The organism is Listeria rocourtiae subsp. hofi (genome assembly GCF_963575615.1).
GTDB lineage: Bacteria > Bacillota > Bacilli > Lactobacillales > Listeriaceae > Listeria_A > Listeria_A hofi.
The window spans coordinates 1-57,671 of record NZ_CAUYTL010000001.1; the positions used below are offsets into that span (position 1 = coordinate 1).

Annotated in this window: 59 protein-coding genes (1 of these 59 running past the window's edge); 10 read left to right on the forward strand and 49 right to left on the reverse strand. The window is 42.5% G+C overall.

All coding sequences use genetic code 11. The features are described 5' to 3' along the window. Nucleotides 1–108: 108 nt before the first annotated feature. Complete coding sequence (locus R8925_RS00005) at nucleotides 109–648, forward strand: Crp/Fnr family transcriptional regulator (protein WP_430533893.1); 540 nt, start codon at nucleotides 109–111, stop codon at nucleotides 646–648. A gap of 47 nt (nucleotides 649–695) precedes the next feature. Here the strand turns inward: R8925_RS00005 and rpoZ are convergent, their stop codons facing one another. The 3 genes from rpoZ to R8925_RS00020 all read right to left on the reverse strand — a co-directional run bounded on the left by rpoZ (nucleotide 696) and on the right by R8925_RS00020 (nucleotide 2,563). Further along, the gene (gene rpoZ, locus R8925_RS00010; protein WP_430533894.1) at nucleotides 696–899 is read right to left on the reverse strand and encodes a DNA-directed RNA polymerase subunit omega; all 204 of its coding nucleotides are present in this window, start codon (nucleotides 897–899) and stop codon (nucleotides 696–698) included. Beyond that, nucleotides 900–1,517: a guanylate kinase gene (gene gmk / locus R8925_RS00015; RefSeq protein ID WP_430533895.1), complete on the reverse strand. Its 618-nt coding sequence runs from the start codon at nucleotides 1,515–1,517 to the stop codon at nucleotides 900–902. Nucleotides 1,518–1,687: 170 nt separating this feature from the next. Next, complete coding sequence (locus R8925_RS00020) at nucleotides 1,688–2,563, reverse strand: YicC/YloC family endoribonuclease (protein WP_430533896.1); 876 nt, start codon at nucleotides 2,561–2,563, stop codon at nucleotides 1,688–1,690. 118 nt (nucleotides 2,564–2,681) lie between these two features. Between R8925_RS00020 and R8925_RS00025 the strand changes: the two genes are divergently transcribed. Both R8925_RS00025 and R8925_RS00030 read left to right on the forward strand, forming a co-directional pair. Then, entirely contained in the window at nucleotides 2,682–3,119 is a 438-nt protein-coding gene (locus tag R8925_RS00025) for a hypothetical protein (protein WP_430533897.1), read from the forward strand. Between the two features lie 23 nt (nucleotides 3,120–3,142). Next, nucleotides 3,143–4,843, forward strand: a complete 1,701-nt coding sequence (locus R8925_RS00030) for an Rqc2 family fibronectin-binding protein (protein WP_430533898.1) — start codon at nucleotides 3,143–3,145, stop codon at nucleotides 4,841–4,843. Between the two features lie 133 nt (nucleotides 4,844–4,976). Here the strand turns inward: R8925_RS00030 and R8925_RS00035 are convergent, their stop codons facing one another. The 8 genes from R8925_RS00035 to R8925_RS00070 form a co-directional block, all read right to left on the reverse strand. Further along, nucleotides 4,977–5,237 (reverse strand): TfoX/Sxy family DNA transformation protein, encoded by a 261-nt coding sequence (locus tag R8925_RS00035; RefSeq protein ID WP_430533899.1) that lies wholly within the window; start codon nucleotides 5,235–5,237, stop codon nucleotides 4,977–4,979. 171 nt (nucleotides 5,238–5,408) lie between these two features. Further along, nucleotides 5,409–7,106, reverse strand: a complete 1,698-nt coding sequence (locus tag R8925_RS00040) for a phospho-sugar mutase (protein WP_430533900.1) — start codon at nucleotides 7,104–7,106, stop codon at nucleotides 5,409–5,411. Further along, nucleotides 7,103–8,170 carry a BtaManbiosPhlase gene (locus tag R8925_RS00045; RefSeq protein WP_430533901.1) on the reverse strand — a complete coding sequence of 356 codons (1,068 nt, stop codon included), beginning with the start codon at nucleotides 8,168–8,170 and terminating at the stop codon, nucleotides 7,103–7,105. Before R8925_RS00045 ends, R8925_RS00040 begins: the two co-directional genes overlap by 4 nt. A 14-nt stretch (nucleotides 8,171–8,184) precedes the next feature. After that, a complete protein-coding gene (locus tag R8925_RS00050; protein WP_430534133.1) occupies nucleotides 8,185–9,108 on the reverse strand; it encodes a DUF1861 family protein in 924 nt (307 codons plus the stop codon). An 11-nt stretch (nucleotides 9,109–9,119) separates the two neighbouring features. Beyond that, on the reverse strand, nucleotides 9,120–10,646 hold the full coding sequence (locus R8925_RS00055) for an alpha-amylase family glycosyl hydrolase (RefSeq protein ID WP_430533902.1): 1,527 nt from the start codon (nucleotides 10,644–10,646) through the stop codon (nucleotides 9,120–9,122). 12 nt (nucleotides 10,647–10,658) lie between these two features. Further along, nucleotides 10,659–11,492, reverse strand: coding sequence for a carbohydrate ABC transporter permease (locus tag R8925_RS00060; RefSeq protein ID WP_430533903.1), 834 nt, complete (start codon nucleotides 11,490–11,492; stop codon nucleotides 10,659–10,661). Next, entirely contained in the window at nucleotides 11,479–12,357 is an 879-nt protein-coding gene (locus R8925_RS00065) for a carbohydrate ABC transporter permease (protein ID WP_133619620.1), read from the reverse strand. The genes R8925_RS00060 and R8925_RS00065 overlap by 14 nt, the downstream gene beginning before the upstream one ends. Continuing rightward, nucleotides 12,354–13,676: an ABC transporter substrate-binding protein gene (locus R8925_RS00070; RefSeq protein ID WP_430533904.1), complete on the reverse strand. Its 1,323-nt coding sequence runs from the start codon at nucleotides 13,674–13,676 to the stop codon at nucleotides 12,354–12,356. Before R8925_RS00070 ends, R8925_RS00065 begins: the two co-directional genes overlap by 4 nt. Before the next feature lie 245 nt (nucleotides 13,677–13,921). Between R8925_RS00070 and R8925_RS00075 the strand changes: the two genes are divergently transcribed. Further along, nucleotides 13,922–14,926 carry a LacI family DNA-binding transcriptional regulator gene (locus R8925_RS00075; protein ID WP_430533905.1) on the forward strand — a complete coding sequence of 335 codons (1,005 nt, stop codon included), beginning with the start codon at nucleotides 13,922–13,924 and terminating at the stop codon, nucleotides 14,924–14,926. Between the two features lie 74 nt (nucleotides 14,927–15,000). Here the strand turns inward: R8925_RS00075 and pyrE are convergent, their stop codons facing one another. The 13 genes from pyrE to R8925_RS00140 form a co-directional block, all read right to left on the reverse strand. Continuing rightward, nucleotides 15,001–15,630 carry an orotate phosphoribosyltransferase gene (gene pyrE / locus R8925_RS00080; protein ID WP_430533906.1) on the reverse strand — a complete coding sequence of 210 codons (630 nt, stop codon included), beginning with the start codon at nucleotides 15,628–15,630 and terminating at the stop codon, nucleotides 15,001–15,003. Then, complete coding sequence (pyrF, locus tag R8925_RS00085) at nucleotides 15,627–16,331, reverse strand: orotidine-5'-phosphate decarboxylase (RefSeq protein ID WP_430533907.1); 705 nt, start codon at nucleotides 16,329–16,331, stop codon at nucleotides 15,627–15,629. The genes pyrE and pyrF overlap by 4 nt, the downstream gene beginning before the upstream one ends. Continuing rightward, complete coding sequence (locus R8925_RS00090; RefSeq protein ID WP_430533908.1) at nucleotides 16,328–17,242, reverse strand: dihydroorotate dehydrogenase; 915 nt, start codon at nucleotides 17,240–17,242, stop codon at nucleotides 16,328–16,330. Before R8925_RS00090 ends, pyrF begins: the two co-directional genes overlap by 4 nt. Then, the gene (locus R8925_RS00095; protein ID WP_430533909.1) at nucleotides 17,239–18,003 is read right to left on the reverse strand and encodes a dihydroorotate dehydrogenase electron transfer subunit; all 765 of its coding nucleotides are present in this window, start codon (nucleotides 18,001–18,003) and stop codon (nucleotides 17,239–17,241) included. Before R8925_RS00095 ends, R8925_RS00090 begins: the two co-directional genes overlap by 4 nt. An 18-nt stretch (nucleotides 18,004–18,021) precedes the next feature. Then, entirely contained in the window at nucleotides 18,022–21,225 is a 3,204-nt protein-coding gene (gene carB / locus R8925_RS00100) for a carbamoyl-phosphate synthase large subunit (RefSeq protein WP_430533910.1), read from the reverse strand. Continuing rightward, entirely contained in the window at nucleotides 21,218–22,306 is a 1,089-nt protein-coding gene (locus R8925_RS00105) for a carbamoyl phosphate synthase small subunit (protein ID WP_430533911.1), read from the reverse strand. The genes carB and R8925_RS00105 overlap by 8 nt, the downstream gene beginning before the upstream one ends. Nucleotides 22,307–22,309: 3 nt before the next feature. After that, on the reverse strand, nucleotides 22,310–23,590 hold the full coding sequence (locus tag R8925_RS00110) for a dihydroorotase (RefSeq protein ID WP_430533912.1): 1,281 nt from the start codon (nucleotides 23,588–23,590) through the stop codon (nucleotides 22,310–22,312). Next, nucleotides 23,578–24,489: an aspartate carbamoyltransferase catalytic subunit gene (locus R8925_RS00115; protein ID WP_430533913.1), complete on the reverse strand. Its 912-nt coding sequence runs from the start codon at nucleotides 24,487–24,489 to the stop codon at nucleotides 23,578–23,580. Before R8925_RS00115 ends, R8925_RS00110 begins: the two co-directional genes overlap by 13 nt. An 83-nt stretch (nucleotides 24,490–24,572) precedes the next feature. Further along, nucleotides 24,573–25,871, reverse strand: coding sequence for a solute carrier family 23 protein (locus R8925_RS00120; protein WP_430533914.1), 1,299 nt, complete (start codon nucleotides 25,869–25,871; stop codon nucleotides 24,573–24,575). A gap of 318 nt (nucleotides 25,872–26,189) precedes the next feature. After that, entirely contained in the window at nucleotides 26,190–26,732 is a 543-nt protein-coding gene (gene pyrR / locus R8925_RS00125; RefSeq protein WP_430533915.1) for a bifunctional pyr operon transcriptional regulator/uracil phosphoribosyltransferase PyrR, read from the reverse strand. 255 nt (nucleotides 26,733–26,987) lie between these two features. Then, complete coding sequence (locus R8925_RS00130) at nucleotides 26,988–27,890, reverse strand: RluA family pseudouridine synthase (RefSeq protein ID WP_430533916.1); 903 nt, start codon at nucleotides 27,888–27,890, stop codon at nucleotides 26,988–26,990. After that, nucleotides 27,887–28,354 carry a signal peptidase II gene (gene lspA, locus R8925_RS00135; RefSeq protein WP_430534134.1) on the reverse strand — a complete coding sequence of 156 codons (468 nt, stop codon included), beginning with the start codon at nucleotides 28,352–28,354 and terminating at the stop codon, nucleotides 27,887–27,889. Before lspA ends, R8925_RS00130 begins: the two co-directional genes overlap by 4 nt. 78 nt (nucleotides 28,355–28,432) lie before the next feature. Further along, complete coding sequence (locus R8925_RS00140) at nucleotides 28,433–29,716, reverse strand: NCS2 family permease (protein ID WP_430533917.1); 1,284 nt, start codon at nucleotides 29,714–29,716, stop codon at nucleotides 28,433–28,435. A 207-nt stretch (nucleotides 29,717–29,923) separates the two neighbouring features. Here R8925_RS00140 and R8925_RS00145 point away from each other — a divergent pair, with 207 nt between their 5' ends. Then, nucleotides 29,924–31,270, forward strand: a complete 1,347-nt coding sequence (locus R8925_RS00145; protein ID WP_430533918.1) for an MATE family efflux transporter — start codon at nucleotides 29,924–29,926, stop codon at nucleotides 31,268–31,270. 121 nt (nucleotides 31,271–31,391) lie between these two features. On the opposite strand, the gene R8925_RS00150 is transcribed toward R8925_RS00145, so the two are convergent. The 19 genes from R8925_RS00150 to R8925_RS00240 all read right to left on the reverse strand — a co-directional run bounded on the left by R8925_RS00150 (nucleotide 31,392) and on the right by R8925_RS00240 (nucleotide 47,309). After that, the gene (locus R8925_RS00150) at nucleotides 31,392–32,306 is read right to left on the reverse strand and encodes a metal ABC transporter substrate-binding protein (protein WP_430533919.1); all 915 of its coding nucleotides are present in this window, start codon (nucleotides 32,304–32,306) and stop codon (nucleotides 31,392–31,394) included. Beyond that, nucleotides 32,303–33,142 (reverse strand): metal ABC transporter permease, encoded by an 840-nt coding sequence (locus tag R8925_RS00155; RefSeq protein WP_430533920.1) that lies wholly within the window; start codon nucleotides 33,140–33,142, stop codon nucleotides 32,303–32,305. Before R8925_RS00155 ends, R8925_RS00150 begins: the two co-directional genes overlap by 4 nt. Continuing rightward, nucleotides 33,142–33,861 carry a metal ABC transporter ATP-binding protein gene (locus tag R8925_RS00160; RefSeq protein WP_430533921.1) on the reverse strand — a complete coding sequence of 240 codons (720 nt, stop codon included), beginning with the start codon at nucleotides 33,859–33,861 and terminating at the stop codon, nucleotides 33,142–33,144. The genes R8925_RS00155 and R8925_RS00160 overlap by 1 nt, the downstream gene beginning before the upstream one ends. A 165-nt stretch (nucleotides 33,862–34,026) precedes the next feature. Then, nucleotides 34,027–34,434: a MarR family winged helix-turn-helix transcriptional regulator gene (locus R8925_RS00165; RefSeq protein WP_430533922.1), complete on the reverse strand. Its 408-nt coding sequence runs from the start codon at nucleotides 34,432–34,434 to the stop codon at nucleotides 34,027–34,029. Between the two features lie 12 nt (nucleotides 34,435–34,446). Continuing rightward, nucleotides 34,447–35,946 carry a lmo1851 family serine protease gene (locus R8925_RS00170; RefSeq protein WP_430533923.1) on the reverse strand — a complete coding sequence of 500 codons (1,500 nt, stop codon included), beginning with the start codon at nucleotides 35,944–35,946 and terminating at the stop codon, nucleotides 34,447–34,449. Between the two features lie 172 nt (nucleotides 35,947–36,118). Beyond that, nucleotides 36,119–36,328: a heavy-metal-associated domain-containing protein gene (locus R8925_RS00175; protein WP_430533924.1), complete on the reverse strand. Its 210-nt coding sequence runs from the start codon at nucleotides 36,326–36,328 to the stop codon at nucleotides 36,119–36,121. A 53-nt stretch (nucleotides 36,329–36,381) separates the two neighbouring features. Beyond that, entirely contained in the window at nucleotides 36,382–37,077 is a 696-nt protein-coding gene (gene pnuC / locus R8925_RS00180; RefSeq protein ID WP_430533925.1) for a nicotinamide riboside transporter PnuC, read from the reverse strand. Next, nucleotides 37,043–38,317 carry a multifunctional transcriptional regulator/nicotinamide-nucleotide adenylyltransferase/ribosylnicotinamide kinase NadR gene (gene nadR, locus R8925_RS00185; protein WP_430533926.1) on the reverse strand — a complete coding sequence of 425 codons (1,275 nt, stop codon included), beginning with the start codon at nucleotides 38,315–38,317 and terminating at the stop codon, nucleotides 37,043–37,045. Before nadR ends, pnuC begins: the two co-directional genes overlap by 35 nt. A gap of 155 nt (nucleotides 38,318–38,472) precedes the next feature. Further along, complete coding sequence (locus R8925_RS00190) at nucleotides 38,473–40,668, reverse strand: heavy metal translocating P-type ATPase (RefSeq protein WP_430533927.1); 2,196 nt, start codon at nucleotides 40,666–40,668, stop codon at nucleotides 38,473–38,475. 20 nt (nucleotides 40,669–40,688) lie between these two features. Then, the gene (locus tag R8925_RS00195) at nucleotides 40,689–40,985 is read right to left on the reverse strand and encodes a metal-sensing transcriptional repressor (RefSeq protein ID WP_430533928.1); all 297 of its coding nucleotides are present in this window, start codon (nucleotides 40,983–40,985) and stop codon (nucleotides 40,689–40,691) included. Nucleotides 40,986–41,116: 131 nt separating this feature from the next. Then, the gene (locus R8925_RS00200; protein WP_430533929.1) at nucleotides 41,117–41,983 is read right to left on the reverse strand and encodes a M15 family metallopeptidase; all 867 of its coding nucleotides are present in this window, start codon (nucleotides 41,981–41,983) and stop codon (nucleotides 41,117–41,119) included. A 50-nt stretch (nucleotides 41,984–42,033) separates the two neighbouring features. Then, nucleotides 42,034–42,735: a purine-nucleoside phosphorylase gene (deoD, locus tag R8925_RS00205; RefSeq protein ID WP_430533930.1), complete on the reverse strand. Its 702-nt coding sequence runs from the start codon at nucleotides 42,733–42,735 to the stop codon at nucleotides 42,034–42,036. Nucleotides 42,736–42,738: 3 nt separating this feature from the next. Continuing rightward, on the reverse strand, nucleotides 42,739–42,975 hold the full coding sequence (locus R8925_RS00210; RefSeq protein ID WP_430533931.1) for a YozE family protein: 237 nt from the start codon (nucleotides 42,973–42,975) through the stop codon (nucleotides 42,739–42,741). 21 nt (nucleotides 42,976–42,996) lie between these two features. Further along, nucleotides 42,997–43,902, reverse strand: coding sequence for a Gfo/Idh/MocA family protein (locus R8925_RS00215; protein ID WP_430533932.1), 906 nt, complete (start codon nucleotides 43,900–43,902; stop codon nucleotides 42,997–42,999). A gap of 156 nt (nucleotides 43,903–44,058) precedes the next feature. Further along, complete coding sequence (msrB, locus tag R8925_RS00220; RefSeq protein ID WP_430533933.1) at nucleotides 44,059–44,496, reverse strand: peptide-methionine (R)-S-oxide reductase MsrB; 438 nt, start codon at nucleotides 44,494–44,496, stop codon at nucleotides 44,059–44,061. Between the two features lie 7 nt (nucleotides 44,497–44,503). Continuing rightward, entirely contained in the window at nucleotides 44,504–45,025 is a 522-nt protein-coding gene (gene msrA / locus R8925_RS00225) for a peptide-methionine (S)-S-oxide reductase MsrA (RefSeq protein WP_430533934.1), read from the reverse strand. A gap of 17 nt (nucleotides 45,026–45,042) precedes the next feature. Next, nucleotides 45,043–45,654 carry a YpmS family protein gene (locus tag R8925_RS00230; RefSeq protein WP_430534135.1) on the reverse strand — a complete coding sequence of 204 codons (612 nt, stop codon included), beginning with the start codon at nucleotides 45,652–45,654 and terminating at the stop codon, nucleotides 45,043–45,045. A gap of 9 nt (nucleotides 45,655–45,663) precedes the next feature. Continuing rightward, a complete protein-coding gene (locus R8925_RS00235; RefSeq protein WP_430533935.1) occupies nucleotides 45,664–46,458 on the reverse strand; it encodes an SGNH/GDSL hydrolase family protein in 795 nt (264 codons plus the stop codon). Between the two features lie 14 nt (nucleotides 46,459–46,472). Then, nucleotides 46,473–47,309 carry a DegV family protein gene (locus R8925_RS00240; protein ID WP_430533936.1) on the reverse strand — a complete coding sequence of 279 codons (837 nt, stop codon included), beginning with the start codon at nucleotides 47,307–47,309 and terminating at the stop codon, nucleotides 46,473–46,475. Nucleotides 47,310–47,541: 232 nt separating this feature from the next. Between R8925_RS00240 and trhA the strand changes: the two genes are divergently transcribed. Next, nucleotides 47,542–48,171 (forward strand): PAQR family membrane homeostasis protein TrhA, encoded by a 630-nt coding sequence (gene trhA, locus R8925_RS00245; protein WP_430539385.1) that lies wholly within the window; start codon nucleotides 47,542–47,544, stop codon nucleotides 48,169–48,171. 419 nt (nucleotides 48,172–48,590) lie between these two features. On the opposite strand, the gene R8925_RS00250 is transcribed toward trhA, so the two are convergent. Together R8925_RS00250 and R8925_RS00255 are read right to left on the reverse strand one after the other, a co-directional pair. Further along, complete coding sequence (locus R8925_RS00250) at nucleotides 48,591–49,091, reverse strand: low temperature requirement protein A (protein ID WP_430533937.1); 501 nt, start codon at nucleotides 49,089–49,091, stop codon at nucleotides 48,591–48,593. Nucleotides 49,092–49,155: 64 nt separating this feature from the next. Then, the gene (locus R8925_RS00255) at nucleotides 49,156–49,371 is read right to left on the reverse strand and encodes a low temperature requirement protein A (protein ID WP_430533938.1); all 216 of its coding nucleotides are present in this window, start codon (nucleotides 49,369–49,371) and stop codon (nucleotides 49,156–49,158) included. Between the two features lie 158 nt (nucleotides 49,372–49,529). Here R8925_RS00255 and ccpN point away from each other — a divergent pair, with 158 nt between their 5' ends. Genes ccpN through ppdK form a run of 3 tightly spaced genes read left to right on the forward strand, consistent with a single transcriptional unit; the run spans nucleotide 49,530 to nucleotide 53,649 of the window. Continuing rightward, nucleotides 49,530–50,147, forward strand: coding sequence for a transcriptional regulator CcpN (gene ccpN / locus R8925_RS00260; RefSeq protein WP_430533939.1), 618 nt, complete (start codon nucleotides 49,530–49,532; stop codon nucleotides 50,145–50,147). A gap of 13 nt (nucleotides 50,148–50,160) precedes the next feature. Next, complete coding sequence (locus tag R8925_RS00265) at nucleotides 50,161–50,964, forward strand: pyruvate, water dikinase regulatory protein (protein ID WP_430533940.1); 804 nt, start codon at nucleotides 50,161–50,163, stop codon at nucleotides 50,962–50,964. Nucleotides 50,965–50,994: 30 nt separating this feature from the next. Then, nucleotides 50,995–53,649: a pyruvate, phosphate dikinase gene (ppdK, locus tag R8925_RS00270; RefSeq protein ID WP_430533941.1), complete on the forward strand. Its 2,655-nt coding sequence runs from the start codon at nucleotides 50,995–50,997 to the stop codon at nucleotides 53,647–53,649. 137 nt (nucleotides 53,650–53,786) lie between these two features. On the opposite strand, the gene R8925_RS00275 is transcribed toward ppdK, so the two are convergent. Next, nucleotides 53,787–53,945 carry a hypothetical protein gene (locus R8925_RS00275; protein ID WP_430533942.1) on the reverse strand — a complete coding sequence of 53 codons (159 nt, stop codon included), beginning with the start codon at nucleotides 53,943–53,945 and terminating at the stop codon, nucleotides 53,787–53,789. A 187-nt stretch (nucleotides 53,946–54,132) separates the two neighbouring features. On the opposite strand from R8925_RS00275, the gene R8925_RS00280 reads away from it, so the two are divergent. Beyond that, a complete protein-coding gene (locus tag R8925_RS00280) occupies nucleotides 54,133–55,503 on the forward strand; it encodes an L-cystine transporter (protein ID WP_430533943.1) in 1,371 nt (456 codons plus the stop codon). 52 nt (nucleotides 55,504–55,555) lie between these two features. Here R8925_RS00280 and R8925_RS00285 read toward each other — a convergent pair whose 3' ends face one another. The 3 genes from R8925_RS00285 to R8925_RS00295 form a co-directional block, all read right to left on the reverse strand. Next, nucleotides 55,556–56,800, reverse strand: coding sequence for an MFS transporter (locus R8925_RS00285; RefSeq protein WP_430533944.1), 1,245 nt, complete (start codon nucleotides 56,798–56,800; stop codon nucleotides 55,556–55,558). Nucleotides 56,801–56,945: 145 nt separating this feature from the next. Continuing rightward, a complete protein-coding gene (locus R8925_RS00290; RefSeq protein ID WP_430533945.1) occupies nucleotides 56,946–57,296 on the reverse strand; it encodes a hypothetical protein in 351 nt (116 codons plus the stop codon). Then, a protein-coding gene (locus tag R8925_RS00295) for a dihydrofolate reductase (RefSeq protein WP_430533946.1) crosses the window boundary here: on the reverse strand, nucleotides 57,250–57,671 show its 3' portion. 64 nt of this gene lie beyond the right edge of the window; only the last 422 of its 486 coding nucleotides appear in the window; its start codon lies off the right edge, out of view; its stop codon occupies nucleotides 57,250–57,252. Before R8925_RS00295 ends, R8925_RS00290 begins: the two co-directional genes overlap by 47 nt.

Below are 57,671 nucleotides of genomic sequence, written 5' to 3' on the forward strand. Positions count from 1 at the left end.
CATGCAAAAAAACTCCCTTATAAAGTAGATTTGGAATTTTTGTTTTTTCCATTGTCTACTTTATAGGGAGCATATCATTTAACATCACAGACTCGTAACTCTTTTTATATGATAGAAAAAGGAGATTTTTCCGTCTACTATGAATCTAGATTAACCGGGAAAATATTAATTTCATTTTTCCGGCATAATGATATGTTTAACTTCCCGCTGCTGAAAGAGCGAATGAATCCTGTTCTTGAAGTAGTCGCACTGAAAGATGCACAAGTATGGGTCATTGATTTTAACTTCATGAAGTCCAGCGTGAAATTAGAGGACCCCCGAAATTATTTACAGCTAAATTTCTTGGCGACAACGCAGACGCAACTAGGAAATGCGTTGATTCGAAAATCGCTAGACTCAAAAAAGAGGATTTTACATGCTTTAGTGGAGCTTACGGAGCATATGGCTTTGTACAATCAGGATAAAGTTTACGAACTTCCTAATTTTATGACCTATGAATTACTTGCGGAAATCGCAGGGACATCAAGGGGTTATACGTCGCGGATTTTGCGGGAATTACGAGATGACAATATTCTGGATTCTTCTAATCGACCGTGGATTGTGAAAGATTTAGAGCTGTTGAATAACTTATTGTATGAGGGAACATGAAAAAAGAGTAAGGATCCCGAATTGGAATTCTTACTCTTTTCCATGTTCTACTTGTTATCTGTCCCCATAACCAAGTTCCCTGCATAAATCTCTTCTAACGCTTTTCCTACCGCTTTGTGCGATTTGAAATCATCCATTGTACCTGGGTCGTGGTCTTTTTGCATTTGACGTGCACGACGCGCAGCCACGGTTACTAGTGAGTATTTTGAGTCAATAACTAACAACAAATTATCAATTGATGGATATAACATCTATTCCAACTCCTCTAACATTTTTTCATATTTATGAATGACGCGCTCTGTTTTTAAGTGCTCGGTCTGAACAATCCCCTTAATTTTTTGAACGGCATTATCTACTATATCATTAACGACGGCATAATCATAGGCGTTCATCATCTCAATTTCGCGACGCGCTTCGTTCATGCGCTCTTCAACGACTTCCATAGACTCTGTACCCCGCCCTATAATGCGGTTTTTCAACTCACTCAAATCTGGCGGTGTTAAGAAAATAAATATTCCTTCTGGCATCGCCTTGCGGACTTGTAATGCACCTTGAACCTCAATTTCTAGAAAAACATCTTTTCCAGCTACCAAAATTTCTTCTACGTAATCGAGTGGTGTTCCGTAATAGTTACCAACATACTGTGCGTATTCCAGCATTTTACCATCTGCAATCGCCTGCTCAAATTGTTCTTTCGTGCGAAAATAATAATCTACACCATCCACTTCACCTGCGCGCGCTTGGCGTGTTGTCATCGAAATGGAATATTCAAATGAAGTTGTTGGGTCGTCAAAAACTGCTTTTCTAACCGTCCCTTTCCCAACTCCAGAAGGACCAGATAAAACGATGAGAAGTCCTCGATCTGTCATGTTTACGTTCCTCTTTTCTAATAATTTCATACTGCTTGAAAAATTATTCAGCGTGTCGACAAACACCCATTTTCGTCGTTAAAATCTCTGTTCCGATGCTCACGTACCCCAGTACGATCCGCTTCGGTACTCGCTTTTGCCTAGAAACTAGGCATTTGTCGACACGCTGATTATTCCACATTCTGGATTTGCTCACGCATTTTTTCAAGTGTCGTCTTTAATTCTACCACACGATTCGTAATTTCTAAATGGCTAGCTTTTGATCCAATCGTATTTATTTCACGGTTCATCTCCTGAATGAGAAAATCAAGCTTGCGTCCAATCGGTTCTTCCAGTAAAAGAATGTGCGAAAATTGCTTCACGTGGCTTCCCAAGCGTTCAAGCTCTTCATTGATATCTGATTTTTCAAGCAAAATCGCAATTTCGGAAAGGACGAGTGCTTTGTCAAAATCTTCGCCGACATAGCTAATTAAGCGGTTTTCGAGTCGCTCACGATATGTCCCTTCCATTTCAGGAACAAACGCTTGTATCTCGTTTAATAATTTCTCTGTCGTCTCCAAATGATGTTTGAAATGAAGCGCCAACTCGTTGCCTTCTGTCGCCCGCATGTCGTCCAATCTTTTTGCAGCAGCGGTTGTTGCGCCTACGAGTAATTCCTCTAGCTCTGAATCCGGTTCGTTGCTCTCCACAATTTCTAAAAAGCGCGGATCAAGTAAGAGTTCCTGAATATTTAGTGCGTCCTCCATCTGATAACGCTGTGTTGCCTGGCGCATAAAACGAATATACTCATCCGCCAAATCCCAGTTGATGACCAATTTTTCTTTCGTCGCCCTGTTTCCTTCTACTGTAATCGCGCATTCCACACGGCCACGCTTCAACTGCTCTGCGATGCTTTTTTTTAACTTCGCTTCCAAATAGGCAAACACACGCGGCATCCGAAAAACAACTTCCAAATAGCGGTGATTGACAGCTTTCAATTCTACGGTTACTTTGAAATTCTCTGATTGCTTCCCTGCTCGCCCGAACCCAGTCATACTTTTTACCATCTCGATCAGCCTCTCGCATTCTAATTTCACCACCTTATTATAACATAAAAGCAAGAATATAAGGCAAGTCTCGCCCTTCTTATGGTACAATAAAAGAAAAAAAGGAGAGATTGGCAACATGAAAAAGAATGTCTTAGTTTTCAGTATTGTGCTGGTTGCTTTGATTGCACTAGCTTTTGTATTACGATTAGTGATTTCCCCACCAAAAGAGGATTTTATTGTCAATGTAGATAATTATAGTGGAGCTACATCGTCTGAAATAACGCTTATGAATGGCGGAAAAGTTGTTGCTACAATTCCTGCACTAAAAAATGAAACGTCAAAAGAGATTAAAGTAGCACCATTTGACGTGAAGCCAGGTGGTTTTACGATGAGTTACATTGATAAAAATGGGAAAAAACATGATGAGCTTCAGTTTGATGTAACAGCAGCAACGTCCACAATGAACAGCACACTTTTTATTAGTGTCAACGAGGTAAAAGAGGACGGTACCATGAATATTGATTATTCTTATTCTGCCTCGAATGGAGAAGAGATTTCTAGTCAAACTAATTAAATTTTTGAGGGAATGAATGAAATATGGCATTTGATACAATGTTTTTAAAAGCAATGACCGAAGAATTGACCGAGCAGTGCGAAACTGGACGGATTATGAAGATACATCAACCGTTTGCGCATGAATTAGTGTTGCATGTGCGCAAAAATCGGGAAAACCAGCGCATCTTGATTTCGGCGCACCCGAGTTATGCTCGTATTCAGATTACGAAAGAAACGATGGAAAACCCTGCGCAGCCGCCAATGTTTTGCATGTTATTGCGGAAGTATATGGAGGGCGCGATTATTGAATCCATTCGCCAAGTTGCAAATGATCGTATTTTGATTTTTGGGATTCGTGGGAAAGATGAGATTGGCGAAACCCGTTTTTGTGATCTGTATGTGGAAATTATGGGGCGCCATAGCAATATTGTGCTCGTGGATCGCGAAAAAGAGACTATTGTAGACTGCATTAAACACGTTTCACCGGCTTTTAATAGTTACCGTACACTGTTGCCCGGCGCTTCTTATATTCTGCCACCGAGTTCGGATAAATTGAATCCTTGGACGGCGAGCGAGGAAGATTTGTTGGCGAAACTGGATTTCAATGCTGGTAAAATGTCGAAGCAGATCGTTTCGAGTGTTGCTGGATTCAGCCCCTTGCTTGCGAACGAAGTAGTTGCGCGGGCTGGATTGGTGAATCGGGATACGTTGCCGCAAGCCTTTTTTAGTGTTATGGAAGATTGTGCAAAATCAGCGGAACCTGTTTTATTTACAAAGAACGACAAAGAAGATTTCTATTTTATGCGACTTGCAGATACGGAAGTGACGGCGGAATCAGATTCGCTTGGTGCTTTGTTGGATCGGTTTTATGGTGGAAAAGCAACGCGAGATCGGGTGCATCAAATTGCGCATGATTTGGAACGGTTGCTTGCGAATGAGATTGACCGCGACCGTTTGAAAATGGAAAAACTAGAGCAAACGCTTGTGGATACGGAACGCGCGGATGAGTTTCGGGTTTTCGGTGAGTTGCTGACGGCGAACCTGCATTTGGTCTCTCGAGGTATGACCGAGATTGAAGTGCAGAATTTTTATGATGAGAATATGGGAATGGTGAAAATCCCGCTTGATATTCGGAAATCGCCGCCTCAAAATGCTCAGTTTTTGTTTAATAAATATCAAAAGTTGAAGAAAGCTGTGAAATTTGTTGAGGAACAGATGCGCTTGACGGAGCAGGAAATTGCCTATTTGGAAACGGTGCAGCAACAATTGGAAGATGCGTCGCCTGAGGACGTTCAGGAAATCCGGATGGAACTCGCAGAGCAAGGATACATCAAGTATAAGCAGAAAAAAGGCAGCAGAAAGCCGAATCAAAATCCGATGCTTGAAAAATATACGTCGAGCACTGGATTACCTATCCTAGTCGGGAAAAATAATAAGCAAAATGATTATTTGACGAATAAAGTAGCGCGAAATACTGATTTATGGTTCCATGTGAAAGATTTGCCGGGGTCACATGTGGTGATTCAAGATGCAAATCCCGATGATACATCAATCACGGAAGCTGCGATGATTGCGGCATTCTTTTCCAAGGCGCGACTGTCAGGCTCAGTTCCAGTGGATGCGACACTGATTAAGCATGTGAAAAAACCAAGCGGTGCGAAGCCTGGTTATGTGACGTACGATAATCAGACGACTTATTTTGTTACGCCTGCTGAGGAATTAGTTAAGGCATTGCGAAGTTAGATGTAAAAAGGGTCTGAGACATAACCTAAATAAATCGGCGACAAGCAAGATTCACGTCCTACTCGAAAAAAAGGATTTGTGATATCTTGCTTATTTTGTATGAAAATGAGTTTGTCCCGTACTCTTTTTGTCGCTACCAGGCTTTCACACGTTGATATAACTGTCTTAACTCTGCTCGTTTTTGATCTGTTAATTCATTTTTGGGGATATCTTGAATGGCACTTTCTAAGGCATATAGGAAATGCAGACAAGCATCATCATCTACTAAATCTTTAACAAGTAAATAAGCTTTTTCTGTGCCTATTGCTTGCAACTCTTCCGCTGACTTTATGCCCACAGAATGCAGTTTTTCTTCATTGATTGGTCCTAGATTTTTCATATCAGATATTTTCATGATTATTACCTCTAAAACTACTAATGCATCTAATATTTGCTTTAATAAGCCGCATCACAACATCTCCTAAAAATAATAGTTTGTATCTTTTGAATAATAGTATAGCAAACAGATTTTGCTAGCACTACAAAGAGCGATACAAATGTTAAATGCTGTACCGCTCTTTTTGACTTACAGTTCCATATTTTCAATCTCTGCTAAAATTTGTTTTTCAAGGTTTCGCAAGCGCTCACTTGTCTCGTTCGCTGTTTCTCCGACGCAGCTAAAATAAATTTTGCATTTTGGTTCGGTTCCTGATGGACGAACACAGAACCATGAGCCGTCTGCCAAGTGGAATTTTAGGACGTCTGATTTTGGTAGTGTTATTTTTTGAGTTGTCTTTGTTTGATAATTAGTTTGTAAACCGGTTTGGTAATCTTCTTTGCTGGTGATGCCATCAATCGTTTTCTTGCGCATTGTTTGCATGATTGCTTGGATGCGCGCGACTCCTTCTTCTCCTTTTGCGGTGATTGTATGCAGAGATTCTTCATGATAGCCAAATTCGTTGTAGATTGTTTGCAAACCTTCGTATAGTGTTTTGCCTTGTAACTGGAAAGCTAGCGCGACTTCCGCTGTTAAAAGGGCTGCTTGGATAGCGTCTTTATCGCGGACGAATGGTTCGATCAAGTATCCGTAGCTTTCTTCATAGCCGAATAAGAATTTCGCTTCGCCCGTCATCTCCCATTCTGCGATTTTTTCACCGATAAACTTGAAGCCAGTTAGCGTATTGTAGGTTTTCACGCCATATTTCTGAGAAATTTTTTCACCTAGGTTGCTAGTCACGATGGTTTTGATGAGTGCGCTGTTTGCTGGTATCTTCTTCTGCGTGACTAGATAATGTAGCAATAAAGCGCCCAACTGATTCCCTGTCAAAATTTGATATGTGCCTCGTTCATTTTTTACAGCAACGCCGATTCGGTCAGCATCTGGATCTGTCGCCATCAAAATATCGGCATTATCGCTTGCTTCGATTGCCATCCTGAACGCAGCATGATCTTCTGGATTTGGCGATGTAACAGTCGGAAAAGCGCCATCTGGAATTGACTGCTCTGCGACAACGCTGACATTTGTGAAACCTGCTTGCGCCAAGCTTTGCGTCACAAGTGGTCCTCCCGTTCCATGAAGTGATGTGTAAACAATTTTCAACTTGTTACCGTGCGTTTTTGTCAGTTCTTTATTTTGCGTCACAGACCGAACTTGTTCTAAATAAGCTGCGTCCGCTTCCTCGCCGATTCGAACGAGTAATCCAACTTCGACTAGTGTGCCCTCCTCAGCTACTGGAATCGCGAACAAATCAGAAATACGCTTCAAATAAGCCGTTATGCTATCCGCAACGTCCAACGTAATCTGGCATCCATCTGCACCGTAAACCTTGAAACCGTTGTATTCTGCTGGATTATGGCTCGCCGTGATAACGATACCCGCTGCAGCGCCCCATTTACGAACCATGAATGACAATTCCGGGGTTGGGCGTAACATGTCGGATAAATAGACTTTGATTCCAGCTGCGCCAAGAACGCGTGCTGCTTCTAATGCAAATTCCGCTGAAAAATGACGCGAATCATAAGCAATTGCCACGCCATCCGCTTGACAACCTTGTCCTACAATATGTGCCGCTACACCACTCGCGACCCAACGAATCATGTACTTATTTATCCGGTTCGTGCCGCAACCAATCTCCCCGCGCATACCGCCAGTACCAAATTCCAAATAGCGATAAAAGTGCTCTCTTTTTGCTTTTTCGTCAGATAATTCCGTCATTTCATATTGAAGCGCCACGTCGTCCTTCGACGCCACGCTCCATTTTTGCCAATTTACTTGCCAAGTCATTGGCTCTCATCCTCTAATTGTTGCAGAATTCCTGCCAAGCTCATCTCACAGCAAGCCATCGATGTATCCGCGACACCGTAGTACATTTTAACAACATCGCCTTCTACAATCGTACCGCAACCAAAAACAACATCGCCAAAAAAGCCGTTTTTCTCGTAATCCGCTTCTGGTTCTAAAATTGGTGTTTCTGTACGCGCTAGAACTTTCATTGGATCATCTAAATCAAGTAGGACCGCTCCCATACAATAGCGATGTTCTTTCGTCGCGCCGTGATACAGCTCTAGCCAGCCTTTTTCAGTTTTAATCGGCACGGCACCACCACCGATTCGGCCGCTATCCCAATAACCTTCACGAATGCCAAGCAAGTGTCTGTGATCGCCCCAGCTATGTAAATCTGGTGAAGACGCAATCCAAATATCCAAATTCCCGATACTTTTCAAACTCGGTCTGTGCAATGCGTAATATTTTCCATTCACTTTTTCTGGAAAAATTAATACATCTTTATTCTCCGGCGCGAAAATATTTCCTTCGTATTCATAGCTCACAAAGTCCTTCGTCGAAATCATCGCATCCGCAACGCCCATCTCCGAAACAGCACTGAAATTCACATAGTAAACATCATCAATCTGCGTCACACGTGCATCCTCAATACCAAACGTTTGATATTCGTTAAATGGATACAAAAATGGTTTTTCATCAATAGTAAAGTTGTGTCCATCCTTGCTTCGTGCAATCCTGATATATGAAAGCGACGTCAAATATGTGAAACCCTCCAGCTTATTTTTTTCACGAATCATCCGCGGATCTTCAAAATCATACGTTGGATCATCTAGTCGAAACTCCAAAATATCAAGTTCCTTCGTTTCCATATTAAAAATTGGCGCCTTAATAACGTTTGGGTCCTCACTAATTGGTTTTTCTGCCACGCGTAAGAGCAACAAAGTTTCTCCTTGATATTCAGCAACACCTGCGTTAAACGCTCCCAAAACTTCAAAATCTGGACGGTGCGGCTTAACGTCTGCCGGTGTAATTAATGGATTTTCCTCATAACGATAAATATTCATAATTCCTAATCTCCCTATCCTTCAAATTTCATAAATGGATCGCGAATCGTTCGTTTTTGAGCATCCGCGTCACTTATTCCTACGTATAAATCAGCCGTTCCAGATACATTCCGAATCAGACCTCCACTAAAAACAACATCTTTCAAATCTGGTCGCTTCGTTGGTCCTGCTAGAAAATCTGCACGTTCTGCGATAATTTCCATCGGTACAACTATCTCTCCTGTTTTCGGATTAAGCACGCAAATTGCTGCATAATAATGCCGATCACCAACCGCATCAAAATTCGCAATATGACTAAGCACTCCTAGGTTGCCATTTTTCAAAAAATGCATCTCGTTCGCGCCACCCCACTCGTCCTCCGCAAAATGTGGTTCGAGTAGCGGTGCATTCTCAATCAAAGCTACCGTTAGATCCGCCAATTTTTCAATCAAGCAAAAACCGATTTTGCCACGCCCACCTTTTTCACCTTGAGGACGCGTTAGAACAACAATTTCTCCACTTGGCAACTGCTTCAAGCGCAAATCCTTCATCCCAACTGGGCCTTCAAAAAACAGCGTCAAACCTGCAATATCTTTACCTCGATATAAACAAGTCCGCCACGCTAATTTTTCAGGATTCCCCTCACTTGGGAACACTTCCACACCACCGATAATCAAATCCCCATCAATGCGCGTCATAAATGGGTCTTGTAGTGCCAATTTAGGCATATTTGCAAGCAATACCCACGCCAAATCAAGCTTTTCAAAGAAGCCGATTTCCGCCATTTCGCTGTCCCGTGACTCAATGCGTCCAGCAATCACTTCTTTGCCACCCACAACAAACGGCGCCGAAATATTGTATACATCCTTATCACCCGCACCAACAAAATTCAAGCGCTCCACTTTCGCCGGCCCATTTCCGGCTCGATATTCCTTCAATAAAACTGTAATATCTTTCATCATAAACTCCTTCACATCTTAAAAATAACCGCTGCAAACTCAGGTAACTCAATACTATCGGCGCTTACAGCCACATTCTTATTTGCCAAAACAAGCGTCAAATTCCCCCACTTGTTCTCCATCTCACGTGTTGCCCCGAAATTAAGACAAACGAGATGCTCACCGCGAACATACGCCAGTAACTCTCCATCCACTTCAAAATCACGATATCCTGGCTTGCAAAAATCAGCCGTTTTTCTAAGTGAAATCAATGCTTTATAAAATGCAAACATGCGCTGTCCACGCGCAAAATCAGGCGTCACTTCCCCAATCCAAGCCTGCGCTTTATCCGAGAAACCTTCTGGCCAAGTCATCAGTGACCTCGCTTTATCCCGCGTCTTACCTTGCGCTATAGCCAATGCTTCGCGCTCCGACTTACCATCCTCTAAAGCCAGCTCGTACGCATAAAGCCCCTGCACATCACGCATTTCATTCATCGACTCCGGCACAAAATCCGCCATCCCAAGCTCCTCACCAAAATACACAAACGGAACACCGTGTGACGTCAACATCAGCATCGCCAGCAACTGCGCCACATCTTCGCGCTCGTCCGCCAACCGATTCCACGAACGACTCATATCATGGCTCCCGAAAAATAGCGTCGGCTCCCGACCATCCGCATACACTTGTTGCATCCGAGCAAGCTCCGTCACAATCCCGTCACGATTTGCCACACTGCCAAAATTAAAATTAAATGTCACATCCAGTCCGGCCGGCCCAGCATACCGCTTAATTTCCGCCAAATTATCCGAACTAATCTCGCCCACCGTGAAATAATCCCCACGCGTTCGAATCCGTTCGCCAATCTCCGCCATTTTCGCCATCATGCCTGGCTGATCCTTATCATACAGATGTTGCTGTTCACCATCTACTACAGGATTATCCAAAAAGTCCCGCGTCAACGTCAAATTATTAATCACATCCAGCCGAAAACCGTCCAATCCCTTATCCAACCAGAAATCGAATACCTTCCAAATCTCACGCTCCACATCAGGATTGGCCCAATTCAAATCCACCTGCTCTTTCGCAAAGCTGTGATAATAATATTGCTCCGTAACTGCATCCCATTCCCAAGCCGAACCTCCGAAAAATGATTCCCAATTATTCGGCACATCCTTCCACACGAACCAATCACGCTTTGCATCATCCCGCGAACGCCGCGCTTCCTTAAACCACGCGTGCTCCGTCGACACATGATTCACAACCATATCCGCGATCACCCGAATCCCATATCGATGCGCCTCAGCGACAAACGCCTCCAAATCCGCCATCGTGCCATAATCTGGGTCAACTGCATAGTAATCACTCACATCATAGCCATTATCCACTTTTGGAGACGGGTAAAACGGTGTCAACCAAACCCCACCGACACCAAGCTCAGCCAAATAAGGTACTTTTGCAAGTAAGCCCTTAAAGTCGCCAATCCCGTCCCCATTACCATCCTTAAATGACGGCATATAAATCTCATAAAAAACGGTTTCCTGCCACCATTTCAACATTGTCTAATCTCCTTACTTTAATGTAAACTGCATACCCTCTTGGAATTTTTTCGAGAAGAATAAAAATAGGATAATAAGCGGTAACGTCAACACAACTGACGCTGCATACATTGGACCTGGGTACGTTGCATAAGGACCAAACATTTGTGAAATCAGCACGTTAAGCGTCACTGTTGCATCACTTTTCGTTACAATTAAATCCCATAAAAGATTCGTCCAACGATCCGTAAACAAGAACAAGAAAATAACCGTACTAATCGATTTCGACATTGGCAAAACAACGCGGAACAAAATTTTCAAATCGCTGGCCCCATCCAATTTCGCCGCCTCAATCAACGTATCTGGAATCGCCTTGAAAAAGTTCGTATACATAAAAATCGCCCACATACTCATCATTGTTGGAATAATCATCCCCGCATACGTATCAAGCAACCCAACATTCGTAATCATCAAAAATTGCGGAATCAACAATATAATCGCTGGGAAAAACATTTGGAATAAAATCACGTTATTCACGAACATTTTTCCTTTAAATTTCACTTTTGCAAGCGCATAACCGACCATAATCGCAAATAATAACATGAGCCCTGTTGCAATCGTTGCTACAATAATGGTATTAATAAATGCGTGAATCCAAGGGGCTGGGGCAGCGACTGTCGCATTTCCGAACAGCCAGCTCCAAGACCGTGTTGTGAATTCAGTCGGAATAATTTTTCGATCTACTTGATCCCATGCCGCAAACGAGTTGAGTACGAGATAAATAAACGGATAAATCATGACTAACAAAATCAAGGTAGTTAACGTATAACGAACCGTCATGCCCCACTTACTTTTACGACCAACCATTTCTCTCGCCCCATTTCTCTAGTCCTTTTTTTATAACACCAATCGATGCAAACGTTACAACGGCTGCCACTAACGAAATTGCTGAGGCATAACCTGACTTCAAATTAACAAATGCTTGGTTATAAATCTCCATTTGCCACGTATTCGTCGCAAAATTCGGCCCACCGCCAGTTAATTGGTAAACCTCTGTGAATATACCGAAACTCACGCCTACCGCCAACACGATGACCGTAAATAGCGCAGGGTACATCATCGGTACAGTCACTTTCCAGAAAGTACGGAATCTGCCGGATCCATCCATTGCAGCAGCCTCATAGATTTCTTCGTTAATACTAGATAATCCTGATATCAAAATCAGTGCGTAATACCCAGACATTTTCCAAGCAATCATCAGAGAAATAACGAATAGCGATGTCATCGGCGTTCCCAGCCAATCAATATTTAAGCCGAAATGGTCACGCAAAAATATATTTAGCGGACTGTTATAAGATAGCAAACCTTTCACGATTAAAGACGTAACAACGCCCGATGAAAGATAAGGTAGAAAAAAAGCAACTAAGTAAAGCCCTTTAAACCTTGGTAGCCCGTTCACAAGTACTGCCACGACCATCGACATAATAATCGCGAGTGGTACGAAAACAATTAAGAACTTGTATGTTACCCAAAAAGACGCTTTCACCGCTGGGCTCGCAATCGCCTTTGTGAAATTATCAAGCCCGACAAAATTAATTTCTGGACTCATCATATTCCAATCGGTAACAGAAAGCCAAATCGCCCAAACAAGCGGAATTAGAAAGAAGATGATGGTGAAGATAACATAGGGGCTGGTGAATGACCAGCCCAATTTATTGTTTAGCTTCTTCATTTCTGAAGCACCTCATCCTCAGCTTTCTTCATATCGTTCCAAGCTTTTGCAGGTTTTTTCTCACCACGAACGACTGGATTCCACGCTTGCTCACCAATAATTTGTTGAATGTCATTGTAATCCGCATTATCCATCGCTGGAATTGCGTTTGGAACGTTTTCTGCATATACCTTTAGCGCTGGATTTTCTTTGAAGAATTCTGTAAATGTCGCGTTTTCTGTTGCATCATCACGCGCCGGAATTAGGTTTGTTGTTTCTAGGAATTTCAAGTCATTTTTATCGTTGCTGTAAACGAAATCAAGAAATTTAACTGCTGCTTTTTTCTCAGCATCTGTTGCTTGTGCGTAAAACACGATTCCTTTTGCATCCGAATATGTATTCACATTCGCTTCCCCTTTTAGCGCATCTGGAACTGGTGGCGTGCTAACCGTGAATGTTTCGCCATTTTTAAGCTCTGGGAATTTTTCAGCCCAGTTCGGGAATGCCCACGGTCCAAGGTCTGCCATGATGCTCGTGCCTGTTTCAAATGGATCTGTCGCTTGTCCTGCAAGTAATAGATCCTTTTTTTGTAATTCGGACATAAACGTTAGTAATCCTTTTCCAGCTGTATCATCTGCTACCAATTTTCCATCTTTTACAAACGGGTTACCTTTTGACGCTGCATTGTATAGTGGGAAGAAGTCGAACCAGCGCATCCAAGCAGTCGGATCTGCCAAATCTGCTTTTGCCCAAATAACTTTATCAGGATATTTTTCTTTTAGCTTTTTACCTGCTGCAAGTACCTCGCTATATGTCTTTGGCGTTTCATTTACACCAATTTCTTTCAAAATATCAGTACGCCATGCAAAAAGAATCGGGTTCGAGTAAACTGGGAACACGTATTGGTTACCATCCGAGAACTTCCAAGCGTCTAAACTATCGACCATTTTACGTTTTTCTGCTACTTCTTTCATACCATCGATTTCGTTAATTGGTACGATTGCTTTACTGTCTGCCAATTGTGCTGCGAAACTACGATTTATATTTTCCGAAATAGTTGGTGCAGTTTTTGATGCAATAGCAGCTTGCACTGTTGCTTCGGAGGATGGACTTTCTTTCATTTGCGACACGTCTATTTTAATATCTGGATTTTCTTTTTCAAACGCTGTTGCCATTTCTCCCCAAAACTTCATTTGCGTTGGATTTGGTGCAGCCCAAAAAGTTACTTTTGTCTTGCCATCAGCCGACGCATCGTCTTTACTTCCCGAGCCACATCCCGCTAGCAAACTCCCTACCATTGCTACGGATAAAACAGAAAACACCACTTTTTTTAATTTCATCTTCCATGTCCTCCTAGTTAGATCATAATTGTAATTTTGTAAGCGCTTGAATTACAATTACATTATTACATTACTATTTTGTAATGTCAACAATTACTTTCAAAAACAATCCAACAAGCATTGCTTTTAAAAGTATGAACGATCCATTCAGAATTACATTACAAATTACATTACTTTTCAATTGCTTTCTAGAACTAATACTCTTATAATGAAATGAGAGAAAGTCCCATCTAGGAGGAAAATGAATGAAAAAAGTCACGATGCAAGATATTGCGGACGCATTACATATTTCAAAAAACTCGGTATCACAAGCTTTAGGGAACAAAAATGGTGTCGGCGAACAAACAAAGCGACTCGTTTTGCAAAAAGCGGATGAAATGGGTTACCAATACAAAAAAGACGTGATTTATACGCCTACAGATAATCAATTTGCGCTTGTAGCAACAGAATTTGCTTTATCGCAAAAAAGTTTTTTTGGAGAGATTTGCCTAAGTTTGGAGCAAGAGATGACTGCTCGTGGTTTTTATTTATCGACGCTCGCTGTTGGGCCAGAAGCGATTGCCTCAAACCTTTTGCCACGTGAATTAGAAGAGAAAAATTGGCGAGGAATTTTTATTTTGTCGCACATTAGTGATGTTTTTGTGAAGCAAATTTTGACGTTAGATGTGCCGACGGTAATGATTGACCACCATGATCCTCATCTGCGAACGGATACGATTTTATCACAGAATAAGGATGGTGCCTTCGTGGCTACAGAGCATTTGATAAAGCTCAGGCATGAGCGGATTGGATTTGTTGGTGACGTTGATTTTTCACCAAGTTATGAGGAACGTTTTGAAGGGTATTGTAAGGCGCTACGTCATTACCAGTTACCAGTGAATGCGAATTATACGATTACAAGCATTAAAGAAGAACAAGCAGCGCTATTTCAGGCACTGGAAGGCTTGAAAGAGTTGCCGAGCGCGTGGTTTTGCGTGAACTCGGGGCTTGGCTTTATTTTGAACTCATATTTTCAATCGAAGGGATTTGCGATTCCGGAACAGGTGTCGATTGTTTGTTTCGATAATACGGAGTTTGCGATATTAGCACAACCGCCTCTAACAACAATGTGTACTGATTTGCGATTTATGGGGAGAAAAGCCGTAGAAACAATGGAATGGCGCTTGCGAAACCCGAGTGCTCCGATGGTGAATATAGCGATTGGGACGGAGTTGATTTTGCGGGAATCAACAGGAGAGTTTAGACATTAGTAGGAGCCAAAATAAAACGCTGTCTAGGACGATATATCCGTAGATAGCGTTTTATTTTGGCGAAGCTGTTTATATTATTTCCCCCAATTTTCAGGGTCTTTATTCCATTCTTTCAGCGTTGCCATGTCACCTTCTGATACATAACCTTCGTCCAAAGCTACTTCAAGTAATGCGTCATAATTGGTTAAGGCCGCTACTTCCACGTTAGCTGCACCGAGCAATATTTTTCCTTTTTCTAATCCGTATGTAAAAATAGCAGCGATTCCTAATACTTCACATCCTGCTTCACGCAAGGCTTCTACGGCTGTAATCGAGCTCCCGCCTGTTGAGATTAAATCTTCAATCACGACTACTTTTTGGCCTTTCACGATAGGACCTTCGATTTGGTTCCCTTTGCCATGTTCTTTTGCTTTGGAACGAACATAAACCATTGGTAAGTCCAGAATGTCGCTTGCCCATGCAGCGTGCGGAATGCCAGCTGTTGCTGTTCCTGCAAGCACTTCGACATCAGGAAATACGGCTTTTATTTTTTCTGCAAGTGCTCCAGCGACGAATTGACGTGTTTTTGGAAAACCTAATGTCAAGCGATTGTCGCAATAGATTGGTGATTTGATGCCAGACGCCCACGTGAATGGCTCGTTTGGCTGTAAAAATACGGCTTTTATTTTTAGTAATTGTTCAGCTACTTGTTTTTCGACTGTCATTTGTTCCACTCCTTCAAAATGGTTTCGTACGCTTGATATGGATTGCTTGCCTTCGTGATTGACCTGCCGACGACGATTGCTGTTGCACCAATTTCGCGAGCTTGATGTGGCGTTACGACACGTTTTTGATCATCTTTTGTGTCGGTTTCTAAGCGAATTCCCGGTGTGACACGTAAAAATTCAGGTCGAGTGATTTCTTTAATCTTGCCAGCTTCCAGAGCGGAACAGACGACACCATCGAGACCGGCTTCATTTGCGAGGTTACTGTAATGAAGCACCGAATCCATCAGGCTTGCTTGGATAAGCTGATCAGACTGCATCTCAGCTTCACTCGTACTCGTTAGTTGGGTAACGGCGATGAGGCGTGGGCGACGGGAAGAGCTAGAACCAATTTCTAAGCCTTCAAGTGCTGCCTCCATCATTGCGCGACCTCCTGCTGCATGCACGTTTACCATATCGACACCCATGCGAGCAAGCCCAATCATAGCACTTTTAACAGTGTTCGGAATGTCATGCAATTTTAGATCGAGAAAAATTTCGTGACCGTCATGTTTTAGACGTTCTACCAGGTGCGGACCTTCTAAGTAAAAAAGTTCCATACCTACTTTGACGGACAATGTATCCCCTTTTGGAAATTGTTTTAAAAATGCTTCGACTTGGGCATATGAGGCGAAATCGAGCGCGATTATTGGTTTTGTCATGCGTTTGTTCTCTCCTTTTTTAGATCGGCTAATGTTGTGATTCCTAGTTCGTCCATGCGAGCTGGCAAGGCATCAATTAAATTTGGGCAAATGTACGGTTCTGTAAAATTGAGCGTACCAACTGCGACAGCATCTGCGCCTGCGATTAGGAATTCGAGGACGTCATCTACTGTTTGGACGCCACCCATGCCGATGATTGGTATGTTGGAAACGGCGCGTACTTGATGGATGAGGCGAATTGCTACGGGTTTGATGGATGGGCCTGATAAGCCACCAGTTCCATTTGCCAGTATTGGTTTGCGCGTTTTAAGATCAAGACGCATGCCTAAAAGCGTGTTAATCATCGTAAGTCCGTCAGCGCCTGCTTCTTCAATCGCCTTCGCAATTGGGACGATATCTGTTACGTTTGGCGAAAGCTTGACGTAGATTGGAACACTTGCCACTGCTTTGACCGCCTTCGTGAGTTGGTAGGCTACTTCTGGATCTGTGCCAAATGCGATACCACCGTGCTTTACATTTGGACACGAGATGTTAAGTTCAATGGCCTTGACGTTTGGTGCATCACCAATTCGAGCGCAAACTTTGACGTAATCTTCTTCGGATGCTCCTGCTACGTTCGCGATAATCGGCGTATCAAATTGCTCTAGCCAAGGCATTTCGTTCGCCATGACATGATCAAGACCTGGATTTTGAAGGCCAATCGCGTTTAACATACCAGATGGCGTTTCTGCTACACGTGGCGTTGCATTGCCATAGCGCGGTTCTGGCGTCACTGCTTTTGCCATGATTGCACCAAGCAAGTTCAAATCATAGAATTTACTATATTCTTTACCGAATCCAAAACAACCGGACGCTGGCATGATTGGGTTTTTTAATGACAATCCTGGTATTTCAACAGCTAAACGGTTCATATGACTACCTCCCCTGCCCGAAAAACGGGGCCTTCATCGCATGCTTTAAAACTCTTCGTCGGATCGTCAGTACGCTGGCAAACGCAGGCATAGCAAGCTCCGACGCCGCACGCCATCCGTTCTTCGAGTGACAAGAAAGTTCGCTGATTCGCAAAACGTTCAGCTACAACGCGTAACATCGCAGTCGGTCCACAACTGTATACTGTATCTGGTACGAAATCAAGCGCATCGGTAATCGTTGTCACAAAACCTTGCACACCTTGCGTCCCATCTACCGTTGCGACAAAACAATCGCCTAATTCTCCCATTTCCTTTTCATAGAAAACATCTTTAGCCGAGCTAAAACCTAAGACAAACGTGACGGTGGAACCCTGTGCTACCAAATCTTTGCCAAGCTGATAAAGTGGCGGAACTCCGATGCCACCGCCGATTAATAGCGCGTGTTCACCAGGCTTCGTTTCTTGCGGCGCGAAACCATTACCAAGCGGTGCAATCACATCGATTGTATCCCCTGCTCCTAATTCCGCAAAACCCGCCGTCCCGTCACCATCCACGCGATACAATAGTGTGCATTGGTTCTGCGCTTTATCAATCCCACAAATACTAATCGGGCGTCGTAAAAGCAAATCTGCTCGCCGAGGTTTAAGTTGCATAAATTGTCCCGGATGCATCTCCGTCACAATATCCCCTTGTAAAACCAGCTCAAACACCCGATCCGCAATTAACTTTTGACTGACTACTTCCATCTTCGTTTGTCTCAACGTTCTCCACTCCGTTCTTTATACTGTTTCGATCACTCGCGCCGGCTCCATTGCTTCCATTTCGAATGACCGCGACTCTAACACACGCAAAATGGCTTCGGCTGTATCGAGCGACGTACAAACCGGCACACCGTTTTCAACCGATTCCCGGCGAATTTGGAAGCCATCACGCTCTGGTTGTTTTCCAGTCGTTAATGTGTTCACGACAAGCGTTACTTGCCCATTGCGAATGTAATCAATCAACGTTTCCTGGTTCTCGCCGATTTTCTTCACTTTTGAAACCGGAATGCCTTGCTCTTCTAAAACAAGCGCCGTTCCAGATGTAGCCATAATGGTGAAACCGATATTTTTAAAGCGTTTTGCAAGTGCAGTCGCCTCTACCTTATCACGATCCGCTACCGTCAATAACACCGTTCCGTAATCGAGCATTTTCACACCGCTTGCCACAAAACCTTTGTACAAGGCCTTTTCAAGCGTGCGATCTTTACCCATGACTTCTCCGGTTGACTTCATTTCAGGGCCAAGCGACGTGTCTACGCTACGCAATTTCGCAAACGAGAATACCGGTACTTTAACAAAAATCTCTTGTTTTTCCGGTGCTAAACCTTCTTTATAGCCAAGTTCTAGCAATGTTTTCCCTAAAATGACCTTCGTCGCCACATTCGCCATCGGAATATCCGTAATTTTGCTTAGGAAAGGTGCCGTTCGACTCGATCTTGGATTGACTTCAATGACGAAAACTTCCTCATCCGCAACAACGTATTGTATGTTCAGCATCCCGATGATGTTTAGACCTTTCGCAAGTCGCGTCGTGTAATCAACAATCAAATCTTTCACATGCTGCGATAAGCTTTGAGCCGGATAAACTGCAATCGAGTCCCCCGAATGGACGCCAGCTCGTTCGATATGTTCCATAATGCCTGGAATCACGACGTTCACACCGTCACTAATCGCATCCACTTCCACTTCCTGACCTTGCACGTAACGATCCACAAGCACCGGATGTTTCGGATTCACTTTTACTGCGTTATTCATATAGTAACGTAATGCTTCTTCTGATTCCACAATTTCCATCGCGCGACCACCGAGCACATACGAAGGGCGCACAAGCACAGGGTAGCCAATCATTGTTGCCACCGCAATGGCCTCATCGATTGACGTCGCTGTTTTCCCAGCCGGTTGCGGGATTTCAAGCTCCACCAGCGCCTTTTCAAATTTATCACGATTTTCAGCACGATCGATGTCCTCAAGTGATGTCCCGAGAATTTTTACTCCGCGTTCCGCCAAACCGTCCGCCAAATTGATTGCTGTCTGACCACCAAATTGTACGACAACGCCCATTGGCTTCTCAAGTTCGATTACGTGCATTACATCTTCTAGCGTCAACGGTTCAAAGTAAAGCTTATCTGAGATACTGAAATCTGTCGAAACTGTTTCTGGATTATTATTGATAATAATCGCTTCATATCCCGCTTGCTGAATCGCCCAAACCGAATGTACCGTCGCATAGTCAAACTCAACACCTTGCCCAATCCGAATCGGCCCAGAGCCAAGCACAATGACGCTTTCCTTTTCCGTACGTATCGATTCATTTTCCTCTTCGTAGCTACTGTAGAAATATGGTGTACTAGACTCGAATTCCGCCGCACATGTATCTACCATTTTATAAACAGGAATTATTCCCGCTTCTTTACGAATATCGTACACTTCAGAGGACATCATATTCCAAAGTTTTGCAATCGCTACATCACTGAACCCATTCCGTTTTGCCGCACGCAAGTTCTCCAAATCGCCAACATTCGCCGCAATTTCTGATTCCTGTTCAATAATTTTCGCCAATTTGTATAAGAAGAAGAAATCAATTTTCGTTTTTGCATGTAAATCCTCGATTGTCCAACCTTTGCGAAGCGCCGCAGCTATGAAGAATAACCGATCATCTTCTGGGAAACAAATTTTGCGTTCCAATTCTTCCAAACTCGCATTCTCCGCCTCATCCAAATACAGATGCGTAGCCCCAATCTCAAGCGACCGAACTGCCTTCAAAAGTGACTCCTCCAAATTACGTCCAATCGCCATGACCTCACCAGTCGCCTTCATTTGCGTCCCCAAACGACGATCCGCTTTTTCGAACTTATCAAAAGCAAAACGTGGAATCTTCGACACAACATAATCAAGCGCTGGTTCGAAATGCGCATACGTTGTTCCCGTCACCGGATTTTTCATCTCATCCAGCGTCAAGCCCACCGCAATTTTCGCAGCAAGTTTCGCAATCGGATAACCCGTTGCCTTCGAAGCGAGCGCCGATGAACGACTCACACGCGGGTTCACCTCAATCACATAATAATCGTAACTGTCCGGGTCAATCGCTAGCTGCACATTACAGCCACCCTCGATTTCCAGTGCACGGATAATTTTGAGCGACACATCACGAAGCATCTGGTATTCCCGATCTGAAAGCGTCTGACTTGGCGCGACAACGATGGAATCTCCTGTGTGAATACCAACTGGGTCAATATTTTCCATATTACAAACGACCATTGCATTATCATTCGCATCGCGCATCACTTCATACTCGACCTCTTTAAAACCAGCGATACTGCGCTCAAGCAAACATTGCGTCACGGGGCTTAGTTTCAAACCACTCGCCACAATCTCTACTAAGTCCGCATCGTTTAGGCAAATCCCACCACCTGAACCACCGAGCGTATAAGCCGGGCGCACAATAACCGGGTAACCAATTTTTGCAACAAAGTTTTTTGCCTCATCCAAACTATGAATAATATCGCTCTCAGGAACAGGCTCGCCAAGCTCATGCATCAAATCACGAAACGCCTCGCGATCTTCCGCTTTCTTGATTGCTACCAAATCCGTTCCTAAAACCTCCACACCACACTCATCTAAAATACCAGCTTCGGCAAGTTCCATCGCCATATTAAGTCCTGTTTGACCACCAAGCGTTGGCAAAATTGCATCTGGGCGTTCTTTCCGAATAATCCGTGATACAAAATCAAGCGTAATCGGCTCAATATAAACCTTATCGGCCATTTCCACATCCGTCATAATCGTCGCTGGATTCGAATTCACAAGTACAACCCGGTACCCTTCCTCTTTCAAACTCAGACACGCTTGTGTTCCCGCGTAGTCAAATTCCGCAGCTTGTCCGATGACAATAGGGCCAGAACCAATCACTAAAATAGTTTGAATATCTTCACGTTTAGGCATTTTGCTCCGCTCCCTCCTTCTCCATTATTGCTATAAATTGGTCAAACAAATAATTCACATCACTCGGTCCAGGATTTGCTTCTGGGTGATACTGCACTGTATAAGCCGGAAATTTCTTGTGTGCCAAGCCTTCCACCGTTCCATCGTTCAATTCCACATGCGTTACAACAATATCTTTATCCACAAGCGAATCGGCATCTACCGCATAGCCATGGTTTTGCGCTGTGAAATCAACACGTCCCGTTGCCAGTTCCTTTACAGGATGGTTCGCCCCGCGATGGCCGAATTTTAATTTAAACGTATCCGCCCCGTTTGCTAAAGCGAAGAGCTGGTGTCCTAGACAAATTCCGAACAGCGGCACTTTTCCTTGCAAACCACGAATCATTTCCATCGCTTCTGGCACATCTTTCGGGTCTCCCGGTCCATTCGAAAGCATCACGCCATCAGGATGCATAGCAAGAATTTCTTCTGCTGTCGTGTTATAGGGCACAACAGTAATATCACAATCACGACGATTCAACTCACGCATAATGCTACTTTTCACACCATAGTCTACAAGAACGACCCGTTTCCCCTCACCCGGATTCGTAAACGCCTTCGAACAAGAAACCTCGCGAACTTGATCGACTGGCAGACGCACAGAACGCAGATGATGCAACAACTCTTCACGATTCGCCTTTTCTGGAGCCAAAATCCCTTTTAGTGTTCCTTCCTGACGAATAATCTTTGTTAATTTACGCGTATCAATTCCGGCAATCCCTGGAATATCTTTTTCCTTCAAAAACTGATCTAGCGTCATTTGGTTCCGCCAATTTGACGCAAAATCGGCCGCCTCACGTACAACCACGCCTTTGACAGCTGGATGAATCGATTCAAAGTCGTCACGATTCACACCATAATTCCCAACAAGTGGATATGTAAACGTGATGATTTGTCCATAATAACTCGGATCGGTAATCGTCTCCTGATATCCCGTCATTCCCGTGTTGAAAACAACTTCCCCAATCGTTTCACGATCACTACCAATCGCCTCGCCGATAAAATAATTACCATCCTCCAGCATCAAAATCCGTTTTGTCATGCGTTATTCCACCCCTTCTTCAAAAACAAGCGTACCCTCAGCAAACGTCGCAACCGGCCAACCAGCGCAATCCCAACCAGTAAATGGTGTATTTCTACCCTTCGATGCAAAATTTTCTGGGTTAATCACGGCTTCTTTTTCCAAATCAATTACTGTCACGTCCGCAATACCTCCGATTTCCAATACACCATACGGAAGATTAAAGCACGCCGCTGGTTTTATCGTCATCCAATCCATCAATTGTTTGAGCGTCCATTCGCCCGTTTTTACAAATTGCGTGTAAAGTAGTGGGAATGCTGTCTCCAAGCCAACGATTCCAAACATCGCTTTCTCCATCGGCACATTCTTCTCTTCTGCCGAATGCGGGGCATGATCTGTTGCGATAAAATCAATTGTTCCATCAAGTAATCCTTCTAGTAATGCCGCATGATCTTCTTGCGCACGCAACGGCGGATTCATTTTCCAATTCCCATCGTTCTTCGGAATATTCGTCTCATTCAAAATCAAGTGATGTGGCGATACCTCTGCTGTAACACGAATTCCTGCACGTTTCGCATCACGAACCGCTCGAACCGATTCCTTTGTCGAAATGTGACAGACATGATAATGGCAATTCGCCGCTTCTGCAAGCAACACATCGCGTGCAATTTGAACAGATTCCGCAATATTAGGAATGCCCGCCAAGCCCTGCTCCTTCGCAAAAATCCCATCATGTACAACCCCGCCATACACCAATGAATCATCCTCACAATGCGCCACAATCGCCATGTCAAGCGCCGCAGCCTCCTTCATCGCCTCGTACATCGTGCCAGCCGTCTGAACCCCCACACCATCATCCGTAAAGGCAAATGCTCCAGCTTCCTTCAAAGCTGCAAAGTCTACTAACTCGTCACCTTTCAAGCTCGTTGTGATCGACGCGTATGGCAACACACGAACCGCGGCTGTCTCCTTAATCCGATCCACAACCTGCGTCATAACCTCCGCTGTATCCGGCACCGGTTTCGTATTTGGCATCGCACAAACCGTTGTGTACCCACCACGAGCCGCAGATGCCGTCCCTGTCGCAATCGTCTCCTTATGCTCCCCACCAGGTTCGCGTAAATGCACATGCACGTCTACTAATCCCGGCGCAATCAATTTTCCAGCTACATCGATGACACGTGCACCTTCACTTGCTTCAATCCCATCACCAATCGCCGTCACACGACCATCCTCAATCGCTACATCCTTCACTACTAAATCCCCAGTTTCCGTCAATACTTTTCCATTTTTCAATACGTACATGTCGTCACCCTCATTTCTTTATCTTGGCACACAGCCTCTAAAATCGCCATTCTAATATAAACACCATTTGTCATTTGTTCTACAATGCGTGATTTTTCGCACTCTACTAAACAATCTGCAATTTCCACGTCCCGATTCACTGGGCTAGGATGCATGATAATTGCGCGCTCCTTCATTTTTGCAGCCCGCGCCTCCGTCAAGCCATACTTTTCATGATAATCCGACTTCGTAAAACTAAGCAAGCCATCATGCCGTTCCTCCTGTACGCGCAACAACATAATCACATCCATTTGCTCTACCAAATCGTCCATAGCCATATAAGTCCCAAGCTCCGCGCAACTCTCACGCATCCATTCCGGTGGCCCAGCAAAAAACACCTCAGCACCTAATCGTTTCAGCGCCTGCATGTTCGAATTCGCCACACGACTATGCACGATATCCCCGACAATCGCGACCTTCAATCCTTTAAAGCCACCAAACTCTTCTTTAATCGTAAACAAATCCAGCAATGACTGGCTAGGATGCTGCCCACAACCATCGCCACCATTCACGACCGCAATACCTAATTTTCGAAGTGGTTCATAATAATTCTCATCCGAATGCCGGATAACCGCGACATCTACACCAATTGCTTGCATAGTCAATGCTGTATCATATAGCGTTTCCCCTTTTGTCACACTTGATTTAGATGGGTCGAAAGAAAGAACATCGATGCCAAGCTTCTTTTCAGCCATTTCAAAACTATTATGTGTTCGCGTACTCGCCTCAAAAAACATATTCACCGCATACATTTGCTTTTTCGGAGTCCAAATTTCCCCTTGCTTGAAGCGCCCTGCTTGCTCCAGTAACTCGCCAATTTCCGCTACAGAAAGTTCCTCCATCGACACTAAATCCTTCATTCGAACCGCCACCTTTTCTAAAAAATGAGATACTATTTATAGGAAAACCTCCAAAATTGCGTTTTTAGAGGTTTCGTAAGATGTTATTTATGTGCTGTTTTCTTTTCTGGTATGACAAGGTTTAAAATAATCCCAATAAGCGCCGCCATCGCCATTCCTGACAGTTGGAAAGAACCGATGTTAATCATCAAACCACCGATTCCGACAACAAGCACAACCGATGCGATGATCATATTGCGATTCTGGCTTAGATCCACACGACTCTCAATCATCATCCGCAAACCACTTGTTGCGATAACCCCAAACAACAGCAAGGAAATCCCACCAAGTACCGCAGTTGGCACCGATGTAATCACCGCATTAATGTAACCAATAAACCCGAACGCGATGGCAAGCACCGCCGCGCCGCCGATAACGAATACACTATACACTTTCGTAATCGCTAGCACCCCAATATTCTCTCCGTAAGTCGTAACAGGAGGTCCACCAATCAGCGAAGCAATAATTGAAGCCGTTCCATCCGCTGCAAGTGAACGATGTAATCCAGGATCTTTAAAAAAATTACGATTCGTAATCCTATTTAAAAGTAGCTGATGTCCCATATGCTCCGCCATCGTCACAAAAGCTAGCGGCGCCATTGAAAGCACAACCGTAAGCGTCACAACCGGATCCGTATTCGCAAATGGAATCGTGAAGTCGGGAATTTGGAAAAGACTCGCATTTTGAATCAATGTATAATCTACCAACCCAAAAGCCATGCTCACCAAGTACCCAATGACAAAGCCACAAAGTATCGGGATTAGTCCGAAAAAGCCTTTGAAAAACATCATCGCGATAATCGTTGCGACAAGCGTGATAAGGGCCACCGCCAAAATTTTATAATCATACGCGCCACCACCATTCGTCCCCATCGCCATCGCCGCAGCGCTTGGTGCTAGTGACAAACCAATAACCATGATAACCGGCCCAACCACGATTGGCGGTAATACCCGTTGAATCCATTCAATCCCTACATAATAAACGAGCAGCGCCACAATCGCGTATACGACACCGACCGAGAACGTACCAACCATTACCGCGCCAGGTCCGCCACCCGATTTCGCCGCAAGCAACATCGTTATCGGAGCTATAAACGCAAATGATGATCCTAAGTAAGCAGGAATTTTTCCCCGTGTAATAATTAAATAAGCCAGTGTTCCAAGGCCACTCGATATCAGCGCAACACTTGGATTCAAATGCGTCACAGTCGGCACAAATATTGTCGAGCCAAACATCGTGAACAGATGCTGGATGCTTAGTACAATCCATTTGTTCCATGTTGGTTTCTCGTGAATATCTAATACTGGTTTTACATAATGTTCCGATGTCGTTTCTTCTGTCATTTTACTCCCTCTTTCCGGTTCTAAGTCATAAAAAAATACCCCTTGCCAAATTGCGACAAAGAGCAGTTATGTACTGGATTAGGTAAGACCTATTTCCATTCATCACCCTTTATCAGCCTCTCTGGACTGCCCATTAAAAGTGTCTTCCAGCGTGTCGACAAACGCTCATTTTCGTCGTTATAGTCTGTGCGCCGGTGCTCACATACCTGAGTATGCTCCGCTCCAGTGCTCGACTTTGCCTAGAACCTAAGCGTTTGTCAACACGCTGTGGTTCGGCGAATAGTTTGCGAAAAGTGTTTTTCAACATTCTGGATTATCCTATTTAATTATCGTAACAGCATCTGCTGCGTGATCGACATCTGTCAAGCGTACCTCTACCCGTTCCCCACTTGATGTTGGAATGTTTTTACCAACAAAATCCGCTCGAATCGGTAGTTCCCGATGTCCTCGATCCGCCAAAACCGCCAATTGAATACCAGCCGGTCGTCCTACATCCATCAGCGCGTCCATTGCGGCACGCACCGTTCGGCCTGTATACAGCACATCATCAACTAGCACAACCTTTTTCCCATTAATATCAAAGGGCACATTCGTACCATTTAGTGACGGCTCTGAGGATTCATTTTTAAAAGTTAAATCGTCTCTGTAAAGCGTGATATCCACATCACCGACAGGAATTGTTACCTCTTCAATCTCCTTGATACGAGCTTGCAAACGGTTTGCTAGGAAAATACCTCGTGTTTTGATGCCAACAAGCGCCAAATCTTTCGTTCCCTTATTCCGCTCGATGATTTCGTAACTCACCCTCGTCAGCGCCCGTTTAATCGCCGCTTCATCCATCACAACAACCTCTTCTGGCATTTCTTCCCCTCCCATATCATTTAGACAAAATAAAAACCCTCCACCAAGAGTTCGGCAAAGGGTTCACGTCTAGAATTAAATTGGGCACAATAATCCCAATATCACGTCACCTTCTTAGCCTCTCTGGACTATGTTAAAGGACTGTTATTTAACTAGATTCAGTTTATCGTACTAGGTTCAGTTTGTCAACTAGTTTAATCAGGCTTTCTATAAAGCTCGAATCAGGTTAATTACAACTTTGGAAATAAGCTCCTTTTATCCTCTCAACGATTCCAAAGCTTCCTGAAAAATCACCGGTAATGGCGCCTCAAACTTCATTCGCTCTCCTGTTGTCGGATGTGTAAATCCAAGCTCGGAAGCATGTAAAAATTGCCCTTCACCTTTAATCGTGTTCTTCAATCCATATTTCGGATCACCAGCAAGTGGATGTCCAATATATTTCATGTGTACGCGAATCTGATGTGTCCGGCCAGTCTCTAAACGGCATTTGATTAACGTATAGCCATTAAACCTCTCTAACACTTCAAAATGCGTCCGTGATTCTTTTCCATCACTCACAATCCCCATTTTTTGACGATCTTCTTTAGAACGGCCAATTGGAGCATCAATTGTTCCTTTTTGGTGCTTAATCACGCCATGAACAAGCGCGGTATATTCTCGATCACTTGTTTTGTCATAGAGCTGTTCCGCCAAAGATTCATGCGCTTTATCATTTTTAGCAACCATCAAAAGGCCGGACGTATCTTTATCAATACGGTGCACGATGCCTGGCCGAATTTTTCCATTGATACCAGAAAGATCTTTGCAGTGAAAAAGCAAAGCATTAACAAGCGTTCCTGATGTATGGCCTGCAGATGGATGAACGACCATGCCCTGCGGTTTATTCACGACAAGTACGTCTGCGTCTTCATAATAAATATCGAGCGGAATATCCTCAGCCACGATATCAAGTTCCTCTGCTTCGCGAACGATATACGTGATTTCATCGCCTGTTTTGCATTTATAATTCGCTTTTGCTTTCTCGCCATTGACTAGAATTACATCGTCTTTTAGCAATGTTTGAATGCCTGAACGTGTCATCCCCAATAGTTCTGCAAGACCTTTGTCCAAACGTTCAAGATTTAGTTTTTCCGGAATAATTACGGTTTTTTGCGTCATTTTTTCGTTCCTTTCGATTTGCGATCATCCAAGAACACGTAGACAATGAGTAAAATCACGCCTATCGTCAAACTTGCATCCGCCACATTAAAAATTGGGAAGTAATAATTTCCCCAAATTGTTTGTACAAAATCAACCACTTCCTGATGGAGTATACGATCGATAAAATTCCCAATCGCGCCCCCTAGAACAAAGGCTAAACTTACACCTAAAAGCTTACTATTTTTCGCGTAACGTTGCATGAAATAAATCAGTACACCGATAACAACGAGCGTAATCAGATAGAAAAACCACATCTTACCCTCTAAAACACCCCACGCAGCACCAGAATTTCGATGCGATGTGATATTTAGAAAACTAGGAATGATTTCTACAACTTCCCTTAGGTCTAAATTTTGCACGATAAGCCATTTTGTAAACTGGTCAATCACGATAATAACAAGTGCGATTAGATAATAATAGATCACTACGATTCCTCTTTTCTTTGTTAAATATGTAATGAGATGAGTCCAGCACCCGTGCTAAACTCACCTCACACAAAATCATTGCAGTATAAATTGTAACAAAAATAGAGCCGCAATGATATACATAAGTATTGGCGTACGCGTGCGATTTTTTGCGAATAATTTCAAAATCGGATACGCGATAAATCCGACTGCAATTCCGTCGGCGATACTGTACGAGAATGGAATGATAACGACGATTAAGAGCGCTGAGAACGTATCGGCAGCATTTCCAAAATCCATTTCCTTGATTTCCTGCACCATCGACATACCAATTACAATTAAGATTGGAGCAATCGCGCTATTTGGAATGAACGAAATGTATGGCATCAACACAAGCGATGCTAAAAAGAACATACCAACCGTCACAGATGCAAGCCCAGTTCTGGCACCACTTCCAGTCATCGAGCCACTTTCTAATGCCGAAATCGTTGGGCTCGTTCCAAACAATCCAGATAAGAAAGCCGTGAAACTGCTTGCCTGCAAGACGCGTGGCAATTTTTCCGTCTGGTTTAATTGTTTCGTTTGACCAAACGTCAAGCCCACCGTTTCAAACACGAGTACCATTGTAAGCGAAAACACACTTGTCCAAAACGCTATTTGCCCGAAACCAGAGAAATCAGCTTGAAACAACACTTCTTTCCAAGGCGCCAAACTCATCGCGTCTTTTGAAACTTCACCATGAACCCCGAATAGAACACTAACAACCGTTCCAATAAGGATGCTCCATAAGAAAGCTCCCGGTACTTTACGAACGAGCAGAATCAATGTTAGCACCAGCGTAATAACCGTTGCAAGCACGAACGGATCATGCATGTTTCCAAACGCTAGAATCGCATGTTCCCCGCGCGTGACGATCGCTCCCTTTTCAAGACCAAGCAACACCAAAAATAGCCCTAAACCGACCGTAATCCCCTGCTTTAAAATAAGCGGAATCGTGTCGTTCAACTTTCTAGCTAACGGTGTGAATGCTAATATCATGAATAAGAAGCCACTGATGACAACAACGGCCAACGCTTGCTGCCAAGTCAATCCGAGCGTCTGCACGAAATTGTAGGCGAACAGCGCGTTAATTCCCATTCCTGGCATCAAAATAAGCGGTGCATTTGCCCAAAAACCCATCACTAAACAACCAACAACAGATATAAAAATTGTTGCAAGGATGGCCCCTTGGTATGGAACACCCGCCTCAGCCAAAATCGAACTATTGACAACAATAATGTAGACAACGGTGAAGAAACCTATCATCCCAGCTAAAAGTTCCGTTCGAACAGTCGTCCGATGTGCTTTCAACTGAAAGATTTTGTCCAATAATTTGTGCATCATAATTCCTCTTTATTCAATTATCCCTCTCCCAACCCGTAGAGTCTCGCCCCTACCACGAATCCTTATTATAACAGACACGAGCGAATTCGCATAGAGCTTTACTTTCTAACTAGAAAAAAGAGTACCGTGTTTTCGTGACGAGGCTCTGTTATCTGTGCTATAATCGGGTGTTGAAGGGTTTTCAAGAAAAGGGGGAACACCATTTTGGAACAAACATATACGCGCAGTGAGAAATGGCGCCAATTTTTAGTTATATTCACACCTGTCGTTATCTCGCAATTAATGCTGTTTTCGATGGCTTTAATCGATACGATGATGTCGGGGCATTACTCTAACGAAGCGCTCGCCGGGACTGCTATCGGGAACTCTCTATGGGGACCTTTTAATGCGAGTTTATCTGGGTTATTGATGGCCGTGACACCGATTATTGCGCAGTTAATAGGTCGCGGGGAGCATCACGATATCAAACGAACTGTGAACAATGGACTCTATATCGCAATTGGCTCGGCTGCCCTATTACTCGCGCTTAACTTTCTATTTGTGCCTTCGATATTGCACGCGATGGGCCTCGAACCTGCCGTTGCAGATATTGCAAAACATTTTCTAAATGGAATTTGTTTTGGGATACCGGCATTCTTTTTTTACTCTGTCTTGCGAGCATTTATTGACTCGCTTGGATTGACTCGAGTTACAATGATGATTACACTAATCACTGTTCCTGTAAATATTTTCTTGAACTATTTACTAATCTTCGGAAACTGGGGTTTTCCAGAAATGGGCGGCGCTGGGAGTGGCTATGCAACAGGAATTACATATTGGATTGTATTGCTCGTCACGATTATTCTAATTCAAAGTCAAAAAAGACTTCGCGATTTTCATATTTTCTCTGGATTCACTAAATTGGATTGGGGAAAAATCATAGAAATCATCAAACTTGGCATACCAAACGGCTTAACAATTCTTTTTGAAGTTAGTATTTTCTCAGCGGTAACTGTATTTATGGGGCGCTTTGGAACGGATACCATCGCGGCGCATCAGTCAGCAATCAGCGTACCAACCTTACTTTACGCATTTCCACTCAGTATCGCGGCTGCATTAACGATTTTAGTCGGATTTGAAACTGGTGCAAAGCGTATTGCTGATGCAAAGAAATATCGGCATATTGGCATGATTTCAGCAATCTCTATCGGCGTTTTGAATGGCGTGTTGCTACTAATATTCCGCGATGAAATTTCGTTGCTCTACACCTCCGATCCTAAACTTGCAGATTTGATTACTCACTTCTTGATTTATGCTGTTCTTTTCCAGTTTGCCGATGCCTTGCTATCGCCTGTACTCGGAGCATTACGTGGCTATAAAGATGTTATGGTGACCTCCATTGTCGCCTTCATCTCCTACTGGGTCATAGGGTTACCACTTGGACTCATCTTGTCCTACACAAACCTCGGCCCATTCGGATTCTGGATTGGACTTAGCGCAGGTTTATTTATTGCAGCGTTTATCCTGTCTATCCGCGTTCGATTTACAGAACGAAAATTAATGCTATTCTAAACTAGACATAACCAAAATAAATCAGCAACAAGCAAGATTCACATCCTACTCGAGAAAAAGGATTTGTGATATCTTGCTTTTTTTGTATGAAAACAAGTTTTGTCCCGGCCTCATCTAGTTTTTAGTTGTTATTTTTTAATCCGTCATGTATCTTATCGATGTTCCAATGCATCATGTCTAAATAGGAATCGCCTGTTTCACCGATTTTCGCAGTGGAATCTGTGAATAATTTAGCTGAAATAGGAACGTTCGTCTCGTTCGATACGCTCTCCATACTTCGCGGATCAACGCTTGTTTCTACAAACAGAACTGGTACTTTTTTCACTCGAATCGCCTCAATAATTTGCTTCATCTGATTTGGTGTCCCTTGATTTTCTGTGTTAATCTCCCATATATAAGCCGCATCCAGCCCATATGCTGCGCCAAAATATTTAAATGCGCCTTCACTCGTAACTAGTGTCTTATTCTCCAAATCGGCAAATTTCGTCTTCGCTTCTTTATCAAGCTTTTCCAATTTTCCAATATATTCTTCAGCTCGCACTTTATAATAATCCGCGTTTTCTGGATCTGTTTTCACCAGTGCATTCCTCGCATTTTCTGCATACTTGATGCCATTTTGCAAGTCCAGCCAAGCATGAGGATCCGTTTCACTTTCCTTCCCCTTTGACGTCAAAAATTTAGGCGACACACCTTCACTAAGCGATACGGCCTCCTTTTTTCCCGAAGAAGCCATCAATCTGTCAAACCAACCATTTCCTGTTTCCAGATTCAGACCATTATTAAATATCAAGTCCGCATCCGCCATTTTTTGCACATCTTTTGGCAACGGATCATATTCATGAGGGTCTGTTCCAATCGGCACAATACTATACAAGTCAATTTTATCCCCACCAATCTGGTTCACAATATCGTATAAAATCGAATACGTTGTCACCACTTGCAACTTCCCTGTATCCGCCTTCTTCTCACTCTCTCCACATGCAGAAATTAAAAATAGAGCAACACCAATAATACCTGCTAAAACTAATTTTTTCATGACTTCACCCTCCTTCTTCCAAAAATAAGTCCTTGTTTCGGCGAAAATAGAAAGACAATAATAAATAACCCCGTTGCAGCCAGTACGATTGATGCACCTGAAGCCAAATTATACATATAGCTAAAATAGAGACCGATAACCGCGCTCACCGCTCCAAAAACTGCTGCTAAAAACAGCATGATAGATAGGCGGTTCGTCAACAAATATGCCGTCGCAGCTGGTGTAATAAGCATTGCTACAACTAAGATAATCCCCACTGTTTGTAAAGATGCCACCGTCACTAACGTTAATAAAGTCATCAAAAAATAATGTAGCATCCGAACTTTTAAACCATAACTTTGTGCCATCGTAGGATCAAACGAACTAACCAACAGCTCCTTATAAAACAGCGCCACCAGTAAAATAACAAGCAATCCGATCCCGATTGTCATCCACATATCACTACTACGAACCGCCAACACATTCCCAAATAAAATGTGATACAAATCCGTCGAACTTTGCGCAAGCGAAATCATGATAATTCCGAATGCAAAAAATGAGCTAAAAACAATCCCAATTGCCGTATCATTTTTAATCCGACTGTTCTGATTCACAAAACCGATGCCGAGTGCCGCAACAATACCAAACGCTGTAGCACCTAAGAAAAAATTGATTCCCAACATATACGAAATCGCGACTCCTGGCAAAACAGCATGAGAAATCGCATCACCCATCAACGACATCCCCCGCAGAATAATAAAACTACCAATCACGCCAGAGACAACGCCAACAATAACCGACGTCAGCAATGCTTTTTGTAGAAACTCATACTGCATCAATCCATCTAAAAATAACATTAGTGATTCACCTCCCAGTCAAACCCTTGTCCGTATGTTCTTAAAATATTTTCTTTCGTAAATACTTTTTCTGTTTCACCGTGCGCCACTAATTTTTGATTTAATAAAATAACATTATCGAAATACCGTGCGACTTTATGGAAATCATGGTGCACCACGATTATTGTCTTCCCTTCATCTCTTAATTTTTTCAATACTTCGATAATAAATGCTTCACTCGTCATATCAATTCCAACAAACGGTTCGTCAAGCAGAAAAATAGTAGCTTGTTGTGCTAAGGCGCGTGCAATGAAAACACGTTGTAACTGCCCACCTGAAAGTTCACCGATTTGACGTTTTGCGAACTTCTCCATTTCAACTTTTGCTAAGGCTTTACGCGCGATTTCACGCTCTTTCTTTCTTGGCAGCTTGATAAGCCCTAGTTTCGGATAAGTGCCAATGAGTACCGTGTCTAGTACTGTGATTGGGAAAGTTAGATCTACACTGTTTCTTTGGGGAACGTAAGCGATTGTGCCACGCATATGCTCGATATCACTTTCTTCCCAAGTTACCGTGCCTGAATCACGAGGAAGCAAGCCGATGAGTCCTTTTAAGAGCGTCGATTTCCCTGCACCGTTTGGACCGATAATACCTGTCATCTTACCTTTTTCTATTTGTAAGGAAATATCCTCCACAACAAGTTTTTGACCGTATGCGATAGATAGATTTTTAATTTGCATTTATATCACCTTATTTCTCTCATCATAATATTAGATATAACTAACAATGTTTCCTTTGTACAACTTTTTAGTTATTATAGCCTATGTTGTTAAATTTGTAAAGAGTTACGCCATCCATACACTCCATGAAAAAAGAGCGGCCTCGATAAATGCCGCTCTTACTCTTTAATTTTCTGCTAACTTCTTCAACAATGCCTGAAACTGCTCGCGTTCTTCGTCTGTAAACACAGAGAAACGACGAACTATCATTTCCTTTTTCTTCTGTTCAATCGAAGCTACAAAATCCTTTGCTTCATCGGTCAGTTCTAAAACTACAATGCGACGGTCTACTTCTGAGCGGTGTCTTGTAATAAAGTTATTCGCCACTAAAGAGTCTGTAATCGCGGTGATGTGACTCGCTGAAACGTCTAGCTTCTTTGATAAATCAGTCGTACGATTAACACCACTCGAAATGAGACTCAGCACACGGAATTCGCCACCTGTTAATTTCCGATCTAAAATGTTATCTACCTCATGACGGAAACTATTAAAAACGCGCTTCACAGATGTTTCTATTTCAAGAAAATTATCCATGTCAAGCCCTCCTTACTTCAATTGTTCTTGCACTAATTCAACTGCTTTCTTCTCTTGCGGGTCATTGGCTTTTAACTCTTTTTGAATCGCTGTTATTAATGCATTCGTTGTCGCGCCGGTAACAATCCCGTCCACTTTAAGCTTACTTGCTTCTTGGAATGCCTTCACGCCTTCTGTTGTATCTGCATCAAACAGGCCATCTACTTTTCCAACATTATATTTAAGTGCAGCGAGCATGGTTTCGATTGTTTTCACATCGTCGCCAAAACTGCCTTCTTTATAAGTTTTAGACGCATCAGGAATCGCCATTGTCGCATAGGCTGGTAACTCTACTGCTACATTCGGTTTAATTCCCTTTTCATGAATCCATTCGCCGTCCGGAGTTAGCCATTTCGCGATTGTTAATTTCAATAACGAGCCATCGCTAAGTGGGAAAGCTGTTTGCACTGTCCCTTTTCCGAACGATTTCGCACCAACTAATTGAATACCACCTGATTCACGTGCTGCTGCCGCCAAAATTTCAGAGGCGCTTGCACTACCTTCATCAATTAGCATCGTAACTGGTACTTTTACTTTATACCCGTTATGCGCACTGCTATCAGCTTTAATTGATTGTTTCGAACCATCTTTTGCCTGTTCTTGAACGATAACTTTTCCATCAGGTAAGAACAAGCTCGCAATATCTACTGCTTGGTCCAGTAAACCACCTGGATTCCCACGTAAATCTACAACTAGCCCTTTCATTCCTTTAGATTCCATATCCTTCAATGCTTTTTCGAATTCACTGTACGTATTTTCTGAGAAAGTTGTAATTTGAATCGTTGCAATTTTATCAGCACCCATTTCTGCGTATACTGTCTCAATTGGAATTTCGTCACGAACAATTTTCACATCGAATGGTTTATCTGTACCAGGGCGCGAAATAGTAAGCGTCACACTTGTCCCTTTCTTTCCACGAATCTTCGTTGTTGCTTCGGTTGAGGAAATACCTTTAATCGATTTGCCGTCCACTTCAACAATTTTATCGTTAGGACGCAATCCCGCTGCTTCTGCTGGAGAATTTTTAATCGGCGATACAACAGTTATGTAGCCATCTCTCTCTTGAATCTCGACACCAATACCTGAAAAACTTGAAGAAATCGTATTATCAAATTCCTCTGCTTCCTTCGATGTCATAAATGAAGAATACGGGTCCCCAAGAGAAGCCACCATACCGTTTATTGCGCCTTCTATCATTTTATCAGTATTTACATCTTTAAAATATTTATTCTGGATATCATCGTACACCGTGTAAAGTTTCGTAAATTCCTTACGTTCAGGAATCGCCACTTTCACCTGCTTATCTCCGCCCACAGACATTACAAGCGCTGTTACCAAAGCCGTTGCAAATACACATCCGAATAACAGCATAACAAATGGGAATATTTTCATTTTAACGATACCTTTTTTCGCAGTCCCATCTTTCTTCTCTTCATTTTCTGACTCATTTGGATTTGTCGGTCCTTGTTCCATTCCTATGTTCACCACTTTCTCACTAAACAACCTAGTATGATATTTTTAACTTTCCTTTATTCTATCAGCTTTTACTCCGAAAGGGTAGCTTTTGTTGTTGTACGTATAAAAAAAGATGAGACTCCCATTTCCAGCTCGAAAGCCTTCAATGTTTGACTCATCTCTTTATCATTTAAATGGTGACCTCATAACCAGCCTCATCAACAGCTTCCTCGATGGCATCTTGTATGTTTTTTCCATCAATGTATGTCACTTCTGCGGTTCCAGCTTCAAGTGAAATGACAGCTTTTTCGACACCTTCCACAGATTCAATCGCCTCGCGAACTCGTTTTTCGCAATGCTCACAGCTCATGCCTTCAATTTCTACTACTAATTTAGCCATTCTGTCCACTCCTTCATTGCCTTATCTATATTTATTATACCCTACCCAGGTAATTATTGCACAGATAACGAGCGCTTTTCCTCCGATTCATGCCATTCCAGCAGTCCATAAATCGCATTAAAAAGGTAAATCGCATATTGTGTGGCGATAATCGGATTTTTCGTATAAATATTAAGCAAAATCACAAGCATGTTCATTATAATCCACAAATACCAATTAAAACTAAACCGCGCAATCATTAAAAATTGAGCCGTAACACCAAGCGCGAAAATAAAATTATTCAGCATTAGTTGGTATGGATCATTTGCAACACCAAGAATTCCCGTCAAATACATATTCACAAAAGAAGCTCCAATGATAAACAAAATAGCAATCCCAAAATGGCGTTCCATCAACTTTCTAGGTTCCAACGTTGCCTCTGCGTCTAAATGCTTTTTCCAAGTTACCAAGCCAAAAATGTGCGTCACAAAATAATACAAACTAGGTAATGCCGCCCCAACATTTCGCCCTAAAAAATTCCCACTCATTTCGCCAAACGCCGCCAGCATGCCAAAAATATTTCCACTATTCTTGCCTTTAGCTAGTAAAATAACACAAATCAAGCCACAAATTGCACCAACATACGATAATAGATATCGCCATTCAAAATTCACCAATGGGTTCGTTGCTAAGAACGCAATCGTAACAAGCAAAACACAAAGATAAGGATAAACTTTATTCCGACCGATTTTCATAACGACTGATTTCATCTGAATTCTCCTTTTTATCGTTCAATAATTGTTCCACAAGCTGGATACTTTCCAAATAACGCGCCTCATAATTTCCCGAAGTAATCGCCACGTAAGGAATTCCATTTTCCTTTAGCAATTTCTCCAATAAATCCTGAAACTCCTTGCGCTTAGCCTTACTTCCAAGGTGCCGCAGCCCATCATTCACCCACGGCGTATTGTTCTCAAGCAAAATAACTAAGTCAAATCGCTGCGTCTCAATCATAGCCTGCACAAACGGATGCTCCCGCCCTTCATACGTCATACAAAACGCTTGTGTCGTTACATAATCTGTATCAATAAACGCCACTTTATTCGCGTACTTCACTGCAAAATCAATATATTGCGCGTGACCAAGCGAGATTTTATCATAATCGGAAAATTGGAGAGCCTTCTCATTACCGCCAAGATGAGAAAAAACGTAATCCCGTCCATATTCCCAAGCACTCGTAGTATTAAACGTATTTGCCAGCTTATTTACAAGCGTTGATTTCCCACTCGATTCTCCGCCTAATATTGCCACTTTCCTCACAAAAAATGGTTTTACCTCTGTCGGAATATAATCCCAATAATGAAATGGCTCTTGCCTAATCTGTGTCGCACTAATATTCATAAACGAACGTTCTGCATCAATGACAACTGTATTGACACCAAGTAGCTCCTGATAACGAATCGCATCCTTTGGCTCACTCGAATAAATCGCATTCGCCTGAATATGATTATCTGCAAGCAATTTTTTCGCTCGAATCGCCCACTCATCCCAGCCATCCGGATATGGCGGAATACCATCTTCCGACAAATCGTGAATTTTAATGTTATCCTGGTATTTAAACGTCTGCAACAACCAACGCCAACGATCCTCCACGCTCGGTTGCTTCGTCATTGAACTTTTTTGAAAAAGCTCGAAATCACGTACATCATCGTGGCACAGAATGACATGAAGCTCATCTACTTGGCTCGCAGCTCGCTGAATTAAATAAATATGCCCCGTATGTAACGGATAAAACTTGCCAAAGACAACACCGATATTTTTTTCACGAGGGGGGTATTCTAAATGCAGCACTTCATGTAAAGCTTGCAGTTTCTGGGCGCTCGGTTCCTTGATTTTATTGTTAATAAGTTGGCTGAGGTAGCCTTTCGTAACACCAATTCGATCCGCAGCTTGTTGCAAAGTAAAGCCATTTTCTTTTAAAGCTAGTTTTAAATATGTATAGCGTTGCATGATTATCGCTCCTAACTCACTTTTGTTTATTATATTAAACAAAAATCTTATAAAAGTCAATAACACTTACAAAATCTTTTCAAAAACGCGTTATTGTGTATCCATAAAAAAAGCTTAGAAATCCATTTTCCAGATGATTTCTAAACTTTTTCTTGTTATTTCAACTTCAATCGTTTCAGGCGCAAGGCGTTTGCTACAACTGAAATCGAACTGCCAGCCATCGCTAATCCTGCCACCCAAGGGGCTAACAAACCAATCGCCGCTATCGGAATTCCTGCACAGTTATACGCTAATGCCCAGAAAAAATTTTGCCGTATATTCCGCATCGTTGCTCGACTTAATTGAATCGTTTGTGGAACGAGCGTCAATTGGTGCCCAACAAGCGTCACATCCCCCGTCTCAATGGCAATATCTGTTCCCGTTCCAATACTAATCCCAGTGTCTGCCGTCGCAAGCGCAGGTGCATCATTAATCCCATCGCCAACGAACGCCACCACTCGGCCTTGCTTTTGCAAATCAGCTACGAGGTCGCTCTTATCATTCGGTAGTTGTTCTGCGTAAACTTCATCAATCCCAAGCTCAGTCGCAATATTCTCAACAACAACGCTTTGGTCACCAGAAGCAATCGCCGTCTTAACTCCCAATTCATGAAGCCTTAAAATCGCTTCCTTAGCCTCTTTTCGCGGTGTATCCAACAATCCGAACGCACCGGCAAATACACCATCAATGCTCATCGCGACAATCGTTTGCCCAGATTCCATCCATTTTTGCATCGTGTCAACTGCTTCTTGCTGTATAGTGACAGATTGCGCGATAAAACGATACGAACCAAGCGACACTTTAGCATCGTTTAGCACGCCTACCATACCATGCCCTGCCTTTGCTCGAATTTTCTCCGCACGCACCTCTTCTATATCGCCTAAATAAACCAACACAGCTTTTGCAATCGGGTGTTCCGACTGAGCCTCCATTGCACCTGCACAACGCTTGAAATCTACGTGATTATCTAACATATTCGTCACACGTAATTTCCCTTCCGTAAGCGTTCCTGTTTTATCAAAAATAACCGTATCCACCTTCGCCGTCCGCTCTAAATGTTCGCCACCTTTAAAAAGAATACCGCTTTCCGCAGCTTTCCCAGTTCCCGACATAATCGCGGTCGGCGTTGCCAAACCAAGCGCACATGGACATGCAATCACAAGTACTGCAATCGCCACTTGTAACGACTGATCAAGTACGCCACCTGTTGCAATCATCCAAACCACGAATGTCACGAGCGCAATCCCTAGCACAATCGGCACAAAAATCCCTGAAATCCGATCTGCCAAACGCTGAATTGGCGCTTTCAAACCCTGCGCCTCTTCTACGAGCCGAATAATCGTCGAAAGCACTGTATCATCCATCCGTTTCGTTACCTTCGCCTGAAATGTCCCATCGAAATTCACCGTAGAACCAATCACCGCATCGCCCGCCTTTTTCTCCACAGGTACCGGTTCTCCCGAAATCATTGACTCATCAACACTTGTTTCTCCAGTCAAAACAACCGCATCAATCGGCACTTTTTCACCAGGACGCACTAAAATGACATCGCCGACCGCAAGCTCATCTACTGGTACCTTCCACTCCTTCTTGTCCCGCAACACAACAGCTTCCTTCGATTGAAGTTTAAGCAATCCCGCAATCGATTGCGTTGTTTTCGAGGTAGCATAACTCTCCAACAACTTCCCGAGCAAAATTAATGTGATCAATATCGCACTCGTCTCAAAATAATAATGCGCCTCTAAATTCGGATGAAACATTTGTCGCACATACTCCGCCACACTATAAAAATAAGCTGCTGATGTACCCAACGCTACAAGCACATCCATGTTCGCACTCTTGCCACGAAGCGCCTTATATGCCCCGTCATAAAAACGCCAACCAATATAAAACTGAATCACCGTTGCCAATATTAGCTGAACCGTCGGACTAATCACCGCATCGACTCCCATGGCAAATGGCGTATGATGTAAATATGGGATATGTGTCACCATGGTCAACAATAACGGGAATGCCAAAATGGCAGACAGCAAAAACCGTCGTACCTCACGTCTAAACTGCTTCTCCAATACCGCATCTTTTTCTTCTTTTGACATTTTCTCAGCCGCCTCATATCCCGCATGCTTCACAATATCAATCAATTGTTCTATTCCTATCTGCTCAGGATCATAATAAACCACTGCGCTCTCTGTCACCAAATTAACATTTGCTTGCTCCACGCCAACCGCCTTATTCAATGACTTCTCCACCCGTGTCGAACAAGCCGCGCATGTCATACCGAACACATTCAAATCTTGCCTCTTCGCTTCCATTTTAAAATACCCCCCACCTATCACGTTTTTGAGAACTGCCGGATTACTTTCAACAACTCATCCATCACTTCATCCGACTCGCCATTTTGCGCAGCGTCTACAACACAGTGCTTCGCGTGATGCTCCAAAACTTGTAAACCAACCTTCTTAAGCGCTGAATTAGCCGCTGAAATCTGGACTAAAATATCAACACAGTAACGATTCTCCTCCACCATCTGCGCGATTCCACGAACCTGTCCTTCCACACGCCGCAAACGATTCAACACCTGTTTTGTATCTTCATCTGAACGTGGCACAATCGGCTTATCATGACCCATCACCATCCAACTCCTCTCACAACTCTATGAAATCATTATACCTATAGGGGGTATTTAAGTCAATTAACTTGTTTCCATTCATCCATAAAAAAGGACCCCCACATCACGTGAGAGCCTCCCATCATTCACTATTAGGCATTATCAATTTTCTTTTGCAATGCTTGCACCTGTTCGAAAAACTCTTCAAGCGTCCAATCATTTTCATAAATAATTGTTGCCGCGTCTTTCCCAACATAGCGATAATGCCAAGATTCATATTGATATTGCGTCACAGCTTCCTTACCTTTCATATATCTTAAAATAAAGCCGTACTTATGCGCGTTCTTTTGCAACCATTGTCCCTCCGGCGTTTCACCAAAAGCCTCCGTCAAGTTAAACCCTTGATTACGCGATGAAATATCCATTGCAAGACCAGTTTGGTGCTCACTTGTACCAGGAACAGCCACAGCTTCCTTTGCCTTCGCTTCACCTTTCGCAGCAACCTCCGCGCTAAAAACTTCCTGCTGACGTTTATACGAACGATATCCTGAAACAGCATATAATGTCAGGCCATCATTCTTAGCCGCCGAAAACATCGCCTCTAACTGAGATCCAGCTTCCTTCCGCATCTGCGCTTTTTCTACCTGTGCATCACCGAATGAAAAAGTTACATTCGGACGGACAAGGTCAGGTGGTGAATAGCTTGATTCTAGAGAATACTCCTTATTCGCGAGCACTAATATGTTCTCAGGGTTCGTAATAAATTGAACACCATCTTTTTCTACTAGTTTATTTTGCTGGGCAATGTACGGATAAAGCGGATCATCTTGGTAACTTGTACCCTCCGCCTTGTCATTCTTTTCCGTACTATCTTTACTTTCTGGTTGTTCCGTATTTGCCTTTTGGTCTGTTGTCGCTGTTTCCGCACTAGGATGATTGATGTCACCCGTTACATAATCTGTTGACGTATTCAAACTAGCCAATCCTAGCGCTATTATGAATGAAATAAAATGCATCATCTTGTCTTGTTACCTTCCTTCGTTAGATTCTCCCCACAAATATTTCATCCCTATTTCAATGTAGACTCTAACGCAACCACAATCATATCATTGAACGTCGTTTGGCGCTCTTCTGACGTCGTTTCTTCACCCGTAAAAATGTGATCACTAACCGTCAAAATCGCTAATGCTTTTCGTCCAAATTTCTGCGCAATCGTATAAAGCGCTGCTGCTTCCATCTCGATTCCAAGCACACCATAATCCGCTAATTGTTGTTTATCCAACTGCTCATTATAAAAACGATCTGATGAAAAAACATTTCCGACACGCATTGCTAAACCTTTTTCAAGCCCTGCATCATACGCATTTTTCAACAATTCAAAATCGGCTACTGGCGCAAAATCTACCCCCGCAAACGTGTTGCGATTAATTTGCGAGTCCGTTGAGGCCGCTTGCGCAATTACGACATCACGAACTTTCACGTCTTTTTGGATTGCTCCCATTGTTCCAACGCGAATCAAATTTTTGACATCATAACTTTGAATCAATTCATTCACATAAATCGAAATCGATGGAACCCCCATACCAGTTCCCATAACCGATACACGTTTCCCCTTGTAAGTCCCTGTATAGCCAAACATATTCCGAACTTCATTAAAACAAGTAACATCCTCTAAAAAAGTTTCCGCAATATACTTCGCACGCAACGGATCTCCTGGCAAAAGAATCGTTTCTGCGATTTCGCCTTGTTTCGCCTCAATATGAATACTCATCGTCTATCGCCTCCCATTTTTTCCTTCATCCAAAATATAACTATTCCAAATATCATCAAACAACGTCATACTCGGGATATATGAAGCATTTAACTCCAAATACTCGCACAACTCATAATAATCAGTAGACTGCTTCGGAAAACTATGATCTTTAAAAGCATCATTTGCAAATTTCGTCGCCGCGTCCCGTTTAATCGTATCGCGATAAGTCATTAAATAATGATAAAACGATCGTCCCAAGCCGCCCATTCCTTTCTGTTGTCAACTTTCCACATTTCGCAAAATTTCTTCACAAATGCGATGCGTTTCAAGCACTGATTTTTTTGTAACTGGCTCTGTTTTGCCTTCACGTACCGCATCCAAAAAGGTCGTAATAATCGACTCGAATCCACGTTTATAAAGTGTTGTCTCCCAATCACCAAAACGCACAATCGAATGACCCGTTCCTTCATATACATGCAACTCTGTCACGTGCTCCACTTCAAATTTCGCATCCGGCGTAAAGACCGTCAAACGCTCCTCGCTTGTACCGCTTTCCCGATTCATAATCGCCGTTGCCGTGCGACCATTCGCCAAAAACTGCACTGTAATCGCTGATAATAATTCCCCATTCATCGTCGGAAAAACTGTCATTTTCTCCACTGGTGCATCTAGTAAGTGTAACACTGTATCCACAACATGAATAAAATCATCAAAGATAAACGTACGTGCATCATTTGCTTGCGCTTTCCGATGTTTTTGCATCAGAATCATATTAGTATCTGTTTTTTCTGCCAATGCCGCATATCGAGGCGCAAAACGGCGATTAAAGCCAACCATCAATAACGTATTTTTGGCCTCAGCAAGCTCAATCAATTCCTTCGTCGTTTCATAATCATCCGCAACCGGCTTGTCTACATAAACCGGAATCTCCGCCTCTAAAAATGCACGAACAATTTCTGGATGGCTTGCCGTTGACGTATGTATAAACGCCGCATCGACTTGCGCACGAATCATCGAATCAATTGAATGATGCGTATTATGAAATCGGTATTTCTCACTAATCGCCTTCAACTTCTGCGCATCACGCGTAAACAAATGTACTTCCACATTATCCAAATGCGCAAACACCGGTAAATAGGCTTTCTGCGCAATGCCACCTAAACCAAGCACAGCAATTTTCTGCATCTTCATTCCTCCTTGGAAAAATACAAACTAATACCCCTACCAATTCTATCATAACTTGGCAGAGGTATTCAATGCTAAAACTAGAACATATGCTAAATATAATGGCAACAATCCGTAGCTCACCTCTCATTTGGCAAATGCTTGACCGTTCCATTATCACTCAAAAAGTGGCAAATACTCACCATAACCCGCTTCTTCAAGCGCATCTCTCGGCACAAAGCGAAGCGCCGCCGAATTAATACAATATCGCATGCCACCCGATTCACGCGGCCCATCAGGGAAAATATGACCCAAATGGGAATCAGCATCCACCGAGCGAACCTCCGTCCGAATCATGCCGTGCGACAAATCTCGTTTTTCCAAGACCTCAAGCGGATCAATTGGCTTTGTGAAACTCGGCCAACCACAACCGGCATCATACTGATCCAGCGAAGAAAACAACGGCTTTCCAGAAACGATATCCACATAAATTCCCGGCTGCTCATTATCCCAAAATTCATTCTTAAATGGGCTTTCCGTTCCTTTCTCCTGCGTTACTTTATATTGCAAATCGTCCAATTCCTTCAATCGTCTTGCTTTATCCTCTTGCTTCATTAGCGAATCACCCTTTCCAATTAGCATCGATAAATGGGTCACGCCCCGAATGACTGCGATAATTCTTGTAGTGATTCGGATCCTTCTTATAAAAATCTTGATGATAATCCTCCGCTACATAAAACGGTCCAGCCTTCTCAATTGTAGTCACAATAGGTCGTTTAAAACGCCCACTCGCATCCAAATCTGCTTTCGATTTCTCTGCTACAATACGCTGTTCTTCTGACGTATAAAAAATAACCGGTCGATAAGACGAGCCGCGGTCTACAAATTGACCACCTGCATCCGTCGGGTCCGTCTGTTGCCAATAAACCTCAACCAGCTTCTCATAAGGAAAAACAGCTGGGTCAAATGTAATCTCAACGGCTTCTGTGTGCCCCGTCGTCTCGCTACATACCTCTTTATATGTTGGATTCACCGTATGACCACCCGTATAACCAGCAACCACACTCTCAATTCCAGGCTGCGTATCAAACGGCTTAATCATACACCAAAAACAGCCACCCGCAAAAATTGCTTTCTCACTCATTACCTTACCTCCCCATCTTAATTTGTCGGTACTAACAGTGTAAATGAAATATCGTCCTTCTTCAAATCAAGCGCATCGACACGCACCTTTACACCGCCCTTTAATTCCAGTTTATTCATATCCAAATAAATTTTCCGACTTTTTGGAGACACCGTCACCCAATCCGGCAATTCCACCTGATTTTGTACATATTTCATCGCGACCGATACAGGGAGTGGCAGTGCACCTATTCTCAAGTCCACTTGCTTCAAGACGACCACACCATCTTTTCTTAATGTCGGCGTAAAATTAAGTCCTAAGTCCACAGGTTGCCCTAAAAAACGAGCCTCTGCGGTGAAGACAACATCATCCGCTAAATACACATCATACTTTATATCCGCATCATTATCCTTTTGAAAATCTTGCAAATAATGCGCAATCAAGGCATTTAAATCTGCTTTATTCGTTGATGTCGGGAATTCCACCATGTCTTTTGTACTCACTTTACGTCCTGCATCTTCCGGCACATGCGGTGAAAACCAAAATATTGACATGTAAACCCAACAAAAGCTGAGTAATAGAATGCCAGCAAACGTCAGAAATGCCCATTTCCAAAAATTTATTTGCTTATTCTCCGCCTTCAATTCCAGTCACCTTCTCTATCGTATATTTCCCTCATGAATTGATGTTACCATTTTTTTATAAAGCGCATCTGCCATCTTCTGATACCCTTCATGGTTTGGATGAAACAAATCACCTGCTAGATTCGGATTGGCTTTCCCAACTTTTGTTTCCCCACGTTCTTCCAATTGCTTCGTGACCGAAATAAAATGCGCATCGCCAGTTTTCGCTAACGTTTTTTTCGTAGCCGCATTCCATTCTGCAATAATCTCGTCGAACACTTTAAAATCAGCAAAATAAGTTGTGTAAGGGTTATAAATACCGAACACATAAATTGGCGCGTCAGCATTTAAATCACGAATTTCCGCCAACAATTCTTTCAACTTTTGATCGAATGTCTTACTTGCTTTTGTAAAGTCCTGTTTCTCTGCATCTAGTAATCTAGAGCGCACTACTTTCATCACGTCATTGCCACCAATCGTGATTGAAATCGCATTTGCCGCTTTGACATCTTTTTGAAAATCAAGCTGTGTATCCAGGCGCTTCATCAACTGATCAATTCGATTACCACCAACGCCATAATTTTCCGTCTTCACACTTCGTACATCTTCACGTTTAGACAACATGGACGCAACAATCCCAACGTATCCACCATTATCTTTCTCATCGCCAGATCCTTCCGTTAGCGAATCGCCCATCGAAACAAGATTTACCGCAATACGAGCTTCCTCGCGCTTTCTTTCTTGCTCTTTCTGAACAAAATAAAAGGCAAGAATCGCCGCAATAATAATGATAATAGCAATCCCAGCGAGCCAATATTTTTTCTTATTCAAGTTCTTCACCTAACCTACTCTGTATAGTAAATCATTGCAAAAGCACCATTTCCAGCATGCGTTGAGATAACCGAATCAGCGTTTAAAACCAACACGTTAGACAAGTGGAAAATTTCCTTGGCATGTGCTTTGATTTCCTCGGCCATTTGCAAACCGTTCGCGTGTTGAATGTTGAGCTCCTTGACCTTCTTCGTTTCTGCTTTTAAAATATCAACTAAATAATCCATCGTTTTTTTCTTACTACGAATCTTAGCTTCCTCAACCAGCGCACCATCCTGCAACCTAGCAATCAGCTTGATGTTCAAGAGACTCCCAATAATACCTTGCATTCTGCCGACACGACCGCCTTTAATAAGATTTTCAAGCGTAACAACACAGATATAGAGCTTTGTTTTCGCACGAATAGAGGAGATTTTCGTTAAAATATCTTCTACCGTGTTCGATTCTTTTTGTGCCATTTTCGCCGCTTCAATCACCTGAAAAGCTAAGGCACGTGCAATGTAATCAGAATCAATAACCGTTACTTTTCCTGGCACCATATCGGCTGCTTGTTGAGCAGTCAATACCGTACCACTTAACTTCTCCGTCAAATGAATTGCTAGCACTTCACTACCGTCCGCTGTTAATTCTTCAAATAAAGCTACAATATTTCCAATTGCTGGTTGCGATGATTTTGGAAGTTGCTTTGCAGCTGCCATTTTCGCCATGAAATCAGTTGGTTCTAGCTCTGTTGCATCGTAAGTTTTTCCGTCAATTTCAACGGTTAACGGTAGAATATGAATGTTATATTTCGCCACTTCTTCGGGCGTTAATCCTGCAGTTGAATCAGTCACAATTTTAATTTTTGTCATTATTTCCACATCCAATTCTAGATTTCTTTTTTCTATTATAGCAAGAAAATCACAATAGTACTATTCTAATAGCTAAATATCCGGCGGAAGTTCTATCTTATGACGATATTTTGGCATTCTTTACACTATCTTCAATTTTAGTGCACTTTCTTGCTTTCTATTTTCCTACAAAAAGCGTATGATGAAGGTAAGAATTGAAAATTGAATTTTTCAGAAAAGTTTGGTGATAAATATGCACGAAGCGTACAATTGGAAAGAAGAAGTTGCAAATGCTGTAACTCACGGAATCGGGTTTTTACTTAGTATTCCAGCACTTGTGATGCTTATTATCTTCGCAGTACAACGAGATAACCCGGTTTATTTGGTCAGCTTTTTAATTTATGGCATCTCCTTGATGTTACTCTATTTCTGTTCGACAATGCTGCACAGTTTTAAACCAGGAAAAGCTAAACAATTATTTAATATTTTAGATCATGTCGCCATCTATGTTTTGATAGCTGGCTCATACACGCCGCTCGTTTTGATAACGCTACAAGGTTCACTTGGATGGACGCTCTTCGGAATCATCTGGGGACTTGCTGCAGCTGGGATTGTCTATAAATGCTTCTTGCTCGGAAAATGGAAAATTATCTCAACGCTCTTTTATTTACTGATGGGATGGCTTGTCATGATTGCCATCAAACCACTCTACCTATCGCTGGAACCAACTGGGTTTTGGCTACTTGTAACCGGGGGAATCATGTTCACCATTGGCGCCGTTTTTTATAGCATTCCAAGAATTCCTTACATGCACGCAATTTGGCATCTATTCGTTATTGCGGGAACTGGGTTTATGTATTTTTGCATTTTGATTTATGTATAAATTAAGAAAAGGCACCCTTAAATTTGGATGCCTTTTTTGCTAGCTATTTTATTTCGTTGTAGCAATGCTAACTTGTAAATATTAGAATTTTATAGCTTCTCATTTTGAATCGCTTATTTAGATGTTATCATTCCAAAAACGAGGAAAAATATACATAAAGCTCCTAGTACAAATGCAGCAGACATAGTGACAAACCAAACAAGAAGGAACAATCCAACAAGCAAACCGAGAAATAAAGCTAAATGTATCCATGCAAGCCGCTCTTCTGGAACCCGATATAAATGAAAAGTACCCGAAAAAGCAAGAAGATACACTAAAACAGAGCTAAACAAGAAGAAAACAACAAAATGATAAGATATATCCGGTAAAACGAGCATTTTAATACCCGCCGCAGTTGTTGATAAGGATAGGAAAATAAATTAATGTCCGTAAATAATCAATTGCCCCGCTGTATGCTGCTCCATATCCAATTTTTTCTCTAAGTTATCAAAATACTGCCACCAGATGAGCAACACAAGAACTGTAGCACACGCCGCATAAAAAATAACTCCCGCATCCATAACTTCCATCGATAGCACAGAAATAATCGATACAATAGATTCACCCAGCAAAATAATGGTAAATAAACCAAAACGTTCCAAAAGATGCTCCGTATGTATCGGGACTTGTCGCAATCTTTTTCGACCTAGAAGCGGCACTAGAATGTCTAGTAAAATACCCGCGTACAGCATAATATAGCGCCAATCACCATCAAAGAATAATGACAATGATGACACAAAAATACCAATCCAAAAATATCTATCTAGGAAAAGCGCCACGTTTTTGCGTGCTGCTTTTTCTTTTTTAGCCGCAAACAGATACTGAATTGCCGTAATCATTCGCAAACCAATATATCCGATGAAAAATGTGATATGTTTCATCAAACTGAATATTGAAACTCGAAATCATCAATAGTACAAACATAATTTCCAAGCCAATAAGCATTCATTGGGGTAGCAAATCATTTCCATAACGGTTGATAAATAACGTCTGACCACCCCATGCCCACCATAACGGCACAAACATTAAAACAAACTTCCAAAAGATAGTGCCATGGACTACACCGTCCTCTATATGTAACAGTACATGCGTTACAGAAGCAATAGCACCAACAAATAATAAATCAAAAAATAGTTCTAGCCAAGTTACTTTCTTTAGCACAGTAAACTTCGCCTCCTCTCATCTTGTGATAACTATAACTTAGCTATGTTCATAGTTCAAAAATAAGGAATATATTTTTATATAGTATGACATATTAATCCTTTGCATTTAATTATGCCATACTATATAATGAACAGCATATCCCATATTGAAATGAGGTGAGCCAAATAAAACTCTCAGCAAGACAACTAGCTATCATTGAATTTGTAAAAGAGCATGAACCCGCAACGGGTGATCAAATCGCACGCTCTTTAGAATTGACACGTGCTACCATTCGCGCCGATTTATCGATTCTAACAATGACTGGTATTTTAGATGCCCGTCCAAAAGTCGGATATTTTTATTCAGGACTCGATTTAAACCCTACTATTTATGAAGATATTCGCCAATTGCAAGTCGAAGCAATCATGACAACACCAGTTTTTGTAACGAAAGAAACCTCGATTCACGATGCGATAGTGACGCTTTTTTTAGAGGACACTGGCAGTTTATATGTCGTTGAATCATCGGTGTTGATTGGTATCGTCTCACGCAAGGACTTGTTAAAAGGCGCGCTTGCCGATACCGATAAAAAGGCTACACCAATTGCGACAATTATGACACGTATGCCTAATATTTTAACTGTTACTAAAAACGACACAGCGCTTTATGCCGCACAACAACTCGTGATTCACCAGATTGACTCATTGCCTGTTATGGACGCAGAAAAAACGATTGGTAAGGTATCAAAAACACGACTTGCTCAACTTTTTGTAGATACATTTAAAAATGAATAATTTGGAGGTAAAAATGAAGTCTACTGTCATCATTTATGTTATTTCAGATGCAATCGGAGAAACTGCACAACATCTTATTCGAGCAGCTACTGCTCAATTCACATTAGAAGGTGGCGCTGACATTCGTCGCCACGCTTTTGTCCGAGACGAAGGTGCATTACTTGAGATTTTGGATGAAGCAAAAAAAGCTGATGCCATTATCGTCCAAACATTAGTTCAAAAAAAATTAGCCATGATTTCTAGTGAGTTTTGCACACTGCACAACTTACCGTGTATCGACCTTGTCTCAAATTTAACCGTCGCTATCGAACAAAAAACTAGGCAACAATCAAAAGAAGATCCCGGAAACATGCGCAGGCTCGATCAATATTATTTTGATCGAATCGCGGCCATTGAATTCGCGGTCAAATATGATGATTGCAAAGATCCACGTGGCTTATTAGAAGCAGATATCGTACTCATCGGGATTTCTCGTACAAGCAAAACACCACTCAGCAGTTATCTCGCTAATCAAAATTATAAAGTTGCCAACGTTCCGCTCGTTCCGGAGGTTCCAATCCCCGCAGAACTCACGCAAATACCAAGAAACCGGATTATCGGTTTAACGAATAGTCCGGAAAAGCTCTCAGCAATTCGTAAAGTTCGATTAAAATCTATTGGTTTGGATGAAACGAGTAGCTATTCTAGTGAAAATCGGATTTTAGAAGAGCTTGACTACGGCTATCAGATTTTTAAACAGCTCGGATGTCGCGTTATTCAAGTGGAAGACAAAGCAATCGAAGAAACCGCCGCCCTCATTATTGAAAAAGTGAAGTGAACTAAAAATCTAATATTAGAGGTGACTATTTTGAGCAAATTTGTGTATCATTTTAATGAAGGTTCGAAGGAAATGAAGTACTTATTAGGTGGGAAAGGTGCCAATCTGGCAGAAATGACGAATATTGGCCTACCTGTACCACCAGGATTCACGATTACGACAGAAGCTTGTAAAGACTACAATGAGCACCATCAATACTTATCCGATGATATTTACACTGAAATGATGACACATCTACAAATCTTAGAAGAAGAAACCGGGAAAAAGTTTGGCGATGCTACGAATCCCCTCCTTATCTCCGTTCGTTCTGGCGCCCCTTTTTCGATGCCAGGAATGATGGATACCATTCTTAATCTAGGACTCAATGATCAGTCTGTGCTAGGCCTTCAGCAGGCTACTAATGACGCACGTTCTAGCTATGATTGCTATCGGCGTTTCATCCAGATGTTCGGTGACGTTGTGTTTCAAATTCCTAGTTACCGTTTTGAGCAAGCGCTTACTGAATTGAAAGAAAGCAAAAATTATAAGCTCGATACAGAATTAACTGCACCGGACTTACAAGATTTAATCGCGACGTATAAAGCAATTTATGTCAGTGCTTCTGGCCGTGATTTCCCGCAAAACCCTTTTGAGCAGTTGCGCCTGTCTATTACCGCTGTTTTTGATTCTTGGGAAAATCCTCGCGCTGTCGTGTATCGTCGCCTCCACCGGATTGATAACCAACTTGGAACCGCTGTCAATATCCAATCAATGGTATTTGGTAATACTGGCGACACAAGTGGAACTGGCATTGCGTTTACACGTAATCCTTCGACGGGTGAAAATCTCTTTTTCGGGGAATATTTGTTGAACGCGCAAGGCGAAGATGTTGTTGCTGGAATTAGAACGCCAGAACCAATTTCACACTTAGAAAATACAATGCCCGATGTTTACAAACAATTGCTCGATGTAGCCACCTTACTCGAACTGCACTATTTGGACATGCAAGATATCGAATTTACGATTGAAAAAGGCGAACTTTTTGTATTACAGACGCGAAATGGTAAGCGAACCGCACAAGCTGCTATTAATATTGCAGTGGATCTTGTGCATGAAGGAAAATTATCAAAAGAAGAAGCGATTATGCGTATTGATACAGCTCAAATTGACCAATTACTCCATCCTTCTTTCGATGAAATGAGTCTTGCTAATGCGAAGTCACTTGCCACTGGCCTCCCAGCATCACCAGGTGCAGCAACCGGCCAAATTTATTTTAATGCAGAGGATGCTGTAAAAGCTGCTGAGCGTGGAGAAAAAGTCGTGCTGGTCCGCAATGAGACTTCACCGGAAGACATTGAAGGTATGGCGAAAAGTGTTGCCATTTTAACAGCGCACGGTGGTATGACTTCACATGCGGCAGTTGTTGCTCGCGGAATGGGAAAATGCTGCGTGGCTGGCTGTGATTCGATTGCAATTGATGAAAAGAAAAAAATGATGCAGAGTGCGACAGTCACCTTGACAGAAGGCGATTTTCTCTCGCTCAACGGTTCTACAGGTAATATTTATCTCGGAGAAATCCCACTTGTCGAGACAGAAATCGGCGGACATTTTGAAGAGCTAATGAGCTGGGTGAATGAGACTAAGAAACTAGTTGTTCGGGTGAATGCTGATTCGCCAGAGGACTTGGAAGTTGGTCTACATTTCGGAGCAGAGGGCGTTGGACTTTGTCGTACCGAGCATATGTTTTTCCAAGAAGACCGGATTACGCACGTTCGCGAAATGATTATCGCCGAGACAAAGGATGAGCGAATGGCTGCTCTTGCCCATTTAAAAACGATGCAAAAAGCAGATTTTGTAGGGATTTTCCGCGTAGCAGATGGGAAGTCTGTCAATATTCGTTTACTAGACCCGCCTCTACATGAATTTTTACCAAAAACAGATTGGGATATTGAGAAATTAGCAGAAGAGATTGGAAAATCCTCAGAAGAAATCAAGCAACGTGTGCATGATTTAACGGAAACCAATCCTATGCTTGGACATCGAGGTTGCAGATTAGCCATTACTTTCCCAGAAATCTACATCATGCAGGCAGAAGCAATTATAGAGAGTGCCATTCAAGTTCATGATGAAGGGATTGCCGTGTATCCTGAGATTATGGTACCACTCGTTTCTAGCAAAGAAGAAATCACTATCATTAAAAATCAATTGAAAGAAGCAATTCAAGCGATTTTCCGAAAAGAACAGCTGGTATTGCCATTTGATATTGGAACCATGATTGAAATCCCTCGCGCTTGCGTTACCGCAGACGAAATCGCAGAAGAAGCTCAATTTTTCAGTTTTGGTACAAATGATCTCACACAGTTGACATTCGGCTTTTCCCGAGATGACGCGAATAAATTCCTATACGCCTATCAAGAGAAAAAGATTTTGCAGATAGACCCTTTCCAATCTATTGATCAAGAAGGCGTTGGGGCATTGGTGAGCACAGCCGTACAACGAGGCCGGATGACAAACCCCTCTCTTAAAATGGGCGTTTGCGGAGAACACGGCGGGGACCCCGCTTCCATTCAATTCTTCCACCGCTTAGGATTGCAGTATATTTCTTGTTCACCCTATCGGATTCCAATTGCCCGAATCGCTGCAGCACAGGCTTCGATTTTGGAAGAGCGGGAGAAAGTTGCTGATACTCTTATGAAGCGTTCTTAGGTGAATTGTTGGGACTCTTATGAGGCATCCCTTGCCGATTTAGAGCCCCAATATGCATGTGAACAAAGTGAACATGTAATCCATCAGTGGCTCTTATGGACAGATTAAGAACAACTAGCAAACATATATGAAGCACCTTATTTAAGAACAAAGTGAACACCTAAACCGTGTGTTGCACCTCCAAATCCAGCTTTGTTGTGGTTCTTAGAAAGCGTATTTTGCTTTTTTAGAACCTCAATATGCAGTGGAATGAAATGAAACTGCCTTCTTCTTACCCAACTCATCGAAATTTTCATGGCCTCCGCAAAAGTCAAACGAAGACTTTTGTGCCCCTAACAATTTCTATCGAGGTTGAACCAGCTCTTTCAGCTCTTCAGTCTTGACAAACTCTTTTTTTCCATGTAATCTAATACCAACAAATCTTATCGGAATTATAAAATATCATAATTTCTAGATTTAAATGGTAAAGGGAGGAATTTTTACATGGATACAGCATTTTTAATTATTAATCTAGTCGTAGCTGCCATCGTCATCGTTATGTTTGGCTGGCTCGCAAAGCGTCATGTTTCTTTTTCAAAACGAGTATTACTAGCACTCGGCATCGGTATTGTTACTGGTTTTGTCTTGCAATTTATTTACGGGGCGGCGTCTGATGTTACAAAACAAACGACGGATTGGCTAGGAATCATTGGGAGTGGTTATGTGAAACTGCTTCAAATGGTTGCCATCCCGCTAATTTTCATCTCTATCGTCACTGCTTTTACACGATTGCAATTGAAAACTAACATCGCAAAAGTTGGCATGTGGATTATTGGAACGCTTGTCATCACAGCAGCTATTGCGGCTTTTATCGGCATCGGAGCGGCACTTTTATTCCATCTTGATGCAAGTAATATTTCACAAGGAGCAACAGAAGCAGCACGAGCAACCGAGCTACAAGATAAGTTCGCCGGAATTAGCGATTTATCATTCCCACAAAAAATCGTGGAACTCTTGCCAGCTAATCCCTTCCTTGATTTCACTGGGGCGCGCGCAACTTCTACTGTCGCTGTTGTTATTTTTGCAGCATTTATCGGAGCGGCTTTCCTTGGCGTGCAGCGTAAACAACCCGATGAAGCAGCCATTTTTGCAAAAGGTGTCGATGCGATTTACGCGATTATCTTGCGCATTGTGAAGCTGATTCTTCGCCTAACACCTTATGGAGTTTTTGCAATTATGACAAGTACTGTTGCTCTAAGTGACACATCCGCGATTCTAAAGCTAGGAAACTTTGTCATTGCGTCTTATGTAGCGCTTATTGCAATGTTTATTATTCACCTTATTATCGTTAGCTTCACTGGAACAAGCCCGGTGACATACATCAAAAAATCAATGCCCGTCTTGACACTCGCCTTTACATCTAGAACGAGTGCTGGCGCAATCCCACTAAACATCGAAACACAGAAAAAACTAGGTGTGTCTGGTGGTATTGCTAATTTTGCGGCATCATTTGGTTTATCGATTGGGCAAAACGGCTGTGCTGGAATTTATCCGGCAATGCTTGCTATTATGATTGCCCCCGCAGCTGGAATTGATCCATTCTCTTGGAAATTTATTTTAACTGTCATACTCGTAGTCGCAATCAGTTCATTCGGAGTTGCTGGTGTCGGTGGTGGTGCTACATTTGCCGCGATTATTGTACTTTCTACATTGAATTTACCAATCGCACTTGCTGGTGTTTTGATTTCCATCGAGCCATTGATTGATATGGGGCGCACAGCGTTGAACGTGAGCGACAGTATGGTTGCTGGAATTGTCACAAGTAAGGCTACTGGTGAACTAAAACAAGAAGATCAAACATTAGTAGAAGCCTAAAAAGAAAAAATGGCGTTAAATCAAGGTCCCCAATCTTGATTTAACGCCATTTTTATATTGTTTTCTGGATTTTCAATGTTGGTACAATCAATCCTGCTAAAACTAGACAAACCGCCAAATAAATAAACGTTGTCGCATAGGAACCGCCTGACAAATCAAGCAACCTTCCAATCAAAATCGGTGAAACAATTCCTGCAATTGAGCCAAGACAGTTCACAACAGAAGAGCCCGTTGCCATCTGATCTGTTGGCAAAATATCAACAACAATTCCCCAAAAAATACCTTGTGATAAAAATAAAAACCATGCCGTAACACATTGTAGTAAGAGTGCTATTTCGACTGATGGCACTTTAATGATAAAAAATAACGAAACCGCTGCAACCAAAATCGAAAAAGCAAAGATAAACCGGCGCTGTTCCTTAAATCGATCCGACATTGCCCCACCGAATAACATTGCCACCGTACCTACCAAGTACGGCAAAGCATTGTAAAAGCCTGTCGCCTGCAAACTCAAGTCTCGTTCATTCATCAAATAAGACGGTAACCAAGAAGTAAAGCCCCAGAAAGTCAAATCAAAGAAAAACCAAACAAGCCCCGCTTTCCAGACTAAACTGTTTTTAAAAATCGCCGACATCTTCGCTTTAGGTTTGGTGGCATTGACAGTTGGTTCATCTTCCTCAAGCTCACGCAGTGCCTCCAAACTCATTTGTGGATTATCTTGTGGCTTATCACGCACCAATCGATAAAATAAGAACGCAATCACAAAACCTGGAATTGCTAGAAAAACAAACAGATGCCGCCAGCCAAAAATACTAATAAAATATGCTGCCAGAACACTTGCAAAAGCCGGTCCAAGCGTATTTACTGTTGATTGAATACTTGTCATACGTCCACGAAGCCGTTTCGGATAATACGTCGCAATCGCTTTATAAGAAGACCCAGGAAGTGGTGCCTCTCCTATTCCAAAGAAGAAACGTACTCCTAAAAATAAAGGATAATAAAAAACAACTCCCGTTAGCATCGTAAACAGCGACCAAAACCCAACCGCAATACTTGTCATTTTTCGGAAGCCAAAACGATCGGCCAGCATTCCCCCTGGAATTTGAAACAGCGCATACCCCATGAAAAAGGTACTAATAATCAATCCTTGGTGCGTAGAAGTCAACTCAAAATCTTCTGCTATGTAAGGCAAAGCTACTGTGATGACCATCCGATCTAAAAACGACAATAACCAACAAAACCATAATAAAACTAAAACCGTGCCACTCGCTCGCCATTTCGCATTTTTGAAAAACATTGTTAACAGTCACCCTCTTTTCAAATATAGGAATAATCCTATTTTTTCGATATATTCTTATAATTTATCATGCGCGTGGCTATTTGTAATTATTCATTTTGAACAACAATTACAAACCGCTTAGCCGAAATAAACAAGAGCCCAATTAATGAACTCTTGTTAGCATCACCATTATTAAAAAGAATACATATGCGACAGGAATTACAATTAGCCAAAGAAAAAAGAGGCGCGTCGATAATTCCTTCGTACGCCATATTCCGATTAGACCAATAATAAAGCTTAGCAAAATGAATTTAGCAAATGAAACTAATGATACAACAACACTATCCTGCACACTGCTAGCTCCTAACATCAAACCAGCACCTGCAAACAATAACGTTACTAGAAAATAGCCTAATACGTGAAACCTAAAAATCATCGCTTGTGTCTGATTCATCTGCTCACCCTGATTATTTCGCTTCTTTTTCATACCAACCGTACCAAAAATCATGGTCATTTTTAGCGTCTCGAACGCCGTCTTCGCGCTTAATCAGCTTCCATTTTGCCCAATCGATAGCAGGGAACCGCGTATCTCCACCACATTCGGCCTCCACATGCGTCACGATTAAAGCATCTGCATCATCTAGAAACAGCTGATAAATTTCTGCGCCACCAGTAATGAAAACGGATTTCGCCGTAGCCAGTTCTAATATCTCCTCTTTCGAATGCACCACTTTTGCGTCCGGTAAAGCGTAGTTCGGATTGCGCGTCAAAATGATATTTTCGCGATTAGGCAAAGCTTTTCCGATTGATTCATATGTTTTGCGCCCCATCACAATCGTTTGTCCGTCCGTCTCTTTTTTAAAATGTTGCAAATCAGCAGGTAAACGCC

What these genes read in the sequence shown, in the direction of transcription:
- R8925_RS00005 (WP_430533893.1), top strand. Translation starts at nt 109, where the DNA reads ATGATAGAAAAAGGAGATTTTTCCGTCTACTATGAATCTAGATTAACC.
- rpoZ (WP_430533894.1), bottom strand. Translation starts at nt 899, where the DNA reads ATGTTATATCCATCAATTGATAATTTGTTGTTAGTTATTGACTCAAAA.
- gmk (WP_430533895.1), bottom strand. Translation starts at nt 1,517, where the DNA reads ATGACAGATCGAGGACTTCTCATCGTTTTATCTGGTCCTTCTGGAGTT.
- R8925_RS00020 (WP_430533896.1), bottom strand. Translation starts at nt 2,563, where the DNA reads ATGGTAAAAAGTATGACTGGGTTCGGGCGAGCAGGGAAGCAATCAGAG.
- R8925_RS00025 (WP_430533897.1), top strand. Translation starts at nt 2,682, where the DNA reads ATGAAAAAGAATGTCTTAGTTTTCAGTATTGTGCTGGTTGCTTTGATT.
- R8925_RS00030 (WP_430533898.1), top strand. Translation starts at nt 3,143, where the DNA reads ATGGCATTTGATACAATGTTTTTAAAAGCAATGACCGAAGAATTGACC.
- R8925_RS00035 (WP_430533899.1), bottom strand. Translation starts at nt 5,237, where the DNA reads ATGAAAATATCTGATATGAAAAATCTAGGACCAATCAATGAAGAAAAA.
- R8925_RS00040 (WP_430533900.1), bottom strand. Translation starts at nt 7,106, where the DNA reads ATGACTTGGCAAGTAAATTGGCAAAAATGGAGCGTGGCGTCGAAGGAC.
- R8925_RS00045 (WP_430533901.1), bottom strand. Translation starts at nt 8,170, where the DNA reads ATGAATATTTATCGTTATGAGGAAAATCCATTAATTACACCGGCAGAC.
- R8925_RS00050 (WP_430534133.1), bottom strand. Translation starts at nt 9,108, where the DNA reads ATGAAAGATATTACAGTTTTATTGAAGGAATATCGAGCCGGAAATGGG.
- R8925_RS00055 (WP_430533902.1), bottom strand. Translation starts at nt 10,646, where the DNA reads ATGTTGAAATGGTGGCAGGAAACCGTTTTTTATGAGATTTATATGCCG.
- R8925_RS00060 (WP_430533903.1), bottom strand. Translation starts at nt 11,492, where the DNA reads ATGGTTGGTCGTAAAAGTAAGTGGGGCATGACGGTTCGTTATACGTTA.
- R8925_RS00065 (WP_133619620.1), bottom strand. Translation starts at nt 12,357, where the DNA reads ATGAAGAAGCTAAACAATAAATTGGGCTGGTCATTCACCAGCCCCTAT.
- R8925_RS00070 (WP_430533904.1), bottom strand. Translation starts at nt 13,676, where the DNA reads ATGAAATTAAAAAAAGTGGTGTTTTCTGTTTTATCCGTAGCAATGGTA.
- R8925_RS00075 (WP_430533905.1), top strand. Translation starts at nt 13,922, where the DNA reads ATGAAAAAAGTCACGATGCAAGATATTGCGGACGCATTACATATTTCA.
- pyrE (WP_430533906.1), bottom strand. Translation starts at nt 15,630, where the DNA reads ATGACAGTCGAAAAACAAGTAGCTGAACAATTACTAAAAATAAAAGCC.
- pyrF (WP_430533907.1), bottom strand. Translation starts at nt 16,331, where the DNA reads ATGACAAAACCAATAATCGCGCTCGATTTCGCCTCATATGCCCAAGTC.
- R8925_RS00090 (WP_430533908.1), bottom strand. Translation starts at nt 17,242, where the DNA reads ATGAACCGTTTAGCTGTTGAAATACCAGGATTGTCATTAAAAAACCCA.
- carB (WP_430533910.1), bottom strand. Translation starts at nt 21,225, where the DNA reads ATGCCTAAACGTGAAGATATTCAAACTATTTTAGTGATTGGTTCTGGC.
- R8925_RS00105 (WP_430533911.1), bottom strand. Translation starts at nt 22,306, where the DNA reads ATGACAAAACGGATTTTGATGCTGGAGGATGGTAATTATTTTATCGGC.
- R8925_RS00110 (WP_430533912.1), bottom strand. Translation starts at nt 23,590, where the DNA reads ATGTACGTATTGAAAAATGGAAAAGTATTGACGGAAACTGGGGATTTA.
- R8925_RS00115 (WP_430533913.1), bottom strand. Translation starts at nt 24,489, where the DNA reads ATGAAGGATTTAGTGTCGATGGAGGAACTTTCTGTAGCGGAAATTGGC.
- R8925_RS00120 (WP_430533914.1), bottom strand. Translation starts at nt 25,871, where the DNA reads ATGACAGAAGAAACGACATCGGAACATTATGTAAAACCAGTATTAGAT.
- pyrR (WP_430533915.1), bottom strand. Translation starts at nt 26,732, where the DNA reads ATGCCAGAAGAGGTTGTTGTGATGGATGAAGCGGCGATTAAACGGGCG.
- R8925_RS00130 (WP_430533916.1), bottom strand. Translation starts at nt 27,890, where the DNA reads ATGACGCAAAAAACCGTAATTATTCCGGAAAAACTAAATCTTGAACGT.
- R8925_RS00140 (WP_430533917.1), bottom strand. Translation starts at nt 29,716, where the DNA reads ATGCACAAATTATTGGACAAAATCTTTCAGTTGAAAGCACATCGGACG.
- R8925_RS00150 (WP_430533919.1), bottom strand. Translation starts at nt 32,306, where the DNA reads ATGAAAAAATTAGTTTTAGCAGGTATTATTGGTGTTGCTCTATTTTTA.
- R8925_RS00155 (WP_430533920.1), bottom strand. Translation starts at nt 33,142, where the DNA reads ATGTTATTTTTAGATGGATTGATGCAGTATGAGTTTCTACAAAAAGCA.
- R8925_RS00160 (WP_430533921.1), bottom strand. Translation starts at nt 33,861, where the DNA reads ATGCAAATTAAAAATCTATCTATCGCATACGGTCAAAAACTTGTTGTG.
- R8925_RS00165 (WP_430533922.1), bottom strand. Translation starts at nt 34,434, where the DNA reads ATGGATAATTTTCTTGAAATAGAAACATCTGTGAAGCGCGTTTTTAAT.
- R8925_RS00170 (WP_430533923.1), bottom strand. Translation starts at nt 35,946, where the DNA reads ATGGAACAAGGACCGACAAATCCAAATGAGTCAGAAAATGAAGAGAAG.
- R8925_RS00175 (WP_430533924.1), bottom strand. Translation starts at nt 36,328, where the DNA reads ATGGCTAAATTAGTAGTAGAAATTGAAGGCATGAGCTGTGAGCATTGC.
- pnuC (WP_430533925.1), bottom strand. Translation starts at nt 37,077, where the DNA reads ATGAAATCAGTCGTTATGAAAATCGGTCGGAATAAAGTTTATCCTTAT.
- nadR (WP_430533926.1), bottom strand. Translation starts at nt 38,317, where the DNA reads ATGCAACGCTATACATATTTAAAACTAGCTTTAAAAGAAAATGGCTTT.
- R8925_RS00190 (WP_430533927.1), bottom strand. Translation starts at nt 40,668, where the DNA reads ATGGAAGCGAAGAGGCAAGATTTGAATGTGTTCGGTATGACATGCGCG.
- R8925_RS00195 (WP_430533928.1), bottom strand. Translation starts at nt 40,985, where the DNA reads ATGGGTCATGATAAGCCGATTGTGCCACGTTCAGATGAAGATACAAAA.
- R8925_RS00200 (WP_430533929.1), bottom strand. Translation starts at nt 41,983, where the DNA reads ATGATGCATTTTATTTCATTCATAATAGCGCTAGGATTGGCTAGTTTG.
- deoD (WP_430533930.1), bottom strand. Translation starts at nt 42,735, where the DNA reads ATGAGTATTCATATTGAGGCGAAACAAGGCGAAATCGCAGAAACGATT.
- R8925_RS00215 (WP_430533932.1), bottom strand. Translation starts at nt 43,902, where the DNA reads ATGCAGAAAATTGCTGTGCTTGGTTTAGGTGGCATTGCGCAGAAAGCC.
- msrB (WP_430533933.1), bottom strand. Translation starts at nt 44,496, where the DNA reads ATGAAGCAAGAGGATAAAGCAAGACGATTGAAGGAATTGGACGATTTG.
- msrA (WP_430533934.1), bottom strand. Translation starts at nt 45,025, where the DNA reads ATGAGTGAGAAAGCAATTTTTGCGGGTGGCTGTTTTTGGTGTATGATT.
- R8925_RS00240 (WP_430533936.1), bottom strand. Translation starts at nt 47,309, where the DNA reads ATGACAAAAATTAAAATTGTGACTGATTCAACTGCAGGATTAACGCCC.
- trhA (WP_430539385.1), top strand. Translation starts at nt 47,542, where the DNA reads ATGCACGAAGCGTACAATTGGAAAGAAGAAGTTGCAAATGCTGTAACT.
- R8925_RS00250 (WP_430533937.1), bottom strand. Translation starts at nt 49,091, where the DNA reads ATGAAACATATCACATTTTTCATCGGATATATTGGTTTGCGAATGATT.
- R8925_RS00265 (WP_430533940.1), top strand. Translation starts at nt 50,161, where the DNA reads ATGAAGTCTACTGTCATCATTTATGTTATTTCAGATGCAATCGGAGAA.
- R8925_RS00275 (WP_430533942.1), bottom strand. Translation starts at nt 53,945, where the DNA reads ATGAAAATTTCGATGAGTTGGGTAAGAAGAAGGCAGTTTCATTTCATT.
- R8925_RS00280 (WP_430533943.1), top strand. Translation starts at nt 54,133, where the DNA reads ATGGATACAGCATTTTTAATTATTAATCTAGTCGTAGCTGCCATCGTC.
- R8925_RS00285 (WP_430533944.1), bottom strand. Translation starts at nt 56,800, where the DNA reads ATGTTTTTCAAAAATGCGAAATGGCGAGCGAGTGGCACGGTTTTAGTT.
- R8925_RS00290 (WP_430533945.1), bottom strand. Translation starts at nt 57,296, where the DNA reads ATGACCATGATTTTTGGTACGGTTGGTATGAAAAAGAAGCGAAATAAT.